Raw genomic sequence first — 56,599 nt, forward strand, 5'->3', positions numbered from 1 at the left:
GCCTCGGGCTCGACCGCGGCGACGCCGTCCGCCCCGCCCGGTACGGCTCCGCAGTGCGCCTCGCCTCCTGCGCGCTGCTGGTGCTCGCCGGAGCGGCCGTGCTCACCGGCCGCCCGAGCGCGCTCAACGCGGTGCTCGCCGTGGGCGTGCTGCTGATCGCCGCCGGCGTGCTGGCCGCGCCCCGGGTGGTGACCCTCTGGTCCGAGCTGATGGGCGAGCGCGCCGCCCGCGTGCGCGAGGAGCAGCGGGCCGAGATCGCCGCGCACCTGCACGACTCCGTGCTGCAGACCCTCGCGCTCATCCAGAACCGCGCCGGAGCCTCGAGCGAGGTCGCCCGCATCGCCCGCGCCCAGGAGCGGGAGCTGCGCGACTGGCTGTTCGAGCGCGACGTCCCGGTCGCCAACGACCTGGCCGCCGAGGTCCGGGCGATCGCCGCCGCCGTCGAGCTCGACTACCCCGTGCACCTCGAGGTGGTGGCTGTCGGAGCGTCCGTCCCCGGCGCCGCCGCGCTCCTCGCCGCGACCCGCGAGGCCGTGCTGAACGCGGCCCGGCACGCGGGCGGCGACGTCTCGGTGTACCTCGAGTCCTCCGTGCAGGGCGTCGACGTGTTCGTGCGCGACCGCGGCCCCGGCGTCGTCCTCGACGAGGTGCCCGGCGACCGCCTCGGCATCCGCGAGTCGATCATCGGCCGGATGGCGCGCGCGGGCGGCAGCGCGACCGTGCGCCCCGGAGTCGGCGGCACCGGCACCGAGGTGCATCTTCGGCTCCCCGCGGAGGTCGAGCGGTGACCCGCGTGCTGCTGGTCGACGACCACTCCATCTTCCGCTCCGGCCTGCGGGCCGACCTCGCCCCCGAGCTCGAGGTCGTCGGGGAGGCGGCCGACGTCGACTCCGCCGTCGGCCTGGTCGCCTCGCTCGCGCCCGAGGTGGTGCTGCTCGACGTGCACCTGCCGGGCGGTGCGGGCGGAGGCGGGGCCGAGGTGCTGCGGCGCAGCGCCGGGTCGTCGTCGCGCTTCCTGGCGCTCAGCGTCTCGGACGCCGCGGAGGACGTGGTCGGCGTGATCCGCGCGGGCGCCCGCGGCTACATCACCAAGGCCAGCTCCGGAGCCGAGGTGAGCCGGGCCGTGCTCGCGGTGGCGGGCGGGGACGCCGTGTTCTCGCCGCGCCTGGCCGGCTTCGTGCTCGACGCCTTCGGGGCGCTGGCGGGCGAGCAGGCGGAGTCGGTGGACGAGCTCGACCGGCTCTCGGCCCGCGAGCGCGAGGTGATGCGCCTGATCGCCCGCGGCTACGCCTACAAGGAGGCGGCCGCCGAGCTCTTCATCTCGGTCAAGACGGTCGAGTCCCACGTCTCCGCCGTCCTCCGCAAGCTGCAGCTCTCCTCCCGCTACGAGCTCACCGCCTGGGCCTCCGCGCGCCGCCTGCTCTGAGGCGCGCGCGAGCAGTCAACCCCGTCCCTCCTCCCGCTCCTGCCGTCCGACACTGTCGGGACACGACAGGAAAGGACGACCCGATGGTGACCACCACCCCCGCTCTCCCGACCCTGGCCGAGCTCCTCCGCGACTCCCGGCCCGTGTCGCAGCTCTACGTCGACCTCGCGATCGACTCCGGCGATCCGCCGGACATCTCGCTCGAGCGCGCCACGTCCCTCGGAGACGAGCTCGCCCGCCAGGGTGCGCCGCAGGCCGACATCCGGGCCCTCACCGCTCTGCTCGAGGGGGCCGGGCGCCCCCAGGGCGGCTGCTGCCTCTTCGCGGTCGCCGTGGACGGGAGGGTCGTGCTGAACGAGGTGCTGCCGGGTCGGCCGGTCGCGCCCGAGGGCGTCTCCTACAGCCCGCTCCCCGACATCGTGCCGCTGCTGCAGCACCGGCCCGACCTGCGCGTCCTCGTCGTCGAGACCTCGCGGGACGGCGGCGAGATCCGCCTGCACCGCCTGGGCGCGCAGCGACCCGAGGCCGAGCAGGCCGTGCAGGGCCGCACCGACACCCTCCACAAGGCGCAGGCCGGCGGCTGGCGGCACGACCGGTTCCACCACCACGCGGAGGAGATCTGGCGGCGCACGCAGGCCGAGCTCGCCGCCGCGGTGGACGAGCTCGTGCGCGTGCACCGGCCGTGCCTGCTGGTCGTCGCGGGGGACATCCACGCCCGGCAGCTGCTCGCGCAGCAGCTCTCGCCGAGCAGCGCCGCGATCCTGGCCGTCGAGCCCGTGAACACGCGGGCCGCCGGCAGCGAGGAGGGGGCGCTGGAGCGGTTCGTCGACGAGCAGCTCGACCGCATCCTGCTGCGCGAGAAGGAGGACGTGCTCGACGCCCTGCGCACCGGGGAGCCGCGCCGCACCGTCGAGTACTCGCTCGGCGCGATCGTCACGGCGCTGGCCTCGGCACAGGTCGAGACGCTGGTGCTCGACCCCGGCCGGCTGCGCGAGCGCGCTCTGCTGGCGCTCGCCACGGAGCCGTGGGTCGCGTCGGCCCCGGAGGAGGCGCTGGGCGCCGAGGTGATCGACTCCGTCGACGCCGCCCTCGCGCTGGCCCGCGCCGCCGTGCTCACGGACGCGCGCGTGCTCGTCACCGACTCCCGCACCGCTCCGGAGGGGGTCGACGTGGTGACGCTGCCGCACGACGCCGACGCCGCGGCGATCCTCCGCTGGCGCACCGGCCCGCCGGTCCCGGGGGCCTGAGCGGCGGGTCCCCGAGCGCGACAGGGCCCGGGCCCCGATCCTGTGATCGGTCCCGGGCCCTGTCCGGCCTCACGCCTGCTGGTCGTCCTCGCCCTCGGCGGCCGCGCGGCGGCGCGCTCCGAGTCCGAGCGCGGTGGCGCCCGCGGCCAGGAGCGCGGTGGCGCCCGCGATCAGGCCGACGCTCTCGACTCCGGTCGAGGCCAGCCCGCCGCCCGAGCCGCCGACGGGCAGCGGGGTCGGCGTGCCGGTCGGCGCGGTCGTGGGCACCGGGGACGGAGCAACGGTGGGCGCCGCAGTCGGCCCGGCGGTCGGTGCCGTGGTGGGAGTCGCCGTGGGCGCGGTGGTCGGCGGGGTCGTCGGTGCCGTGGTCGGCCCGGCGGTCGGCGTCGGAGTCGGCGCCACGACCTGCGACGCCGGCAGGATCTGCACGATGGTCGGACGCGGTGCCGCCACCGCTCCCGCCGCCGTCGATCCGTAGTCCGGGAAGAACGAGGTCGGCGCCTCGAAGGTGCCCTCCTCGCCCGGGTGCTGCACCGCCACGAACACGTGCTGGTCGAGGTCGTGGACGATCGGTCCGCAGGTCTCGGCGTCGCGGGGCACCGAGAGGAACTGCTCCACCCTGCCGCGCGTCGCGCCCTCGAGCGCGACCTTGAAGAGCCCGTCGTTGTAGCCGATGCCGCTCGGGGCGCCGTCGGTCGAGATCCAGAGGTTCCCGACCGAGTCGAAGGCCAGGTTGTCCGGGCACGAGATCGGCGAGACCTGGTCCGCCGGGAAGCCGGAGAAGTAGACGACGTCGCCCTGCGCCTGGTCGCCGCAGAGCATCAGCAGGTTCCAGGTGAAGGTGCGGCCGGTCTGGTCGCCGCCGTCCTCGATGATCTCGACGATGTGGCCGTCGCGGTTCTCGGTGCGCGGGTTGACCTCGGTCGCGCCCTCCTTGGCGCCCTCGGTGCCGCGGGCGGAGTTGTTGGTACAGGCCACGTAGATCCGGCCGCTGACCAGGCTGGGCTGCACGTCCTCGCAGCGGTCCATCTTGGTCGCGCCCGCGGCGTCCGCCGCCTGGCGGGTGTGCACGAGCACCTCGGCGACGCTCATCCCGGCGATCGTCGAGGCGCCGTTCAGCACCAGGGGCAGCCACTCGCCGATGCCGTCGAAGCCGCCGTCCGAGGGGGCCGCCCCGGTGCCGGTGATCTCGGCCACGGGGGAGTCGCCGGTGAAGCGGGCGACGTAGAGGTCGCCCTCCTCCAGCAGGGTCTTGTTGTGGGCGCGGTCGCCCTCGATGTAGCGCTTCGTCGAGACGAACTTGTAGAGGTAGTCGAAGCGCTCGTCGTCCCCCTGGTACGCGACCACGCGGCCGTCCGGGGCGATGATGACGTTCGCGCCCTCGTGCTTGAGCCGGCCGAGCGCCGTGTGCTTCTTCGGCGTGGAGTCGGGGTCGAAGGGGTCGAACTCCACGATCCAGCCGAAGCGGTTCGGCTCGTTCTCGTAGCCCGGGGTGCGGGCGTCGAAGCGGGGGTCGTCGAGCTCCCAGAGGCGCGAGGTCTCGGAGTCGGCGAGGCCGTAGCGCTTCTCGGCGTCGCTCGTGCCGACGGCGCGGAAGTAGCCGTTGAAGTTCTCCTCGCCCGAGAGGATCGTGCCCCACGGCGTCGTGCCCCCGGAGCAGTTGCCGAGCGTGCCGAGCACGGTGCGGCCCTCGGGGTCGGCGACCGTCTTCAGCAGGTCGGTGCCGGCGGCGGCGCCGGTCACCTCGTAGGGGGTGTCGAGCAGGTAGCGGCGGTTGCGCTCGCCCCCGCGGACGTAGGCCCACGGGCGGTCGACCGCGGTGCGGACCAGCTCGACGACGCTGAGGCCGTGGGCGGCGCGGCCGACGGCGCGCACGCGCTCCGGCTCCGCCTCGAGCTGCGCGGCCGGGAACATGATGCTCTCGTTCGTGTACTCGTGGTTCACGACGAGCAGGGCGCGGAGGCGCTTCGAGCCCGGGATCTCGACGATGTCGGTGTAGTCGTTGTTGTAGCCGAACTGCGCGGCCTGGGCGGCCTCCGTCTGGTCGGCGATGTCGAAGGCGGGGCTGTCGGCGAAGAGCGGGTCGCCCCAGCGGATGATCGGCTGCCACGCGAAGCCCTCGGGGACGGTGAACCGGTCGACCGTGTACGGCACCGGAGCGATCGGAGTGAAGGCGAGCGGCGAGCCGTCGGCCGCGGTCGCCACGGCCGCCTCGGCGGTGGGCGCTCCTCCGGCGGAGGCGACGGCGACGGTGACCGCGCCGGCCAGGCCGAGGCCGAGGGCACTGCGGCGGGAGAGCTGCGACGAGACGATGTCGCGGAAGTAGCTGTTGTGCGACGTGTTGCAGGTCGCGGTGGAGCAGGCGTTGGCGCACTTCAGCGCGCAGGTGACGGGGCTGCGCTTGCCGCGCACGTGGCCGGCCATCGGGAGGAGGAGCGGGCGGCGGGCGGTGTCTGACATGGAGGTCCTTCGATCACGAGCAGGAGACGCGATCGAGGCAAGCAGGGGGAGGGGGCGCCGATGCCGCCGGGTGGAGGCTCCTCCCTGAACGGATTGTGAACGTTCTCACAAGAAGGTGAGGCTCACCTTCCCTCCCGGCGGCCCTCCGAGCGCGCCTCCAGGACCGCCCCGACGTTCCCCGCGATCCACTCGACGACCGGCAGCAGCCGATCCGCCAGCTCCGCTCCCAGCGGCGTCAGCCGGTACTCGACGTGCGGCGGGACGACCGGCCGCGCCTCGCGGTGCACGAAGCCGTCCTCTTCCAGGATCCGCAGCGTCTGGGCGAGCATCTTCTCGCTGATCCCGCCGATCCGGCGCCGCAGAGCGCCCCAGCGCAGCGTGCCCGGAGCGAGCGCCGCGAGCACCAGGACGCCCCACTTGCTGGTGACGTGGCCGAAGACCTCGCGGCTCGGGCAGTCGGCGGAGTAGACGTCCCCGGCGAGCAGGGGGGAGTCGGCGATCGTCATGGGTGCTCCTCGGGACAGGGGTGATGACAGTACTAACGAAATAGTGGGTACTGCATTCCGGGAAGCAGGAGGAGGATGCGCCGGTTGCACCCTCCTGGCGGCGGACCCCGCCCGCCCCACCCGTCAGGAAGGACCCCTCATGACCCTCGTCGTCACCGGAGCCACCGGCCACCTCGGCCGTCTCGCCGTCGAGCACCTGCTCGCCCGCGGCACCGCCGCCTCCGACATCGTCGCCACCGGCCGCGACGCCGCGAAGCTCGAGGCGCTCGCCGCCGACCTCGGCGTCCGCACCGCCGTCGCGGACTTCGACGACCCCGCCTCGCTCGACGCCGCCTTCTCCGGCGCCGAGGCCGTCCTCCTCGTCTCGGGCTCCGAGGTCGGCAGGCGCGTCGCGCAGCACACCGCCGCGATCGACGCCGCCGTCCGCGCCGGCGCGCGCCTGGTCTACACGAGCGCCCCGAAGGCGACCACGAGCGCGCTCATCCTCGCCCCCGAGCACAAGGCCACGGAGGAGGCGATCGCCGCCAGCGGCATCCCCGCCGTCGTCCTCCGCAACGGCTGGTACAACGAGAACTACGAGCAGACCGTCGCCGAGCTCGCCTCCACCGGCAGCACCCTCTCGAGCGCCGGCGAGGGCCGCGTCGCCAGCGCCGCGCGCACCGACTACGCCGAGGCCGCAGCGGTCGCCCTGACCGACCCGTCCCTGGTCGGCACCGTGCACGAGCTCTCCGGCGACATCGCCTGGAGCTTCGACGAGCTGGCCGCGATCGTCGCCGAGGTCGCCGGACGCGACGCCGCGATCAGCCACGTCTCCTCCGACGAGCACGCCCGCGTCCTCACCGGCGCCGGCGTCCCCGAGGGCGGAGTCGGCTTCGTCGTCGGCCTCGACGCGAACATCGCCGACGGCCTCCTCGGCGGGACCGACGGCTCGCTCGCCCGCCTGATCGGGCGGCCGACCACGCCGATCCGCGCGTACGTCGAGGAGCAGCTCGGGCGCTGACGCTCCGGCGTCCCCGTCGGCCACCGTCCGGCTCGCAGGAGCAGTCCGCCCCCGCGAGCCGGACGGTGGCGCGCCCGGCCCTCCCGCGGCTCCGCGCCCGCCCTCCGCGGCTCCGCGCTCGACCCGCCGCACCTCGCGCCACCGTGTCGGCGGCCCGACGTAGGCTGTCCGCCATGACCTCGACGACGCCTCGCTCCGGTATCGACCGCTCCGAACTCGACCCCGCGACGCGCCCGCAGGACGACCTCTACCGGCACGTCAACGGGCTCTGGATCGACCGCACCGAGATCCCCGCCGACAAGGCGCGCTACGGCTCCTTCCACGTCCTCCAGGAGGAGGCGGAGAAGGCCGTGCGCGACATCATCGTCGAGGCGCAGACCGCGCAGCACGGCACCGAGGAGCGCCTGTTCGGCGACCTCTACGCCTCCTTCATGGACGAGGAGCGGGCCGAGGAGCTCGGCGCCGCCCCGATCGCCGACGACCTCGCCGCCGTGCAGCGGGTCGACTCGATCCCCGGCCTGCTCCGCGCGGTCGGCGCCTTCGAGCGCACCGGCGTCCCCGGGCTCTTCGGCCTCTTCGTCGACAACGACCCGGGCAGCCCCGAGCGCTACCTCGTCTTCGTCAACCAGGGCGGCCTCGGCCTGCCGGACGAGAGCTACTACCGCGAGGAGGAGTTCGCCTCCGTCCGCGAGGCCTACACGCCGTTCGTCGCGCGGATGCTGGCGCTGGCCGGCATCGACGCCGCCGAGGCCCGCGCCGAGCGCATCGTCGCCCTCGAGACCGATCTGGCTGCCGCCCACTGGGACAAGGTCCGCAGCCGCGACAGCCAGGCGACCTACAACCTCCGCTCCTGGTCCGAGGTCGAGGAGCTCGCCGCGGGCGTCGACCTCGGCGTGTGGCTCACTGCGATGGGCGCTCCGGAGGGGGCGCTCGCCGAGGTGGTCGTCCGCCAGCCGAGCTTCCTCCAGGGCCTCGCGGGCCTGCTCATCGAGGACCGGCTCCCGGCCTGGCGCGACTGGCTGTCCTGGCAGGTGATCCGCGGAGCCGCGGCCTACCTGTCCAGCGGCTTCGTCGACGCCAACTTCGACTTCTACGGCCGCACCCTCACCGGCACCCCGCAGAAGCGGGAGCGCTGGAAGCGCGCCGTCTCGCTCGTCGAGGGGTCGCTCGGCGAGGCGGTCGGCCGCACCTACGTCGCCCGCCACTTCCCCGAGACGGCGAAGGCCGCGATGGACGTGCTGGTCGCGAACCTCATCGAGGCGTACCGCCGCTCCATCGTCGACCTGGAGTGGATGAGCCCCGCCACCCGCGAGCGCGCGCTCGAGAAGCTCGCGAAGTTCACGCCCAAGATCGGCTACCCGGTGCGCTGGCGCGACTACTCCGCCCTCTCGATCGACCCGGCCGACCTGCTCGGCAACGCCCGCCGCGTGGCCGAGTTCGAGTTCGCCCGCGAGCTCGGCAAGATCGGCCGCCCGCTCGACCGCGACGAGTGGTTCATGACCCCGCAGACGATCAACGCGTACTACAACCCGGGCTTCAACGAGATCGTCTTCCCGGCCGCGATCCTGCAGTTCCCCTTCTTCGACGAGGCCCGCGACCCCGCCGCGAACTACGGAGCGATCGGCGCCGTCATCGGTCACGAGATCGGCCACGGCTTCGACGACCAGGGCTCGCGCTTCGACGGCGACGGCCGCCTCACCGACTGGTGGACCGAGGAGGACCGGGCCGCGTTCGAGGAGCGGACGAAGGCGCTCATCGCGCAGTACGACGCGCTCGCTCCCGCGACCACGCCCGGGCACCACGTGAACGGCGCCCTGACCATCGGCGAGAACATCGGCGACCTCGGCGGTCTCGGCATCGCCTGGAAGGCGTACCTGCTCTCGCTGGACGGCGAGGAGCCGCCCGTCGTGGACGGCCTGACCGGCGCCGAGCGCTTCTTCCTCTCCTGGGCGCAGGCCTGGCAGCAGAAGTCCCGCGACGAGGAGACGATCCGCCTCCTCGCCATCGATCCGCACGCTCCGGCCGAGTTCCGCTGCAACCAGATCGTCCGGAACATCGACGAGTTCTACGCTACTTTTGACGTCTCCGAAGGCGACGCCCTCTGGCTCTCCCCGAGCGAGCGCGTCACCATCTGGTAGTCGCCGCCGACCACCTCCGCACCACGGACGAGGAGCCCCGGGCATCGAGAGCCGACCGATGCCGCGGGGTCGTCCGCCGATCGCGCGTCCTGCCGGCGCGTGAGGACCCAGGTCCCCCCTCCGCACGACCGCACTCCCGACCCGTAGAGGGACCGTACCCGTGGTGATCCCCACCAGCGAGACCCGCCGTGAGAGCCGACGCAACCGCCGGGGGCGCCACAAGGGCGGCGGCGACCGCGAGAACTTCCAGCGCGGCTTCGACGCCCTCGGCCGTCTCGCGATCGACGGGGTCGTCGTCTCGGCGCGCGCCGTCGACCTGGCGACCGGCCGCACCCTGTTCGCGGTCGACGACTCCGTCTCGATGCCCACCGCCTCCCTCGGCACCGTCGTGCTGCTGATCGAGGTCGCCGCCCGGCTGGCGAACGAGCCGCAGGAGAACCTGCGCCTGGTCGACCGGACCGCGGCGGACGCGGTCTCGGGCTCCGGGCTCTGGCAGCACCTCCAGGTGCCGTCGATGCCGATCGCCGACCTCGCCGCCCTCGTCGGGGCCTCCAGCGACAACCTCGCGACCAACGTCCTGCTGCGCCGCGTCGGTCTCGACGCCGTGCGCGAGCGGGCCGAGGCGCTCGGCCTCTCCCGCACCGCCCTGCTCGACGTCGTGCGCGACGAGCGCGGCCCGGACGACGCGCCGCAGCTCTCGATCGGCTCCGCCCGCGAGCTGACCTGGCTGCTCGCCACCCTCGCGAACGGCGAGATCGTGGACGCCGCCGTGAGCTCGCGGGTGATCGGCTGGCTCTCGCTCGGCACCGACCTCTCGATGGTCGCCGCCTCGTTCGGGCTCGACCCGCTCGCGCACCGCCACCCCGACCACGGGGTCCTGCTCGTCAACGCGACCGGCACCGACGTCGGCGTCCGCGCCGAGGCCGGCGTCCTCCGCGGCCCGCGCGCCGGAGTCGCCTACGCGGTCGCCACCCAGTTCGACGACACGACCCTGCACTACCGCCTCGCGGTGCTGGAGGGCATGCGCACCCTCGGAGCCGACCTGCTCGAGTACGTGCACTGACGGCTGCCGGGGCGGAGGCTCCTCCGGAGCAGGCCGACCCCGCGGGGCCCCTCGGGTGCCCCGTCAAGTCCGTGACCGCCTCCGGGGACGCGACCTAGGCTGCCCGCAGCGGCGCCGCCTCCCGGGCGCACCGCGGAGAGGGAACCATGAGCAGCTTCGGCTTCGACGCCCCCGAGGACGTCACCGACACCACCCGCCCCGACGGCGACTCCCTGCCGGTCCCGCCGGAGGACCCGGCCGAGATCGACGACCCCGAGTCGATCGACGAGGCGCTCGACCAGGGCGCCGACGCCCGCCTCGGCGACGACCAGGACCCGCCGGAGCACCCCTTCATCCCGTCGCCCAGCTGATCGGCCGGCCGGGCGCCCCAGCGGCGCCCGGCCTCCTCCGACCTGGCTGCTCCTCAGAGCCGACTACTCCTTCGACCCCGGCTTCAGGCGGTGCGCGAGGCGCTTGATCGGGTGGGCGGGCTCGCGCTCCGCCGGATCCTCGACCTCGAGGCCGTAGAACGTGCCGATGTCGCCGACGAACGCCTTGCGGCGGGCCTTGTCGTAGGCGCGGATCTCGCGGCGGAAGGCGATCACCGTCGCGACGCACATCAGGATCATCACGACGCTGAACGGCAGGGCCGAGAGGATCGCCGCGGTCTGCAGGGCGTCGAGGCCGCCGGCGACCAGGAGCGACAGGGCGAGCAGCGCGGTCGCGACGGCGAAGAACACGCGGATGCGGTTGCGCGGCTCCGGCTCGCCGCCGGTCGCGATCATCGACATCACGAGCGCTCCGGAGTCGGCGGAGGTCACGAAGAAGACGCCGATCAGGAGGATCGCGCCGATCGTCAGCACCGAGCCCGCGGGCAGTCCCTGCAGCATCGAGAAGAGCGCCAGGTTGGTGTCGACCGAGCCGTCGGCGCCGACGAGGCCGCCGTCGCCGTAGAGCTCGCGGTAGATGGCGGTGCCGCCGAGGACGCTGAACCAGAGGAAGGTCATGATCGTCGGCACGAGCAGCACGCCGCCGACGAACTCGCGGACCGTCCGGCCCTTGGAGACGCGGGCGATGAAGATGCCGACGAACGGCGCCCACGACATCCACCAGCCCCAGTAGAACGTGGTCCACGAGGCCTGCCACTGCTCGCCCTCGCGCCCGGCGTAGGCGCTGACCGTGAAGGTCAGGCCGATGAAGTTCTGCAGGTAGTTGCCGAGCGACTGCACGAACTCGCGGAGGAGGAACTGGGTCGGGCCGGCGACGAGCACGAAGACGAGGAGCGCGGCGGCGAGCAGCAGGTTGCCGGTCGAGAGCCACTTCATGCCCTTGCCCACGCCCGAGATCAGCGAGAAGACGGTCAGGCCCGTGACCACGGCGATGACCACGATCTGCACGGTGAGCGACGACTCCACGATGCCGCTCGCCTCCAGGCCCGCCGAGATCTGGGTGACGCCCAGGCCGAGCGAGGTCGCGACTCCGAACATGGTGCCGACCAGGGCGACCACGTCGATCGCGTTGCCCCAGCCGCCGCGGACCCGGCGGCCCAGCAGCGGCTCCAGCGCCCAGCGGATCGACACCGGCCGCTTGCGGCGGTGGATCGCGTAGGCGAGGGCGAGGCCGACCACCACGTAGATGGACCAGGCGTGGACGCCCCAGTGCAGGTAGGTCTGCGAGATCGCGCTCTGCGCGAGCTGCGTCTCGGTGCCGGTGACGCCCGGGCGCGGAGTGGCGAAGTGGGTGAGCGGCTCTGCGACGCCGTAGAAGACGAGGCCGATGCCCATGCCGGCGGCGAAGAGGAGCGAGATCCAGGCGAGCATCGAGAACTCGGGCTCGTCGTCGTCGGCGCCGAGCTTGATGTCGCCGAAGCGGCTGACGCCCATCCAGATCGCGAAGGCCACGAAGACCGCGGCGATCAGCACGTAGTACCAGCTGAACGTGTTGACGACCGTGGTCTGCAGTGTCGAGAACACGGAGGTCGCGGCGTCGGGCGCGAGGATCGCGAAGGCCGCGATCGACAGCGTCAGGACGGCGGCGGGCCAGAAGACCCACCGCGCGAGGCGGTGCGGAGGGGCGGTCGTGCCCGCGGTGGCGGGGGCGGTGTCCGGGGAGGACGGGTGCTCGGACATGGGGTCCTCTCGTCGGCGGCAACCGTCCACGGTACACGGGGGCCCGTCGGCGGCCCCGGCCGGGGGAGCCGGGCTGGCATGATCCGGCCCCGGTGCGGGAGGCTGGACCCGTGCAGTTCAGAGTGTTCACCGAACCCCAGCAGGGCGCGAGCTACGAGGACCTCCTCGCCGTCGCGCAGGCCGCCGAGAGCCTCGGCTACGACGGCTTCTTCCGCTCCGACCACTACCTCCGGATGGGGGACGGCGACCCCGGCGTAGGCCCGTCCGACGCGTGGACGACGCTCGCCGGCCTCGCCCGCGAGACCGAGCGGATCGCGCTCGGCACGCTCGTCTCCTCCGTCACCTACCGGCCGCCGGGGATCCTCGCGATCCAGGTCGCCCAGGTCGACGCGATGTCCGGGGGCCGTGCCGAGCTCGGCCTCGGCACCGGCTGGTTCGAGGAGGAGCACGCCGCGTACGGCATCCCCTTCCCTCCGCGCCGCTTCGACCTCCTCGAGGAGCAGCTCGAGATCGTGACCGGCCTGTGGTCGACGCCGGTCGGCGAGCGCTACTCCTTCGCCGGCGAGCACTACACGCTGACCGACTCCCCGGCCCTGCCCAAGCCCGCCCGCCTGCCGCTGCCGGTGATCGTCGGTGGCGGCGGCCCCAAGCGGACCCCGGCGCTCGCGGCGCGGTTCGCGAGCGAGTTCAACCTGCCCTTCCCCGATTTCGACGCGATCCCGGGGGCCTTCGAGCGCGTCGACGAGGCGTGCCGGGCGATCGGGCGCGAGCCCTCGTCGCTCGTGCACTCGGTCGCGCTGATCGCGGTCGGCGGAGGCGACGAGGCGGAGTTCACGCGCCGTGCCGCGGCGATCGGCCGCGAGCCCGCCGAGCTGCGCGAGCACGGAGTGGCCGGCGGCGTCGACGAGGCGGTCGACCGCCTCGAGTCCCTCCGCGAGGCCGGCTGCGAGCGCGTCTACCTGCAGTTCATGGACCTGCAGGACCTCGACCACCTCGACTTCTTCGCCCGGGAGGTCCTGCCGCGCCTGTCGGCGTAGGGCGGGCGCCGCTGCTGACTCTGCTCCGACCGTCCAGGAGTCGTCGCACTCGCGCTCGACTGCGACGACTCCTGGCTTCTCGCGGTCTCGTCCTCGCGGCTCCGCGCCGAGTGCGACGACTCCTGGGCGCTCGCGGGCTGCGGGCAGCACGCTCCGGCCTGCGCGCCCGGGCGTCCGTCCGCGCCGCGGCCTACGCTGGAGGGATGGCGGACACGATCGAGCGCGCGGACGAGCGCCTGGCGACCCGCTCGGCGGCCGAGGTCCCGTGGATCGTGCTTGTCTGGGACGATCCGGTCAACCTGATGTCGTACGTCTCGTACGTCTTCCGCAGCTACTTCGGCTTCGGCCGGGCCGAGGCGGAGCGGCTGATGCTGCAGGTGCACACCGAGGGGCGCGCGGTCGTCGCGACCGGCAACCGCGAGGAGATGGAGCGGCACGTGGAGGCGATGCACGGCTACGGCCTGTGGGCGACGCTGCAGAAGGCCGACGCGTGAGCGCCCCGCTGCGCCCCGCGGCCGCGGAGACCGGAGAGCACCCCGCTCGCGGCATCCGAGGACTCGGCTGATGCGCGCGTTCCGCCGCGACTCCTCCGGAGCGGCCGTCGCCCGTTTCGACCGCGAGGAGGCCGGGATCCTCCGCCATCTGGCCGGCGAGATGCTCGAGCTGCTCGATCGCGGGGCGTCCTCGGAGGAGGCCCGCTCCGATCCGGCGCTCGCCCGCCTCCTGCCCGACGCCTACCGCGACGACGCCGAGGCGGCCGACGAGTTCCGCCGCTTCACCGCTCCGGACCTCGCCGCCCGCAAGATGGACGACGCCCGCGCCGTCACGGCGGCCCTCGACGCCGGCGACGGCACGAGTCACGGCCGGATCTTCGAGGGGCTGGGCGAGGTCGCGGTCCGTCTCGAGGAGCCGCAGGCGATCGCCTGGCTCCGCGCACTGACCGACATGCGGCTCGCTCTGGCCGTGCGGCTGGGGATCGACGACACCGACGACGTCGTCCCGGAGGAGGGGAGTGCGGCCGCGATCCGCAGCGTCTACGACTGGCTGGGCGGCGTGCAGGACGGGCTCGTCCGCGCCGTCGACGTGTGATCCGCTCGTCCCTCCAGCGATTCCACAGCTGTGGACAACCCTGTGGAAAGGTGTGGAGAACCGGCTCCGGGAGCAGCTCCGAACGGCGGAGCGCCGGGCGCGGGGGTGTGGAAACGCGTAGCGTCCACCCTGTGAACACTCCGAGCACCGCCGACGCCCAGCGCACCGCCGACGACATCCAGGACTCGCGGGCGGTGCGGACCCTCGCCCGCGGCGGCTTCGCGGCGAACGGCCTCGTCCACCTCCTGATCGGAGTGATCGCGCTCGGCGTGGCCCGCGGCGGCGGAGGCGAGGCCGACCAGAGCGGTGCTCTCGGCGCCCTCGCGGCGCAGCCCGGCGGTCTGGTGATCCTCTGGATCTGCACGGTCGGCCTCTTCGGCCTGGCGCTCTGGGGGCTGCTCGAGGCGTTCCTCGTCCGCCCGCGCGAGAGCGCCCTGAAGACCTGGGGCAGCCGGCTGAAGGAGGCGGGCAAGGCCGTCGTCTACGGCGCCCTCGGCGTGACGGCGCTGAAGTTCGCGACGGGCGGCGGGTCGAGCTCGTCCGAGTCGTCCGAGAGCGCGAGCGCGCAGGTGCTCTCGGCGCCGGGCGGAGTCGTGCTGCTCGTGATCGCGGGACTGGCCGTCCTCGCGGTCGGCGGCGTCTTCGTGTACCGCGGAGCGAGCAGGAAGTTCCTCGAGAACGTCGCGGAGCCGGGCGGTACGGCGGGCACCGTCGTCACCGTGCTCGGCGTCGCCGGCTACGTCGCCAAGGGCGTGGTCCTCGGCGCTCTCGGCGTGCTGCTGATCGTCGCCGCCGTCACCCATGATCCGGAGCAGGCGGGCGGGCTCGACGAGGCGCTGAAGTCGCTCGTGGAGCTGCCGGCAGGTGTGCTCCTCCTCGGCTTCGTCGCCGTCGGGCTCATCGCCTACGGGCTCTTCTGCTTCGCCCGCGCGCGCTGGCCGCGCCTCTGATGTCGGATAGCGGATCCGCTCCATACATGTCACCCCCCTTCCGCGCAACTGGTCCCGCCGTCCCGGAGTCGGTGACACGCTGAGGCCTGTGAGTGCTGGAGGCGAGGACGCGACCGGAGGACGGGTGCGTCCGCCGCTGACGCAGGACGCCGCCCGTCTGCTGGCCCGCTCCGCCACGGGGGACGCCTCCGCTCTGGGAGAGCTCGTCGACCGCTTCGGCGGCCTCGTCTCGGCGTGCGTCGGCACGGTCCAGGCCGACCCGGCCGGCCGCGACCGGCTCTGCACCGACGTCTTCACCGCCGTCTGGCGCCGCTCCCGCGAGGGCGCCCGCTCGCCGGAGCCCGTGCTGTGGGTGCTCGAGGTCCTCTGCGAGACCCTCGGCACCGCGCACGAGCTCGCCCGGCGTCCGCTCGGCAGCGGCCTGCTCGCCCTCGACTGCCCGGACCGCGAGCTCCTGCTGCTGGCTGCGGCCGGCGGCTTCTCGCAGGCCGAGATCTCGGCGCTGACCGGGATCGACGAGTTCCGGCTGCGCTCGATCCTCCGGAACGCGCTCGAGACGCTCCAGGGCCGCGACAGCGATCTTCTGACGGCCTGACCGCCGGAGCCGTCGCGGGAGTAAAGTTGAGTCCGTCGAACTCAACTTTCGAGCCACGGAGGAGACCACCATCATGCAGGCCGGTCGGATGCCCCAGCAGGACGAGAAGTCCGCACTCGAGCAGTACGGCGTCAACCTGACCGCCATCGCGGCGAGCGGCAAGCTCGACCCGGTGATCGGGAGGGACGCCGAGATCCGGCGCGTCAGCCAGGTGCTCACGCGCCGCACCAAGAACAACCCCGTCCTCATCGGCGAGCCCGGCGTCGGCAAGACCGCCGTCGTCGAGGGGCTCGCCCAGCGGATCGTCGCGGGCGACGTCGCCGAGAGCCTCAAGGGCAAGCAGCTCGTCAGCCTCGACCTCTCGGCCCTGATCGCCGGAGCGAAGTACCGCGGCGAGTTCGAGGAGCGGCTGAAGGCCGTGCTCCAGGAGATCGAGGAGTCCGACGGCCGGATCATCACCTTCATCGACGAGCTGCACACGCTGATGGGCGCGGGCGGCGGCGAGGGGTCGGTGGCGGCCGCGAACATGCTCAAGCCCATGCTGGCGCGCGGCGAGCTGCGGATGATCGGCGCGACGACGCTCGACGAGTACCGCCAGTACATCGAGAAGGACGCCGCTCTCGAGCGCCGCTTCCAGCAGGTCTTCGTCGGCGAGCCGACCGTCGAGGATACCGTGGCGATCCTCCGCGGGCTGAAGGAGCGCTACGAGGCGCACCACAAGGTGGCGATCGCCGATTCCGCCCTGGTCGCCGCCGCGTCGCTCTCGAACCGCTACATCACCTCCCGCCAGCTGCCGGACAAGGCGATCGACCTGATCGACGAGGCCGCGTCGCGGCTGCGCATGGAGATCGACTCCGCTCCCGTCGAGATCGACGAGCTGCGCCGCTCCGTCGACCGGCTGAGGCTCGAGGAGCTGGCGCTGAAGAAGGAGAAGGACGAGGCCTCGAAGGCGCGGCTGGAGAAGCTGCGCGAGGACCTGGCCCGCCGCGGCGCCCAGCTCGAGGAGCTGCAGGAGCGCTGGGAGCGCGAGCGCGCCTCCCTCAACCGCGTCGGCGAGCTCAAGAACCGGCTCGACGCCCTGCGGATCGCCGCCGAGCGGGCGCAGCGCGAGGGCAAGCTCGAGCGCGCGTCGAAGCTGCTCTACGGCGACATCCCGGTGATCGAGCGCGAGCTCGCGGCCGCCGAGGCGGAGGAGGAGCCGGCCGAGGGCCGCATGGTCAACGAGCAGGTGACGGCCGACGACATCGCCGCGGTGATCGCCGCCTGGACGGGCATCCCCGTCGGGCGCCTCCTGCAGGGCGAGACCGAGAAGCTGCTGCACCTCGAGACCGAGCTGCACCGCCGACTGATCGGCCAGGACGAGGCGGTGTCGGCCGTCGCGGACGCGGTGCGCCGCACCCGCGCGGGCATCTCCGACCCCGACCGGCCGACCGGCTCCTTCCTCTTCCTCGGGCCGACCGGCGTCGGCAAGACCGAGCTGGCGAAGGCGCTCGCCGACCACCTCTTCGACGACGAGAAGGCGATGGTCCGCATCGACATGTCGGAGTACGGCGAGAAGTTCGCCGTCTCGCGGCTGGTCGGCGCCCCTCCCGGCTACATCGGCTACGAGCAGGGCGGCCAGCTCACGGAGGCGGTCCGCCGCCGCCCGTACTCGGTGGTGCTCCTCGACGAGATCGAGAAGGCGCACCCCGAGGTGTTCGACGTCCTGCTGCAGGTGCTCGACGACGGCCGGCTCACCGACGGCCAGGGGCGGACGGTCGACTTCCGCAACACGATCCTCATCCTCACCTCCAACCTGGGGTCGCAGTTCCTCGTGGACCCGGCGCTGTCGCGGCCGCAGAAGGAGGAGGCGGTCCAGCAGATGGTGCGCCAGGCCTTCAAGCCCGAGTTCGTGAACCGGCTCGACGACATCGTGATCTTCGACGCGCTCGACCGCACGGAGCTCGGCGAGATCGTGTCGCTGTACGTCGACCGGTTGTCGAGGAGGCTCTCGGAGCGACGGCTCGACCTGGCGGTGACGCCCGCGGCCCGCGGGTGGCTGGCCGAGCGCGGCTACGACCCGCAGTACGGCGCGCGGCCGCTGCGCCGGCTGATGCAGCGGGCGATCGACGACCAGCTGGCGACGGCGCTGCTCGGCGGCACGGTGCGCGACGGGGACGTGGTGCTGGTGGACGTGGCGCCGGACGGCGAGAGCCTGTCGGTGACGGCCGGGATGCCCGCGTCGGACTGACCGGGGTGCTCGACCCCTGTCGCGAGTCCGCAGACGTCGCGGTGGTCGCGGTCGAGTACCGCTACTCCTGCGTTCCCGCAGGGGGAGGAGCGCGGGGGGCGGCGACGGGATGTCCCTCCACAGGGCGCGCGAGGGCGGGAGTCGTCCACAGTCGCGGGATCCGCGGCGCGCCCGTCCGGCGGGCTCCGTAGCGTCGGCGGCATGTCCTTCGAAACGCCCGGCCCCCGGATGGCCGACCTCCCTCCCGAGGAGAGGCCGAGGGAGCGCCTCCGCGCCTACGGACCGGAGGCGCTCACCGACGCCGAGACCCTCGCCGTGCTCATCGGGGCCGGCGTCCGCGGCGCCAACGCGACCGTCGTCGCGCAGCGCCTCCTCGCGCGCTTCGGCGGCATCGACGCCGTCGCCCGGGCCGGGGTGGCCGATCTGATGCGGCACCGCGGAGTCGGTGAGGTCGCCGCCTGCCGCCTGGTCGCCTCCTTCGAGCTGCGGCGGAGGATGAACCGCGCCTCGCGCGCCGCCCGCGTCTCAGACGCCGCCGGCCTGGCCGGGCTCGTCGCTCCGCTGCTGGCCGCCCGGCCGGTCGAGACCGTGCTGGCGGTGGCGCTCGCCGAATCCGGAGCCGTCCGCGACGTCCTGACGCTGGCCGACGGAGCCCCGGCGCACGCCGAGATCCCCGTCGCCGCCGTGCTCGCCGAGGTGCTGGCGCGCGGCGCGGCGGGCATCGGCCTGGCGCACAGCCACGCGGGCGAGGCCGTGGTGCTCCCCTCCGACCGTGCGGCGACGCGGGCGATCGCCGACGGGGCAGAGGCGTGCGGCCTGCGGTTCCTCGCGCACGTCGTGATCGGGCGCGACGGCTGGGCGGAGGCGCAGCCGTGACGCGGCGCAGGGCTGCTGCGGGGCCCCTCCGTTCCGGCAGGACGCCTCCCGCCCGGCGCCGGACCGCCCCCGGCCGCGCCTCGGCTCTCCACCTGGGCCGCGTCGGCGCGCGTTCGTGCAAGCCCCCGCCTCTCCGGCGCCCGCGGCCGGTCGCGGGCGTACCGTGGACGCCGACCCCATCCCCCTCCCGACCAGGAGCACCCATGCGAGCAACACTCATCCACGGCGAGCGCGACATCCGACTCGAGGAGGTCCCCGACCCGCAGCTCTCGACGGGGCGCGACGCGATCGTCCGCGTCACCGCGGCCTGCGTCTGCGGCTCGGACCTGTGGCCCTACCGCGGCGTCACGCCCACCAAGGAGGCGCACCGCATCGGCCACGAGTTCGTCGGCGTCGTCGAGGAGATCGGCGACGACGTGCACGACGTCGCGGTCGGCGACTTCGTGATCGCCCCGTTCTACGTCTGCGACGGCACCTGCGCGAACTGCGCCAACGGCGTCTCCACCTCGTGCCTCACCGGCGGCTGGTGGGGCGCTGAGGTCCGCGAGGAGGGCTTCGCGGACGGCGCCCAGGGCGAGAAGGTGCGCGTGCCCCTCGCCGACGGCACGCTCTTCCGCGTGGGCATCGATCCGGACCCGGCGCTCATCCCGAGCCTGCTCACCCTCGCCGACGTGATGGGGACCGGCCACCACGCCGCGGTCTCGGCCGGCGTCACCGCGGGCTCGACCGTCGCGGTCGTCGGCGACGGCGCGGTCGGCCTCTGCGCCGTCCTGGCGGCCAAGCGCCTCGGCGCGACCACGATCATCGCGATGTCGCGGCACGAGTCGCGGCAGAACCTCGCCCGCCGCTTCGGGGCGACCCACATCGTCGAGACCCGCGGCGACGAGGGCGTCGCGCGCGTCCGCGAGCTGACCGGCGGGATCGGCGCCGACTGCGTGCTCGAGTGCGTCGGCACCAAGGAGTCGATGCAGCAGGCCCTCGACTCCGCCCGCCCCGGCGGCATGGTCGGCTACGTCGGCGTCCCCAACGGAGGCCCCGAGCTGCCCGTCCGCCAGATGTTCGGCTCGAACGTGGGCGTCAACGGCGGAGTCGCGCCGGTCCGCGGCTACATGGCCGAGCTGCTGCCCGACGTGCTCAGCGGCGCGATCGAGCCCGGTCTGGTCTTCGACCTCGAGCTGCCCCTCGAGGAGATCGCCGAGGCGTACGCCGCCATGGACGAGCGCCGCGCGATCAAGACCCTCGTGCGTCCGTAGTCCCGCCGAGGGGCGCCGGCACGGTCGCGAGGAGTAGCCTCCCGCGCATGACCGCGTCAGCCCGCACCGCCGCGACGGCGCCCCTCTTCCACCCCGACCTCGCGCTCGGCCGCTTCCTCCCGCCGATCGTCCTCGGCCCGCGACTGCTGCGCCTCGCCACGCGACGCGCCGCCGAGGGAGGCGAGGCTCCGCCCGACATCGTGGTCGACGATGTCGAGATCCCCGTCGCCGGAGCCGCTCCCGTCCGGGCCCGCAGCTATCGGCCGCGCATCCTCCGCGGTACCGCTCCCGCGCTCCTCTGGGTGCACGGCGGCGGCATGGTGCTCGGCAGCCACCTCCAGGACGAGGCGTCCTGCATCGACTTCGCCCGCACCCTGGGCATCACGGTCGTCTCCGTCGACTACCGCCTCGCGCCCGCGCATCCGGCCCCGGCTGCCGTCGAGGACGTGCTGGCCGCGTTCGACCGGCTCGTCGAGCACGCGCAGGAGCGCGGCGTCGACCCGGCGCGCATCGCCGTCGGAGGCGCGAGCGCGGGCGGCGGCATCGCCGCGGGTGCGACCCTCCTCGCCCACGACCGCGGAGGAGCGCAGCCCGCGTTCCAGCTGCTCGTCTACCCGATGCTCGACGACCGCACCGTCACCCGGCCCGGTCCTCCTCCGCGCGGAGTCCGCGTCTGGACCCCGGGCAGCAACCGCTTCGGCTGGACCGCCTACCTCGCCGGCGAGCCCGGCGGCCCCGGCGTCACGGCCTACGCCGCCCCCGCCCGCCGCGACGACCTCACGGGCCTGCCGCCGGCCTGGATCGGCGTCGGCGGCCTCGACCTCTTCCACGACGAGGACGTCCGCTACGCCGAGCGCCTGCGCGCGGCCGGAGTGCCGTGCGGGCTCGAGATCGTGGAGGGCGCCTTCCACGGCTTCGACGCCCTGTTCCGCCGGACCGGCGTGGCGAAGCGCTTCTGGGCGGCGCAGGCCGCGGCGCTCGGCGAGGCCCTCCTCGCCTGACCTCCGCGTCGACGCGCCGGGCCGATTCCGTCTCCGGCGCTCGGCACTGCGAGGCTGAGGGGGGCGGCCGCCGCCGCCCGCGCGACATTTGTGCCGTGCCTGCCGCGCATCCCTCTCCGCCCGCCGCCCAGCCCCGCCCCGTCTCCCGGAGGACCCATGGACATCGACCGCCTCGCCACCCGCTACGAGATCGCCCTGCCCGCCTGGATCGGTGACGCCCTCCGCGACGTCCCCGAGGTCCTCCCGAGCCTCGAGGACCGGATGGCCCTCGTGCACGCGCTCGCCGACCGCAACTTCCGCGAGGGGAACGGCGGCCCGTTCGCGGCGATCGTCGTCGAGCGCGACTCCGGTCGTCTCGTCTCGGTCGGAGTGAACGTCGTCCTCGGCAGCGGGGTCTCGTCCGGCCACGCCGAGGTGACGGCGCTCGGTCTCGCGCAGACCGCGCTCGGCACCTGGGACCTCGGCGGCGAGGGCCTCCCCGCGCACGACCTGGTCGTCAACTGGCGCCCGTGCGTGCAGTGCTACGGAGCGACGATGTGGTCGGGGGTGCGCCGCCTGGTCGTCGCGGGCTCCGGCCCCGAGCTCGAGGAGATCAGCACCTTCGACGAGGGGCCGATGCGCGAGGACTGGGCCGCGCAGTTCGAGGCCCGCGGGATCGAGGTCGTCGACGGCGTGCTCCGCGACGAGGCCCTCGACGTGTTCCGCGCCTACCGCGCCTCCGTCGACTCCGGCGAGGTGCTCGTCTACAACGCCCGCGCCGACTCCTGATACCGCGGCAGGTCCGGACTGCGCGCCGGTTCCGCGCCGGACGCACGGGAGCCCCGCCTCAGCGGGGCCCCGTGCGGTCCTGAGCTGCCGGCCGCTGGCAGCGGTCAGCGGCGGCTCAGCGCCACCAGTCGTCGAACATCGACAGCGGCACCTGGCGCTTGTGCTCGGTCGCGGCGTACCGCGCCTCGATGGCCTCGGCGACGGCTTGGTCGACCTCGCCGCCCTCGAGGTACGTGTCGAGGTCGGCGTAGGTGAGCCCGAGGTTCGTCTCGTCGGTCTGGCCGGGGTTGTCGTCGAGCAGGTCCGCCGTCGGCGCCTTCTCGTAGAGCCGGGCCGGTGCGTCCAGGTGCTCGAGGAGCGAGCGCCCCTGCCGCTTGGTGAGGCCGGTGAGCGGGAGGACGTCGGCGCCGCCGTCGCCGTACTTCGTGAAGAAGCCGGTGACCGCCTCGGCCGCGTGGTCGGTCCCGACGACGAGCATCCCGGCCTGGCCGGCGATCGCGTACTGCGCGATCATCCGCATCCGCGCCTTCACGTTGCCCTTCACGAAGTCGCTGATCGGCTCGTCGACCGCATCGCCGAATGCTGCGGCCACGCCGTCGACGCCCTGGTGGATGTCGAAGACGACCTGGCGGTCCGGGCGGATGAACGTGAGGGCGAGCTGGGCGTCCTCCTCGTCGGCCTGCACCTTGTACGGCAGGCGGACCGCGATGAAGGAGGCGTCGCCGCCGCTCGCGCGGACCTGCTCGACCGCGAGCTGGCAGAGGCGCCCGGCGAGGCTCGAGTCCTGGCCGCCGCTGATGCCGAGGACGAGGCCCTTCGCGCCGGTGCTGCGGAGGTAGTCGGCGAGGAATCCGCTGCGCCGTTCGACCTCGACGGCCGGATCGACGGCGGGGGAGACGTGGAGCTCGGAGATGATCTGCTGTTGGACGTCGCGCACGGCTTCACGCTACTCCGGATGCTCCCCGGCGGCCCCTCCTCGCCGCGGACGCGCAGGCTCCCGACGCCTCCCCGAAACAGGGTCCGCCCGCCGCGTCCGACTGGCGCGGCGCCTACCCGCGCTCGGCGACGATGCGGGCGATGCGCGCCGGGACGGTGTCGTCCTGGAGGCTCGTCACGTCTCCGAGCGGGCGGCCGTCGCGGATGTCGCCGAGCAGCCGCCGCATGATCTTGCCGGAGCGGGTCTTGGGCAGATCCGGCACCACCACCACGTCGCGCGGCTTGGCGATCGGACCGATCGCGACCGCCACGTGGTCGCGCAGGAGCGCCGAGAGCGTCGTGCCGAGCGCGGCCCAGTAGGCCGGGTCCTCCTCGGCGCGGTCGACGGCCTCGTCGGAGGGGATGACGAACGCCGCGATGGCCTGGCCGGTCGTCGCGTCGGCGACTCCGACGACTCCGGCCTCGCCGACGGCCGGATGGGCGACGAGTGCCGACTCGATCTCGATCGTGGACAGGCGGTGCCCGGAGACGTTGATGACGTCGTCGACGCGGCCGAGCACCCAGACGTCGCCGTCGGTGTCGTACTTCGCGCCGTCCCCCGAGAAGAACCACCCCTGGGACGCGTAGCGGGCCCAGTAGGAGTCGCGGTACCGCTCCGGGTCGCCCCACACGGTCCGGGCGAGCGCCGGCCCGGTCCGGTCGACCACGAGGTAGCCGCCGGAGCCGTTCGGCACCCGCTCGCCGTGCTCGTCCACCACGAGGACGCCGAGCCCGGGCAGGGCTCCGAGCGACGAGCCCGGCTTGAGGGTCGAGACGCCCGGCAGCGGGCACATCACCGCGGCGCCGGTCTCGGACTGCCACCAGGTGTCGACGATCGGGCAGCGACCGCCGCCGATCGCCTCGTGGAACCAGACCCAGGCCTCGGGGTTGATGGACTCGCCGACGGTGCCGAGAAGGCGCAGGCTCGACAGGTCGTACCGGGCGGGCACGCCCTCGGGGAACCAGGTCATCAGCGTCCGGATCAGCGTCGGCGCCGTGTAGTAGACGGTCACCCCGTACCGCTCGATGATCTCGAAGTGCCGGGCGGTGTGCGGGGTGCTCGGGGTGCCCTCGTAGATGACCTGGGTGAGCCCGTTCGAGAGCGGTCCGTAGATCTCGTAGGTGTGGGCGGTGACCCAGGCGAGGTCGGCGGTGCACCAGTGCACGTCGTCCGGCTTCGCGTCGAACACCGCCCAGTGCGTCCAGGAGGCCTGCGTGAGGTAGCCGCCGCTGGTGTGCACCAGCCCCTTGGGCTTCCCGGTCGTGCCGGAGGTGTAGATGATGAACAGCGGCGTCTCGGAGTCGAAGGCCTCGGCCTCGTGGACGTCGCTCTGCGCGTCGACCAGCTCGTGCCACCAGACGTCGCGGCCCGGGGTCCACGGGACGTCGGTCTCATCGGTGCGGCGGACGACGAGGACGTGCTCGATCGACGCGACGCCCTCGACCGCCCGGTCGGCGCTCGCCTTGACCGGCACCGCCGCTCCGCGCCGGAACTGCCCGTCCGTGGTGACCAGGAGCTTCGCGCCGGTGTCCTCCACGCGGAACCGCACCGCCTCGGCGGAGAAGCCGCCGAAGACGAGCGAGTGGATCGCTCCGATCCGCGCGATCGCGAGCGTGATGACGATGGTCTCGGGGATCACCGGGAGATAGACGACGACGCGGTCGCCCTTCCCGATCCCGAGCGCGGTCAGCGCGTTAGCGGCGCGGGAGACCTCGCGCTGGAGCTCGGCGTAGGTGATCGACCGCCGGTCGCCGCGCTCGCCCTCGAAGTGGAGGGCGGTCTTCCCGCCGCGTCCCGCGTCCACGTGGCGGTCGACGCAGTTGACGGCCACGTTCAGCCGTCCGCCCTCGAACCAGGTCGTGCGCGGCACCGAGAGCGAGCCGTCGGGCAGCGGAGCGGCAGGCTCCCAGCTGTGGGCGGTGTGCCACGGCTCCGCCCACTCGAGGCGGCGGGCGGCCTCCTCCCAGAACGCGACCGGATCGGCGGCGGCGCGCGAGTACTCCTCCGCGCCCGCGTTCGCCTGCGCGGCGAAGGCTGCGGGCGGGGGGAACCGGCGGTGCTCGTCGAGCAGGTTGGCGATCGTCCCGCTCACGCTCGGAGCTCCCTCCCCGGCGCTCACGCCCACTTCCTCACGGCGTAGCGCTGGAACACGCCGACGACGGCATCGGTGAGCTTGCCCAGCACGGCCAGCAGGACGATCGCCAGGAACACCCGGTCGATCCGGCCGTTGTTCTGGCTGTCGATGAGGCGGAAGCCGAGGCCCATCGAGGAGGCGATGAGCTCGGAGGCGACCAGGAACAGCCACGACTGGGCGAGCGCGAGGCGCAGCCCGGAGATCACGGAGGGGATCACCGCGGGCAGCTGCACCGTCGTGAAGAGCCGGACGCCCGAGAGGCCGAAGGCGCGGCCCGCCTCGACGAGGTGCCGGTCGACGTGGCCGAGCGCCGTGGCCACCGTGGTGAAGACGGGGAAGAACGCGCCGATCGTGATCAGCGTGATCTTCGACTCCTCGCCGATGCCCATCCAGAGCAGCAGCAGCGGGACCCAGGCCAGCGACGGGACCGCCCGGATCGCGCCGAGGGTCGGGCCGAGGACGACCTCCCAGACGCGGGAGAGCCCGAAGAGCGCGCCGACCACGAGCCCGAGCGCCGAGCCGAGCGCGAACCCGATGAGCACGCGCTGCGTCGAGATGGCGACGTCCTGGCCGAGGTCGCCGCGCTGGGCGAGGTCGACGCCGGCCGCCCAGACCATCGCGGGCGAGGGGAAGACCGCCACCGAGACCATCCCGGTCGTCGTCGCGATCTGCCAGGCGGCGAGCAGCAGCACGGGCAGGATCGCGCCTCCCGCGACCACGAACCACCGTCGCGTGGTGAGCGGGTGGGAGCGGTCCTCGCGGAGGCGGCGCTGGGAGGCCGCGACCGACGGGCCCGCCGTCACGAGTCCGGGCTCACCCGGCATCGGCGCGGACAGCGCGCTCCGCCGCAGCACATCGGCGTCGGTCGCGGTGTCGTCGTCGCGGATCGTCATCGTCGGTCTCCTCGGATCACGGGGTCGGGGGCGGAGGGCCGGACCCTCAGGCGCCGATGGCGCTCGGGTCGGCCGCCGAGGCGTAGGTGTCGTCGAGCAGCGAGTCGAGCGCGTCGTCGACCTGCTGCTGCGAGGCGACGTCGCCGTTCTCGACGAAGATCGGGCCGATCACGGCGAGCACGTCGGTCTGCGCGGAGCCGGGGACGTTGTCGACGTCGAGGTTGCTGCGCTCGGTGATGACCGTCGTCGCCACCGCCACGTCGAGGCCGGCGACGGAGGCGAGGATGCTCGCCGTCTCGTCCTGGTTCTCGAGCGCCCAGGCGCGGGCGTGCTCGTACGCGTTCACGACGGTCTGCGCGAGGTCCGGCTTCTCGGCGAGGAAGCTCTCGGTCGCGTTGAGCAGACCGTAGGAGTTGAAGTCGACGTTGCGGTAGAGCAGGGTCGCCCCGGCCGCCTCGGCGCCGGCCATGATCGGGTCCAGGCCCGCCCAGGCGTCGACGGAGCCGTTCTGCAGCGCCGCCCAGCCGTCGGCGTGCTGCAGGTTCTGCACCGTCACGTCGCCGATGCCCAGCCCGGCGGCCTCGAGCGCCTGCACCAGGAAGAAGTACGGGTCGGTGCCCTTGGTGGCCGCGATCTGCTTGCCCTTGAGCTGCTCGACCGACGTGATCGCCGAGCCGGCGGGGACGACGAGGGCCGACCACTCCGGCTGCGAGAAGATGTCGATCGTCTTGATCGGCGAGCCGTTCGAGCGGGCGAGCAGCGCGGCGGAGCCGGCGGTGGAGCCGACGTCGATCGCTCCGGCGCGCAGGGCCTCGTTGGCCTTGTTGGAGCCGGCCGACTGCACCCAGGCGACGGTGACCTGCTGCTCGGCGAGGGCGGCCTCGAGCCAGCCCTTCTCCTTGATGACCAGGCTCAGCGGGTTGTACGTCGCGAAGTCGAGCGTGAGCGTGCCGCCCTGAGTTCCTCCGGAGGCGGCGTCGGCGGTCGCGGCCGCCGCTCCTCCTCCGCCCTCGCCCTGCACGCAGCCCGCGAGGAGCGGGACGGCGGCGGCGGTGAGCAGACCGGCGAGAGCGGTGCGGCGGGTGAGCGGGGAGCTGGTGAACGACATGGGGGCCTCGGCTTCGGGGATGCGGTGACAGCGAGTGTGGACGCTGCAGGGGAGGGGCGGTGCGGGGAGGTGCTCGTGCGGTGGAGAGCGGGAGGAGGAGGCGGCTGGGGAGGGAGGTCGTGCCGCCCGGACCGTGCCGCCCGGGTGGAGGGATGCGGGTCGATCCGCCCGGGGTCAGTGCCGCTCGATGCCCAGCCCCGCGAGGAGCTCGGCCCGGTGCTCGGCGAGCTCCGCCGAGCCGCGGTCGCGCGGCCGCGCTCCGGGGACGGTGACGATCCGCTGGATGCGCGAGACGCCTCCGGGCTCGTCGCGCCCGAGGAGCACGATGCGGTCGGCCAGCTGGAGGGCCTCGTCGACGTCGTGGGTGACGAGCAGGATCGTCGCCGGAGCCGCCGCGTGCACGTCGAGCAGCAGGTCCTGCATCCGCAGGCGGGTCAGCGCGTCGAGCGCCCCGAAGGGCTCGTCCAGGAGGAGCACGCCGGGGTTCCGGGCGAGGGCGCGGGCGAGGGAGGCGCGCTGGGCCATGCCTCCGGACACCTCGCGGGGCCGCGAGCGGGCGTGCGCGGTGAGGCCGACCAGCGAGAGCAGCTCGTCGACGGCGGCGCGGGCCGCCGGGCGCGGGGTGCCGCGCGGCAGGCCGAGCGCGACGTTGTCGGCGATGCTCCGCCAGGGCAGCAGCCGCGGCTCCTGGAACGCCACCGCGCAGCGCGGGTCGATGCCGGAGACGGGGGCGCCGTCGATGAGGACGGACCCCTCGGAGGCGGTGTCCAGGCCCGCCGCGATGCGCAGCAGCGTCGACTTGCCGCAGCCGCTCGGGCCGAGGATCGCGATGACCTCGCCCGCGGCGGCCTCGAGCGTCACGTCCGTCAGCACGGGGGACCCGGGCGCGAAGGTGCGGCCGACCCCCTCGAAGCGCACGGGGAACGCCGACTGGCCGAGCTCGGCGTCGAAGGCCAGGCTCGTGCGGGCGGCGGGGGTGGCGGGCATGTCTCTCCGGGCAGCGGGACGGGCGGGCGGATCGTCCGATCGTACGGAGAGGCTCCCGGCGGCACAGCGGGGACCGACACGGGGAGTAACACAGGGGGTGGGACGCGGAAGGCCTCCCCGGTCCGCGGACGGGGGAGGCCTTCCGCCGGAGGGCTACGCCTGGACGAGCACGAGCTCCTCGAGGGGCAGGCGGGTGCGCGGCGCGGTCTCGCGCTCGCGGAGGGTCTCGTTCGCCAGCGCGTCGGCGTCGGCCGCGACTCCCACCGCGGCGATCGTCACCGGGTCGAAGCGCTCGTCGACGCCGAACGCGGCGCGGACGGCGTCCTTGTCGAAGCCGGCCATCTGGTGCACGTGCAGGCCCTCGTGGTGCGCCTGGACGCTGAGGTGGGCGATCGACTGGCCGAGGTCGTAGACGGCCCAGGGGCGCGGCTTCCCCTCGGAGTCGACGGTCTCGGCGAGCGCGACGACCAGGACGGCGGCGGAGCCGGCCCAGGCGCCGTTGAAGCCGGCGAGGGTCGAGACGATGCGGTCGAACTCGTCGGTTCCGCGGCGGGCGACGATGAAGCGCCACGGCTGCGAGTTGCTGGCGGACGGGGACCAGCGCGCGGCCTCGAGGAGGGACGCGAGGGTCTCGTCGGAGACGGTCGCGGTCGCGTCGTAGGAGCGGGGGCTCCAGCGCTCCGCGAGGACGTCGAGGATCGGGGCGCTGGTGCTGGCGGTGCGGGAGGCGGTGGCGGACATCGCGGGGCTTCTTCCGTGCGGGGGACTGGGGGAGGGGCTCCGTCGCCCGTGGAGCCCAACCGTGCCCGCCCCGCGGGCATTCCCTCGCGCGCACGGCAGGCGCCCGCGCGCGCGTTCGCCCACGGAGGAGCGGGCCGCCTCCGAGCCCCGGAACGGTACGGTGGGAGACGGCGTGGTCACCCCGCGCACCACCATCCACGACTCTGGAGGATCATCCATGGCCCAGCACTTCGACGTCGTCGTCCTGGGGGCAGGCCCCGGCGGATACGTGGCCGCGATCCGCGCCGCCCAGCTCGGCAAGTCCGTCGCCGTCGTCGAGAAGCAGTACTGGGGCGGTGTCTGCCTCAACGTCGGCTGCATCCCGTCCAAGGCGCTGCTGCGCAACGCGGAGCTCGCCCACCTCTTCCACACCCAGGCGAAGCAGTTCGGCATCTCGGGCGACGTCTCGTTCGACTTCGGCGCGGCGTTCGACCGCAGCCGCTCGGTCGCGGACGGCCGCACCAAGGGCGTCCACTTCCTGATGAAGAAGAACAAGATCGCCGAGTTCGACGGCGTCGGCTCCTTCACCGGCCCGCAGGGCCTCGACGTGCAGCTGAGCAAGGGCGGCACGGAGTCGCTGACCTTCGACGACGCGATCATCGCGACCGGCGCGAGCGTCCGCCTCCTCCCCGGCGTCGAGCTCTCCGAGAACGTCGTCACCTACGAGACCCAGATCATGACCCGCGAGCTCCCCGACACGATGGCCATCGTGGGCGCGGGCGCGATCGGCATGGAGTTCGCCTACGTCCTCAAGAACTACGGCGTCGACGTGACGATCATCGAGTTCATGGACCGCGCCCTCCCCAACGAGGACCCGGACGTCTCCAAGGAGATCCAGAAGCAGTACAAGAAGCTCGGCGTCGAGATCCTGACCTCGACCAAGGTCGAGTCGGTCGTCGACAAGGACGGCTACGTCACGGTCACCTACACCGCGAAGGACGGCACGCAGTCGACCCTCGAGGTCGACAAGGTGCTCATGTCCATCGGCTGGGTCCCCCGCACCGAGGGCTTCGGCCTCGAGAAGACGGGCGTCGAGCTCACCGAGCGCGGCGCGATCGCGATCGACGACCACATGCGCACCAACGTGCCGCACATCTACGCCATCGGCGACGTCACCGCGAAGCTCCAGCTCGCGCACGTCGCGGAGGCGCAGGGCGTCGTCGCCGCCGAGACCCTCGCCGGTGCCGAGACCCAGACCCTGGGCGACTACCGGATGATGCCGCGCGCGACGTTCTGCCAGCCGCAGATCGCCTCCTTCGGCCTCACCGAGAAGCAGGCGACGGACGAGGGACACGAGATCACCGTCTCGACCTTCCCCTTCATGGCGAACGGCAAGGCCCACGGCCTCGGCGAGCCCACCGGCTTCGTGAAGCTCATCGCGAGCAAGAAGTACGGCGAGCTCCTCGGCGCCCACATGATCGGCCCGGACGTCTCGGAGCTGCTCCCCGAGCTCACGCTCGCCCAGAAGTGGGACCTCACCGCGACCGAGCTGGCCCGCAACGTGCACACCCACCCGACGCTGTCGGAGGCGCTGCAGGAGGGCTTCCACGGCCTCAAGGGGCACATGATCAACATGTAGGGCTCGTCCCTCCACGGCCTCCGGCCCGCAGGATCCCGCTCGGCTCGTCCGCGGCGGATCCTGCGGGCCGGAGCCGTCTCCGGGGGCGTCCGCGGGGCTCCGGCGCCGCTCCCGCTACCGTGGCCCGATGGATCCGCGCCTGCTCGACCGCCTCGCCGCCGACGCCTGGCCCGCGCTCGTGCGGCGCCCCCTCGGCGCGTGGGAGCTGCGCGCCTCCGCAGGAGTCACCAAGCGCGCGAACTCGGTGCTCGCGTCCGGCGACGTCGTCGACCAGGAGGCGGCGCTCGACGCGGCGGAGGCGTTCGCCCGCGAGCACGGGTTCGCGCCCCTCGTGCAGATCGGGCCGCCGAGCCCCGCCGGTCTGACCGGGCTGCTCGCCGAGCGGGGCGCCGCGCCGATCGACCGGACGCTCGTGCTGACGGGTTCGGTGCAGGAGGCGCTCGCCGCCCTGCCCACGACGTCGGGGTCCGCGCCGTCGGTATCCGCGCCGCCGATATCCGCGCCGCCGATATCCGCGCCGCGGCCTCGCGTCCGGCTCGCTCTGGCTCCCGACGAGGACTGGCTCGCCCTCTGGTGGTCGGTGGACGGGCGCGGTGGCGCGGAGGAGCGTGCGGTCGCCGAGCGCATCCTCGCGGGCTGCCCTTCCTCCTACGCTCTCGCCGTCGACGGGGACGGCCCGGCCGCGACCGGCCGCCTCGCGCTCGTCACGGCGCCGGACGGCGAGCTCTGGGGCGGCCTCTTCGCGCTGGCGACCCGGCCGGACGCCCGGCGCCGCGGGCTCGCCTCCGCCGTGATCCGCGCCCTCCTCGAGGACGCGTCCGGCCGGGGCGTCGCGCGCTTCTGGCTCCAGGTGCTCGCCGAGAACGTCGGCGCGCGCCGCCTCTACGCGTCCCTCGGCTGCCGCGAGTCGTCCTGGTACGAGTACTGGCGCTGACCCGCTCGCGGAGGAGGAACGGGGTGCCCGGGTCAGGCGTTCGCGAGCACGGCGCGGGCGACGGCCTCGGCCTTCGCCGCGTCGCCGGTGACGGTCACGCGCCACCACACGTCGTCGGCGAGCGCGTCGATCTCGCAGACGCCCGCCGCGCAGCCGGTGAGGGCCTTCTCGCCGAAGCCGTCGAGCGGCTCGAGCGGGATCGCCAGGCCAGAGGTCAGCGAGAGGTTCCGCCAGCCGTCGTCGCCGTTCGGGAGCGCGTCGACCGTCACGCCCGAGTAGGCGGCGCTGGAGGCGTCGCTCCAGCTGCAGGAGGCGTACCCGGCCCGGGCGGCGGCAGCGGCCGACGCGGTGGTCGGCGTCCCGGTCCCCGTCCCCGCGGTCGCCTGCGCGAGACCGGCGGCACCGGACAGCTGCTCGGCCGTCAGGACCTCGGTGCAGACGGGCGCCGTCGCGGTGACCGGCTCGTCGAGGGTGCCGAGCGCGGCGGAGGCGGTGCCGGTCGCCAGCGCGGCGAGGTCGACGGCCGCGGGGGCGCCGCGCAGCTGCAGCGTCACCCAGGTGGCGCCGGCGAGCAGGTCCAGGTCGCAGCTGCCGTCGGTGCAGGAGCCGTAGGCCTCGACGGCGGTCTCGAGGCGCGGGCCCGGACGGCCGGCGAAGGCCTCGGCGGCGTCGTCGACCGCGGCCGCGGTGATCGAGGCGTCCTCGTCGTACCAGGCGCAGCGGAGCACTCCGCCGTTCTCCTCCGCGGCCTCGCGGATCAGCTCGCCCGAGGAGCGCGTCGTCACCTCGCGGCTGCCCTCGAGAGCGCTGCGGGAGACCCCCAGCGCCGAGGCCGCCCGTGTGGCGGGGAGGAGGGAGTCGCAGCCCAGGCGGGTCGAGGCCGTGGGCGAGGGCGTCGGAGTCGCGGAGGGAGTCGGAGTCGCGGACGGAGTCGGAGCGGCGGTCTCGGACGCCGACGGGGTGGCCGCGACGTCCGAGCGCTCGGCCGACGTGCAGCCCGTCAGCGCGACGAGAACGGCGAGCGCGGCGCCGACCGTCGCCTGGCGCGGGAGGCGGGCCCTCACGCGGCCAGCTCGCGCTGGATCGCGGCCGTGAACGCGTCGATGTCGTCCTCCGTCGTGTCGAAGGAGCAGACCCAGCGGACCTCGCCGGTCGCCGGGTTCCAGTCGTAGAAGCGGTAGGCGGCGCGGAGCCGGTCCGCGACTCCGGGCGGCAGCGTCGCGAACACCGCGTTGGCCTGGGTCTGCTGCGTGAACTCGAGCCCGGTGATCCGGCAGGCGGCGATCGCCTCCTCGAGCCCCGAGCGCAGGCGCGCCGCCATGGCGTTCGCGTGCCGGGCCGAGCGGAGCCACAGGGGCTCCTCCTCGCCGCCGTCGCCGAGCAGGGCGAGCAGCTGCGCCGAGATGAAGCGCATCTTGGAGGACAGCTGCATGTTGGTCTTGCGGAGGAAGGTCAGCCCGGTCGAGGCCGCCGGGTCGAGCACGACGATCGCCTCGCCGAGCAGGATGCCGTTCTTGGTGCCGCCGAACGAGAGCACGTCGACGCCTGCGTCGGTCGTGAAGGAGCGCAGGGGCAGGCCGAGGGCGGCCGCGGCGTTCGCGATGCGCGCCCCGTCCATGTGCAGCCGCATGCCGAGGCCGTGCGCGTGGTCGGCGAGCGCGCGCACCTCCTCCGGGGTGTAGACGGTGCCGAGCTCGGAGGACTGGGTGATCGAGACCACGAGCGGCTGGGCGCGGTGCTCGTCGCCGAAGCCCCACGCCTCCTGGTCGACCAGCGCCGGGGTCAGCTTGCCGTCGGGCGTGGGGACCGTGAGGATCTTGATCCCGCCGACCTTTTCCGGCGCTCCGCCCTCGTCGGAGGTGATGTGCGCGGTGCCCGCCGAGACGACGGCGCCCCACCGCGGCAGCATCGACTGCAGGCCGGTGACGTTGGCGCCCGTGCCGTTGAAGACGGGGAAGGCCTGGGCCTGCTCGCCGAACTCGCGGCGGAACGCCTCCTGCAGGCGCTCGGTGTAGACGTCCTCGCCGTAGGCGATCTGGTGCGCTCCGTTGGCCGCGGCGATCGCGGCCAGGACCTCGTCGTGCACTCCGGAGTAGTTGTCGGAGGCGAAGCCGCGGACGTCGGGATCGTGCAGAGCGCTCATCCCTCCATCTTCGCAGCCCGCCGCCCGGAGGAGCCCCGGAGGCGCCCGCCGAGACACCCCTCCTGCCTCCCGCATGTTTCGGGCAGGTGAAAGGACGACGACCCGAAAGCCGATCTCCGTCAAGAAGTTGGTATCGGCTGGGAGGCAGGCCACTCTTGACGTATGCGCATGGACACGACGGGAGCTGTCCGCGACATGCCCGCCCCTCCCGGGGTGGACGAGATCGCGGCTCGCTTCGGCGATCCCGTCCTCGCGTTCGCGCCCCAGCCGAGGCTGGAGGAGTTCGCCGCGGCGCAGACGATGGCGCTCGGCCGCTTCGTCGAGATCTCGCTCTCGTACTCGTTCTACAAGAACCCGCGCAACCGCGCCGACCCCGTCAACCACGTCCCGCTGACCCCCGAGCAGAAGCGCGCGATCGAGCGCGCCGAGAACGACCACCTGCCGCCGTGGATGGTCGACCAGGTGACGCGGATGCGGTACCCGGTGCTCTGGGAGGCGGTCCGCACCTCCGTGCCGATCCCCGCCGAGCGCAGCCGGCCCCTGGAGTCTCGCCTCGCGGCCCACATGGGCGACGTGCTCCGCAACACCTTCCCGGGCCGCGTGCGCAGCCGCCGCGGCGGGATGCCGGTGGTCGCCGCCGCCCTCCGCGACGAGGACGTCGTGCGGGGCGTCCCGGTGATCGTGGACGGGGAGGCGCTGCGCGGCTACCGCGTGGACACCGATCCGGACGTGGTCGCGATCGGCGCCCGCGTCGACGGCCGCTACATGACGGTCGTGCTCGACCGGAAGATCGTGCCGGAGATCCGGATGGAGTTCGTCCGCCGCACCCCGCCGCGCCCGGCCTCGAGCCAGCCCCGGCGCTGACCGCCCGGCCGACCGCTCAGGGGCGCCCCGGCACCGCGATCCCGTGCTCGTAGGCGAACACGACCGCCTGGATCCGGTCGCGCACGCCGAGCTTCATCAGGATCTTCGAGACGTGCGTCTTCACGGTCGCCTCGCCCACGAACAGCTCGGCCGCGATCTCGGCGTTCGACCAGCCCCGCGCCAGGTGCACGAGCACCTCCCGCTCGCGGTCCGTCAGATCGGCCACTCCGGGGTGGTCGGCGGCGGTCGGCGTGCGCTCGGGCACGGACGCGAACCGCTCGATCACGCGCCGGGTGACGTCGGGGGCGAGCATCGCGTCGCCGCGGGCGACCACCTGCACGGCCTCGACCAGCTCCTCCGGCGACGCGTTCTTGAGCAGGAACCCGCTGGCGCCGGCCGAGAGCGCCTCGAAGAGGTAGTCGTCGCGGTCGAAGGTGGTGAGGATGAGCACCCGCGAGCACAGGCGCGGGTCGGCCACGATCTCGCGGGTCGCGGCCAGGCCGTCGAGCCCGGGCATCTGCACGTCCATGCAGATCACGTCGGGGCGCAGCTCGGAGGCGCGCTGCAGGGCCTCGAGCCCGGTGCGGGCCTCGCCGACCACCCCGATCCCCGGCTCCGACTCGAGGATGATGCGGAAGCCCACGCGGACGAGCTCCTGGTCGTCGACGAGCAGCACGCGCACGTGCTCGGTCATGGGCGGCCCCCGCTCGCTCGCTCCTGACGCCCCCGCGACGTCTCCGACGACGGTACCGGGTCGTCGGCGTCCGGCACGCTCGCCCGGACGGGGGACAGCGGCACCCGGGCGTGCACGAGGTAGCCTCCGCCCCTCGGCCCCATCTCGATCCAGCCGCCGACCGCGGCCGCGCGCTCGCTCATGCCGGTGTGCCCCAGTCCGCAGGAGGCGGGAGCGCTCGGGTGCGGGCCGGACCCGCCGTCGTCGGCGATCTCGAGCTCGACCGCGTCGGGGGCGTAGCGGAGGCGCACCTCGGCGTGCGCGCCGCGCCCCGCGTGCTTGCGGACGTTCGTGAGCGACTCCTGCGCGATGCGGTAGAGGCTGAGCCCCACCGTCGCGGGGATCTCGCGGGGCGTGCCGAGGGTGAGGAAGACGGTGGGCAGGCCCGACCCGCTGGACGCCGCGACCAGCTCCTCGAGCTGGGCCACCCCGCGGGTGGACGCGGCGTCGGTGAGCGGATTCGGGACCGCGTCCTCGGCGCGCAGCGCGACCAGGATGCGGTGCAGCTCCTCGATCGCCGAGCGCGCGTCGCCCTCGATGGCGCTGAGCGATGCCGCCGCCCGCTCCGGATCCCGCGCCAGCACCCGCCGCGCCGCTCCCGCCTGCACGCCCATCACGCTGACGTGGTGCGCGACCACGTCGTGCAGCTCGCGCGCGATCCGCAGCCGCTCGGAGGACACGGCCTGCCGCGAGGAGCGCTCCCGCTCGTCGTCGAGCTCGGCCGTGCGCGTCTCGAGCGCCTCCAGCCGGCGGGCCGACTGCCACGACGCCTCGCCGAAGACGTAGGCGCTGCCGAAGTAGAGCAGGTTCGACACGACCGCGAGGGCCGACTCCGCCGCGTAGGGCGAGAGCAGGCCGGGGGAGTCGTCGACCGGCACGGAGCTGCCGAAGTACTCGCCCGTGGCGAGGGTGGTGAGCAGCCAGCCCAGCATCCCGACCGCGATCGCCACTCGGACGACGAGCGCCGTGCGCCGGTTCCGGCCCCACGCGCCGACCGTGTAGAGCGCGAGGAACAGGCAGATCTGGCCGAAGAGCGACTCCGGCACCTGGAGCACGATCCCGAGCGCGTAGACGACGGAGAGCCCGGCCGCCACGCTCGCGGGGAACCGGCGGCGCAGCGCGAGGGGAAGGGTCATCAGGACGGCCCAGTGGGCGCTGACGACGGGGTGCGCCGCGTCCGGGAAGCCCGCCGAGGAGTACAGCGCGACGGAGACGATCGTCGCCACCAGCAGGATCCCCGCGGTGACCGCATCGCGCACGTATCCGGCCCGGCTCGGCGCTCGCCGGATCCAGCCCGCGTCGAGCGGGTCCGCGGCTCCGTCACCTGAGGGCATGCGCCCCACGCTAACCGACGCCGGTCGGACGGGGCCCCGGGAGGCGGAGGAGCGCACCCCGCCACCTCCCGGGCGCGACGTCAGTCCCGGCCGGTGATGCCCCGGGTCGAGGCGATGACGTCGCCCATCTTCTTCCCGAGGGCCTCGTAGAACATCGACAGCGGGAACTCGTCGTCCAGCACCGCGTCGGTGAGCCCGCGCGGGGCGCCGAGCAGCACCTCGTCCGGGAGCCCGCGGGCCCAGGCGGAGGCGGGGTGCGGAGCGAGAGTGGCCGCGATCAGCTCGTGCGCGGCCAGCCAGTGCGCCGTCTTCGGCCGGTCGATCGAGCGCCAGTAGAGCTCGTCGATCGCGTCCGAGAGGGCGACGACCACGTCGGCGACGCCGTCCCACTCGAACGCCAGCCGGGTGTCGGTCCAGTGCAGGACGCCGTGCTGGTGCAGCCAGGCGAAGAGCAGCTGGCCGCCGAGGCCGTCGTAGTTGCGCACCCGCGACCCGGTGAGCGGGAAGCGGAAGAGCCGGTCGAACAGGATCGCGTACTGCACGAAGCGCGAGCGCTCGGCCAGCGCCTCCTCCTCGTCGTCGCGGCGGTCGAGCGCGCCGAGGCGGCGCTCGATGGCGACGGCCTCGCGGAAGGCGGTGAGGTCGCACCGCAGCTCCTCCAGCGAGTAGAGGAAGAAGGGCATCCGCTGCTTGATCATGAACGGGTCGAACGGCAGGTCGCCGCGCATGTGGGTGCGGTCGTGGATGAGGTCCCACATCACGAAGGACTCCTCCGCCAGGCGCTGGTCGGCCACCAGGCGCTGCGCGTCCTCCGGGAGCTCGAGACGGGTGATCCGGGCCGCCTCCGTGACGACGCGGCGGAACCGGGCCGCCTCGCGGTCGGCGAAGATCGCGCCCCAGGTGAAGGACGGGACGGAGCGCATCGCGACCGTCTCGGGGAACAGCACAGCGCTGTCGGTGTCGTAGCCGGCGGTGAAGTCGACGAAGCGCACGGGCACGAAGAGGGCGTTGGAGTAGTCGCCCGCCTCCAGCTCGGCGACGAACCGCGGCCAGACGACCTCGACGAGGACGGCCTCGACGTGGCGGTCGCGGCTGCCGTTCTGGGTGTACATGGGGAAGACGACGAGGTGGCGGCGGCCGTCGACGCGCTCGAGCTGCGGCTGGAACGCGGTGAGCGAGTCGAGGAAGTCGGGCAGGCCGAGTCCGCCGGCGCTCCAGCGCTCGAGGTCGACGACCAGCGCGTCGAGGTACGCGGCGTCGTGCGGGAACGCGGGGGCGAGGGTGCGGACGCCGGCGACGATCCGCTCGACGAGGGTGCGCGCCTCCTCGAGCCGCTCGGGATCGGCGAGCGAGCCGTCCTGGGACTGGAGCGGCTGCAGCCCGGCGGCGGCCGCCTTCAGGTCGAGCCAGGCGGCGGACTCCTCCACGCGGTCCTCGACGACCTCGGGTTCTCCGACGACGGTGCTCTGCACGGCTTGCGACATGGTGATCCTCCTCACGCTGGTGATACGGGGCTGCAGGAGCGGAACGCGCTCCGACTCCGAGCGTATGGGCTCGTGCGCGCGCTTTTCTTGCGTCTCAGCGGAGCGAAGCGGCGATCTCGCGGGGGCGGGCGCACGTCTCCGCCGCCCCTCGGAGGCCCCGCGGTCAGCGGCTGCCCAGGTGTTGTGCAGGTGCCACCCCCCGTCCGGGGCTAGATTCCTCACCGCTTCCGTTTCCCTCCCCTGATCGGGTCGAAAATGGGGCGACACCGTGTCCGCATCCCGAGTGCGGAGACATCCGATCGGACAGGCGCGCCGAACACCCTGGCGGCGCGCTCGATCGGCGAGCCATCCTGAGAGAGAGGATCGGAGCGCGTGACGGGACCCGAACCCGGAAGCGACCAGAGAACAGCCAGCATCGACCACCACCCCGAGAACCTCCGCCTGCTCCCCTGGCCGCAGGCGGACGCCTCCGTCCTGCGCGACACCCTCGCGCACGCGGGCGGCGGACTCGAGAGCGAGAGCGAGATCCTCGTGCGCCACGACCGCTACCTGCGCGGTTGGGCGGACGGCGACGCGTTCTTCTACGTGGTCGAGCTGGACGGACTCTCCGTCGGCTCCATCGGCTATTGGTACGGCTGCTCGCGCGGCGTCGTCGCCTACGAGGCGGCGTGGAGCATTGCTCCGCACGCCCGCGGCATCACCGCGGCCTCCGTGCGGATGCTGCTCGAGGAGGCGGCGGCGTTCCCCGTGCCCCGCTTCGTGCACGCCTTCGTGGCGGAGAGCGACCTGGACGCGGGCGCGACCTGCGTCGAGGCCGGCTTCGACCGGATCGACCTCGTCGAGCAGGGCGAACCGCCGGAGCTCTACGTGGACTGGGCGTTCGACCTGGCCGCCGTGGCCTGATCAGATCCCGTGGCGCTCCAGCCACGGCCGCAGCACCGCGAGGAACTCCTCGGGGTGCTCGAGGCCGGGCAGGTGCGCCGCGTCCTCGAGCACGTGCAGCTCGGCACCGCCCACCTCGGCGGCGAGGTGCTCGCAGACCGGCAGCGACTCGGAGAGGTCGTGCGCGCCCGCCACGACGAGGGTCGGCACGGCGATCTCCCCGAGCCGCTCGCCCGCCGGCCCGGAGGGATCGATCGGGCGGGGGGCCTCCGCCTCGTGGCCGACGCCCGTGAGCGCGAGCTCCCGGACCCGCGCGAGGAACTCCGGACCCACGTCGTCCGCGGAGCGGTCGGGACCCACGGCCCAGAGCTCCGCCTCGACGATCGCCGCGGCCTCCCGCTCGCCCGCGAGCTCCAGCGCCTCGACCTCCCCGAAGCGCCGCTCCTCCTCCGCCGTCAGCGCGGGGTAGTCGAAGCCCGCCAGGCCCGGCGCGATCACGACCAGGCCAGTCACCCGCTCCGGATGCTCGAGCGCCAGGTCGAGCGCGAGCGTCCCGCCCCGCGAGCAGCCGACGACCACCGCGCGCTCGACCCCGAGGTGGTCGAGCACGTCCAGGGCGTCCCGGCGCGGGTCGTACTCCACGTCCTCCGTGCTCGTTCCGCCCGCGCCGCGGACGTCGTAGCGGACCACCAGCCGGTCGCGCGAGAGGTCGGGGACGAGCGGGTCCCACATCCGCAGGTCGGCGATGCCCGCGTGCACGAGCAGCAGGGCGGGCGCGGAGGCGTGGCCGTCCGCCTCCCAGTAGAGGCTCGCGCCGGGGACCTCGAGATGCGGCATGCCGCACACCGTAGGCGCGTCCCGCCGGCGCTGCAACGCCCGGCCACTGCCTAGGGTGGAGGCGCGACAGCGGACGGGCCGCGGCGGGGAGGCGGCGGCGTGGAGGGCGTGCTCACCGGCTTCTCGATCATCGGGGTCGTCATCGCGGTCGGCTACCTGATCGCGCGGTTCCGGATCGTCCCGCCCGAGAGCCGGCTGATCCTGTCGCGGATCGCCTTCTTCGTCACGACGCCGGCGCTGCTGTTCACCGTGCTGTCGCGGGCCGACGTCTCCGTCCTCTTCTCCTCGTTCCTGCTCGTCTCGCTCCTGACGGTGCTGACCGTCGCCCTGCTCTACGTGCTGGCCTCGCGGCTGCTCTTCCCCCGCCCGCTGCCGGAGACGGTGATCGGGACCGCGGCCTCCTCCTACGTCAACGCCAACAACATCGGGCTGCCGGTCGCCATCTACGTGCTGGGCGATCCGCAGTGGGTGGCCCCGACGCTCCTCCTGCAGCTGATCGTCCTCGCGCCGACGATCCTGACGCTGCTCGACGTCTCGACGAGCGGGCGGACCTCGGTCGGCGCGATCCTCACGCAGCCGCTGCGGAACCCGATGATCATCGCCTCCGCCCTCGGCCTCGTCGTCGCCCTCACCGGCGTCGAGCTGCCCGCGCCCGTGCTGCAGCCGTTCTCGATCATCGGCAACGCGTCGATCCCGCTGGTGCTGATCGCCTTCGGGATGTCGCTGCGCGGGCAGCGGCCGCTGGAGGCGGGGCCGGCGCGGGTCGAGGTGGTCGTCGCCTCCGTGCTCAAGTCGCTGGTGATGCCGGCGGTCGCGCTGCTGCTGGGGCGCTTCGCGTTCCACCTCGACTCCGAGCACCTCTTCGTGGTGACGGTGACCGCCGCGCTGCCGACCGCGCAGAACATCTTCACCTTCGCCTCGCGCTACGACCGGGGCGTCGCCGTCGCCCGCGACACGGCCCTCGTGACCACGGTCGCCGCGGTGCCCGTGCTCATCGGGGTGTCCCTCCTGCTGGGCTGAGCGGAGCAGCATCCCCGGCTCCCGCTCGGGCCCGGCGGAGGCGCCGGACGGCCCGCGCATCCGCGTCGCGTGTCCCTCGTCCTGGGACGGGGCCGGTGGCGCGGGCCCGGTCGCACTCCGCCGACCGTCGCTTAGGCTCTCTCGAATGAGCACCACCACGTCCGCCGACCGCTCCGCCCGCGGCAGGCCGCGCCGCCGTCGCGGCCTCTGGATCACGCTGATCGTCCTCCTGGTCCTGCTGATCGGCGCCGTCGTCGCGGTGCTCCTCGGCGTGCGCACCTACGACAAGGCGATGACCGTCCGCGACAAGCTGACCGAGGCGATCCCGCTGGTGTCGCAGGTGACGGACAGGCTGACGACGTTCGACACCTCCGGGGCGGAGGAGACCGCGGGCCGGATCGCGACCCTCACCGGCGAGGCGCGCGACGAGACCGAGGACCCGGTGTGGCGGGTGATGGAGGTGGTGCCCGTCCTCGGGCCGAACCTGTCCGCGGTCCGCGCCGCGACCGAGATCGCCGACGACGTCTCCGGCCGGATCGTCACGCCGCTCTCCACGACCTCGCTCGACATCCTCAAGCCCGTCGACGGCAGGGTCGACCTCGCGGCGATCACCGAGCTGTCGCAGAAGATCACCGTCGCCAAGGAGGTCGTCGACGCGGCGCAGACCCGCGTCGAGGGCATCGACCGCGGCCCGCTGGTGCCGCAGGTCGCCTCGGCCCTCGACTCCTTCACTCCGCAGCTGGCCACCGCGACCGCGGCGATGGAGCAGGTCGAGCCGCTCACCGCGATCCTCCCCGACTCCCTCGGAGCGTCCGGTCCACGCCACTACCTGGTGATGTTCCAGAACCTGGCGGAGTCGCAGGCTCTGGGCGGCGGCGCGTCGTCGGTGATGCAGCTCGACGTCGACGGCGGCGCGATCTCGATCGGCCGTCAGCTGGGCAGCGGCGACTTCCGCGGTCTGGCGCCCGTCACCGTCGACCAGAGCGCGCTCGACACCATCGGCGAGAACATGGCGACGACCTTCAACGTCTCGACCAGCCGCCCCGACTTCCCGACGGCCGCCTCGATCGCCTCGCAGTTCTGGGCGCAGAAGTTCCCCGAGCAGAGGATCGACGGCGTCCTCGCGATCGACCCCGTCGCCCTCTCCTACCTCCTCGGCTCGACCGGGCCCGTGACCCTCACCGACGGCACGGTCCTCACGAGCGAGAACACCGTCTCGACCCTGCTCAACGAGGTCTACTTCCGCTACCCGGAGTCGGTCGTGGCCGAGCGCACCGACGAGTTCTTCTCGGAGGCGAGCGCGACGGTCCTGGGCAAGATCCTCGGCGGGGAGATGGAGCCGACGAAGATGCTCCCGGCGATCGTGAAGGCGGTCGACGAGAGCCGCATCCTCGCCTACAGCTCCGACGCCGACGAGCAGGCGCTCCTCGCGCCCACGCCGATCGCGGGGGTCCTGCCGCAGACGACGACCGACGGCACGACCACCGGAGTGTTCTTCCAGGACGCCTCGGGCGGCTCGAAGATGGACTACTACCTGAGCACGGCGGTCACGCAGTCGAGCGCGGGCCGGTGCGCCGCCTCGGGCGCGGTCTTCACCACCTCCGTCACCGTGACCAACACGATCTCGAAGGCGGTCGCTCGGACGCTGCCCGGCTACGTCGCCGCGGCCGGCGGGCGCGGTGCGTACCCCCTGGGCGACTTCGTCACCAACATCTACGTCTACGGCCCTCCCGGGACCACGGTGTCGAGCGCGGCCTGGGCCGACGGCACCGGCTACGGACCCGAGAGCCTCGACGACCTCGGCCGTCCCGTCTCGAAGGTCGCCGTGCAGCTCTCGCCCGGCCAGTCCGAGACGTTCGACGTGCAGTTCAGCGCCGGCGACGCCTCCGGCTTCGGAGACCAGGCCGTGCGGGTGACCCCGATGATCAACCCCACCGCGGTGACGCTGAACGACGAGCCCGCCTGCGGCTGACCTCGCCGGCGGTCGGCGCCCCGGGTCGGTGCTGGACCAGCGCTGACCGCGCCGACCGCTGACGCGCCCCCGGTCGGTGCTGGACCAGCGCCGCCCGCCCGACCGCTGACGCGCCCCCGGGTCGGTGCTAGACCAGCGCCGACCCGGGGATCGAGCTCGTCACGAGCGAGGAGGCGAGGAACGCGGTGGCGATGCAGAGCACGAACCCGATGACCGGCACGAGGAACGCGCGACGGCCCACGAGGTAGCGCACGACCGTCACGGCCACGGCGATCAGCGTCAGCGCGGGCGGCCCGATCAGCGCGATCGAGACGCCCCAGTCGATCCGGTCGAAGTCGCAGGCGAAGTTCTGGCCCTCGCACTGCGCGGGGAAGACCGAGAGGATCGCGGCGAGGTAGCCGAGCACGATCGTCAGCAGGCCGAGGGCGAGGCAGCCGAGGATCGAGAGCACGAGGTCCCAGCGGCGCCGGCGCGGCTTCCCGGCGGCGATGATCTCGCCCACCGAGCGGTAGGCGTCGGACCGGAACTCGTCGTGCGCGGCTCCGGGACGGGCGGTCGCGGGGCGGGCGGTCGCAGGGCGTGCCGTCGCGGGTCGGGCGGCGGGGCGGGAGGCGCCGGCCGAGGCGGCCTGGGCCCGCGCGCGCTTCTTCTTCGACGAGGCCATGCTCAGAAGATCATCGGGCGGTCGTCGTCGAGGGTCGTCTCGAGGTCGAGGTCGACCACCACCGGGACGTGGTCGCTCGGGGCGTCGCCCTTGCGCTCGTCGCGGTGGATCGAGGCGCCGGTGACGAGCTCGCCGAACGCGGGGGAGCCGAGCACGAAGTCGATCCGCAGCCCCTCGTTGCGCGGGAAGCGGAGCTGCTTGTAGTCCCAGTAGGTGTAGCCCTCGGGCACGAGCGGGCGGACGACGTCGCGCAGGCCCGCGTCCTCGAAGGCGGCGAAGGCGGCGCGCTCGGGGATCGAGACGTGCGTGGATCCGGGGCCGAGGCTCGGGTCGCCCACGTCGCTGTCGAGCGGCGCGACGTTCCAGTCGCCGACCAGAGCGAGCGGCAGGTCGGGCTCGGCGGCCAGCCACTCGCGGGTGCTCGCCTCGAGGGCCGCGAGCCACTCGAGCTTGTAGAGGTAGTGCGGGTCGTCGACCGCGCGGCCGTTCGGGACGTAGAGGCTCCAGACGCGCACGCCGTCGACCGTGGCGCCGATCGCGCGGGCCTCGAGCGGGAAGGAGCCGTCGGCCGCCGCCTCCTTCGCGAAGCCGGGCATGCCCGGGAAGCCGATCTGCACGTCGTCCATCGGCAGGCGCGAGGCGATGCCGACGCCGTTCCACTGGCTGAGCCCGACCATCTCGACGTGGTAGCCGGCGTCGGCGAAGGCCTCGTGCGGGAACTGCTCGGGCTTGCACTTGAGCTCCTGCATGGCGAGGACGTCCACGTCCTCGCGCACGAGCCAGTCGACGACGCGGCCGGTGCGGGCCCGGATGGAGTTCACGTTCCAGGTGGCGATGCGCATCCTGGAAGTGTAGGAGCCGCCGCCGACACGTCTCCTGCGCGTCCTCCGCGCGTCCCGGCGGCCGCGGGCCGGGGGAGTCATCCCCTCGGCGGATTGCGGAACCGGTGTCGGTGGTCGATGGTTGTCTAGCGCCGTCCCGACCGGCCGTTCGTTGTGCCGTCCGGACGCCGCCGCCGCCCGCGCCGTGCGGGCCCGACGGGCTCCCCGGCGCTCCGCGCTCCCCAGCCCGGTCCACTCCCCTCCCGCTCCTGCTCCGCCCCTCCGGAGGACCCATGATCCTGCTCCGCCTCGCCTCCGCCTACGCGAAGCCCTACGCGCGCTGGGTGGCCGCCGTCGTCGTGCTGCAGCTCGTCGCGACGCTCGCCGCGCTCTACCTGCCGAGCCTCAACGCCGAGATCATCGACCAGGGCATCGGCCGCGGCGACACCGACTTCATCTGGGGCACCGGCATGACCATGCTCGGCGTCTGCGTCGTGCAGGTCGCCGCGGCGATCGGAGCCGTCTACTTCGGCGCCCGCACCGCCATGTCCGTCGGCCGCGACCTGCGCCGCGACGTCTACCGCCGCGTCGACTCGCTCAGCGGGCTCGAGGTCGGCGGCTTCGGCACGGCCACCCTGATCACCCGCGGCACGAACGACGTGCAGCAGGTGCAGATGCTCGTGCTGATGACCCTCAACTTCATGGTCTCCGCGCCGATCATGTGCGTCGGCGGCATCGTCTTCGCCCTGCGCGAGGACGCCGGCCTCTCCTGGCTGGTCTGGGTGTCGGTGCCGCTGCTGTTCGTCGTGGTCGGCTTCCTGGTGTTCCTGCTGCTGCCGCTGTTCCGCCTCATGCAGGACCGGATCGACGGGATCAACAGCGTGCTGCGCGAGCAGATCACGGGCATCCGCGTGGTGCGCGCCTTCGTGCGCGAGCCGTTCGAGTCCGAGCGGTACCGCAAGGCCAACGCGGCGATCACCGAGGTGTCGATCAAGGTCGGCAACATCTTCGTGCTGATGTTCCCCGCGATCATGATGATCCTGCACCTGGCCACCGCGGCCGTGCTGTGGTTCGGCGGGCAGCGGGTCGACGCAGGTCAGATGCAGGTGGGCTCGCTCACCGCGTTCCTGCAGTACCTCCTCCAGATCCTCACCGCCGTGATGATGGGCGTCTTCATGGTGATGATGATCCCGCGCGCGGTCGTCTGCGCCGAGCGGATCCAGCAGGTGCTCGACGCCCGCACCAGCCTCACCACGCCCCAGGGCGGAGTCCCGACGCCCGCGCGCGGCCGCGTCGAGTTCTCCGGGGTCGTCTTCGGCTACCCGGGCGCCGAGCGCCCCGTGCTCTCGGGCATCGACATCGTCGCGGAGCCGGGCCGCACCACGGCCGTCGTCGGCTCCACCGGCGCCGGCAAGACCACCCTGCTCGGCCTCGTGCCGCGCCTGTTCGACCCGCAGGAGGGCACCGTCACGATCGACGGCGTGCCCGTCTCCTCCCTCGACCGGGCGCAGCTCGCCGAGGTGATCGGGCTCGTGCCACAGCGCCCCTACCTCTTCTCGGGGACGATCGCCTCGAACCTGCGCTTCGGCCGCCCCGACGCGACGGACGCCGAGCTGTGGGAGGCGCTGCGCATCGCCCAGGGCGAGGACTTCGTGCGGAGCAAGGAGCACGGGCTCGACGAGCCGGTCTCGCAGGGCGGCACCAACGTCTCCGGCGGGCAGCGCCAGCGGCTCTGCATCGCGCGCGCCCTCGTCGCGAAGCCGCGGGTCTACCTGTTCGACGACTCGTTCTCGGCGCTCGACGTCGCGACCGATGCGCGGCTGCGGGAGTCGCTGGCCGACGCCACCACCGACGCGACCGTGATCATCGTGGCCCAGCGGGTGTCGACCATCCGCCACGCCGACCAGATCGTCGTGCTCGACGCGGGCCGCGTCGTCGGCCGCGGCACGCACGACGAGCTCCTCGAGACGAACGCGACCTACCGCGAGATCGTCGAATCCCAGCTGAGCGTCGAAGGAGTGTCCTGAGATGGCGCGCACACGCGACACCACCGTCCCCGAGGAGACGACGTCCCCTGAGCCCGAGCCCGAGTTCGAGCCCGGCGAGGGCGACGGCGGCATGTTCGGGGACGGGCCGCCCGCCCGCAAGGCGCAGAACTTCTGGCCCTCGGCCAAGCGCCTCTTCTCGCTGCTCGGCCCCGAGCGCGCTCGGATGGTCCTCGTGGTCGCCCTGGTCTCGCTGTCGGTCGTCCTCACCGTCATCGCGCCCAAGATCCTCGGGCAGGCGATGGACACGATCTTCAACGGCGTGATCGGCTCGCAGCTGCCCGCCGGCGTCCCGCTCGAGCAGATCATCGAGCAGCAGCGCGCCTCGGGCAACGGCACCTTCGCCGACATGCTGGCCAAGACCGACATCGTGCCCGGCGCGGGCATCGACTTCGTGGTCCTCGGCCGCCTGATCATCATCGTGCTGCTGATGTACGTCGTCGCGTCGGTGCTCATGTGGGCACAGGGCTACATCCTCAACGGCCTCGTGATGCGGGTGGTCTTCGACCTCCGCCAGGACATCGAGGCGAAGCTCAACCGCCTCCCGCTGCGCTTCTTCGACACCCGGCAGCGCGGCGACGTGATGTCGCGCGTCACGAACGACGTCGACAACATCCAGACGGCGCTGCAGCAGGCCTTCTCGCAGCTGGTGCAGTCGGTGCTCACCATCATCGGCATCGCCGCGATGATGTTCATCGTCTCGTGGCAGCTCGCGCTGATCGCGCTGATCTCGATCCCGCTCTCGGGCGTGATCGCAGGCGTGATCGGCGCCCGCTCCCAGAAGCTCTTCGCCGCCCAGTGGAAGAACACGGGCGCGCTCAACGGCCACATCGAGGAGACCTTCTCCGGGCTCGAGATCGTCCGCGCCTTCGGCCGCGACCGCGAGATGCTCGAGGAGTTCGACCGCCGCAACGACAGCCTCTACACCGCCTCGTTCGGCGCCCAGTTCGTCTCGGGCATGATCATGCCCGCGATGACCTTCGTCTCCTACCTCTCCTACGTGCTCATCGCCGTGGTCGGCGGCCTGCGGGTCGCCTCCGGTCAGCTGACGCTCGGCGACGCGACCGCGTTCATCCAGTACTCGCGCGAGTTCACCCAGCCGGTGACCCAGCTGGCGAGCATGGCGAACATGCTGCAGTCCGGCGTCGCCTCGGCCGAGCGCACGTTCGAGCTGCTCGACGCCGAGGAGCAGGAGCCGGAGACGGCGACCGCGTCGCTCCCGCAGCGCACCGACGGCCACGTGGAGTTCGAGGGCGTCTCGTTCTCGTACGACCCGGAGCAGCCGCTGATCGAGGACCTGACCTTCTCCGCGCAGCCCGGGCAGACGGTCGCCATCGTCGGTCCGACCGGGGCGGGGAAGACCACGCTGGTCAACCTGGTCATGCGCTTCTACGAGCTCACCGGAGGGCGCATCCTGCTCGACGGCGTCGACATCACGAGCCTCGCGCGCGGCGATCTGCGCTCGCGCGTGGGCATGGTGCTGCAGGACGCGTGGCTCTTCCAGGGCACCATCCGCGAGAACATCCGCTACGGGCGCCTGGACGCGACCGACGAGGAGATCGTCGACGCGGCGAAGGCCACCATGGTCGACCGCTTCGTGCGCCAGCTGCCCGACGGCTACGACACGGTGCTGGACGCCGACGGCGGCAGCGTCTCGGCGGGCGAGCGGCAGCTGATCACGATCGCGCGCGCGTTCCTCGCGAACCCGTCGCTGCTGATCCTCGACGAGGCCACCTCCTCGGTCGACACCCGCACGGAGCTGCTCGTGCAGCACGCGATGAACGCGCTGCGCACCGACCGGACCTCGTTCGTCATCGCGCACCGGCTCTCCACGATCCGCGACGCCGACACCATCCTGGTGATGGAGTCGGGCCGGATCGTCGAGCAGGGCGCGCACGAGGCGCTCCTGAAGCAGCGCGGCGCCTACTACGAGCTCTACATGACGCAGTTCCGCGGAGGAGGCGACGAGGCGGGCGAGCACGCCGCAGCGGGCGCGCTCCCGAGCGGGGGAGGGGTCGCCCCGTAGAGTAGGCGCGTGACCGACGCACGCCAGCAGCTCATCGAGTACATCGGCTCCGACGCCGTCTTCCACGGGGACTTCACCCTCACGAGCGGCAAGAAGGCGTCGTACTACGTCGACCTGCGCCGCGTGAGCCTCGACCACCGGGTCGCGCCGCTGATCGGGCAGGTCATGCTCGACCTCATCGCGCCGCTCGAGCGCGTCGACGCCGTCGGCGGCCTCACCATGGGAGCCGACCCGATCGCCGCCGCGATCCTCCATCAGGGCGCCGCCCGCGGTCTCGCCTACGACGCGTTCGTCGTGCGCAAGGAGCCCAAGGACCACGGCCGCGGCCGGCAGGTCGAGGGCCCCGACCTCGAGGGCAAGCGCGTCGTCGTCGTCGAGGACACGTCCACCACCGGCGGCTCGCCGCTGAAGGCGATCGAGGCCCTGCTCAAGGTCGGCGCCGAGATCGCAGGAGTCGCCGTCGTCGTCGACCGCGCGACCGGTGCCCGCGAGATCATCGAGGACGCCGGCTACCCGTACTTCGCCGCGATCGGTCTGGCCGACCTCGGCCTGAGCTGATGGTCGACGAGGGGGGACGCGGCGGGGGCCCGGGAGGCGGCGAGCACCCGGAGCCGGAGCGCCGCGGGTCCGAGGGCCGCGAGCCGGAGCCTGCCGGATCGGAGGCCTCCGAGCCGGAGCGTGCCGAGCCGGAGCGTGCCGAGCCGGAGCGACCCGAGCCGGAGCGTCCCGTCGGCAGCAGCGAGTGGCTGCTCCAGCAGCTCAGCGGCGGCCGCCTGAAGAGCATCTTCGACTCGCCCCGCCCCGTCCCTCCCGTGGAGGAGTCGCGCGCGGAGCGGACGTCCGGTCCTGCTGAGTCCGCAGCCGACGAGGCCCACGCGTCAGCGGAGGAGCGGAGGGTTGCGAGCGAGTCGGCCTCCTCCGCCGACGCGGCCGGACCGTCGTCGAGCGACCGCGACCGCGACAGCAACAGCGACAGCGACAGCGACAGCAACTCCGACGCGGCGCCGCGCCGTGCCCCTGCCGCTCCGGTCGGCCTGTGGCCGGGGGAGCCCGTGCTGAGCGCGACGCCCGCCGCCGAGGAGGCCGGCGGCGACCTCCCGAACCCCGCGGACGACTCGGCTGGGGTGGAGGAGCAGGACGCCGACGCCGACCGCGGAACGGTCGCGGAGCCGGAGCGCTCCTCCGACCGCGACGGCGTCCCCGCCGAGGGACGGAGCTCTCCGGGCGGCGACACGGGAGCCCCCGACGCGGGAGCCCGCGCCACGGTAGCGCCCGAGACGGGTGCCCGCGAGGCGAGTGTCCGCGAGACGGGTGTCCGCGAGGCGGGTGCCGGTGGGACGACTGCCGGCGACACGAGTGCCTCCGACGCGGACGTGTCCGACGAGGACGCCTTCGACGCGTTCTTCGCTCCCCTCCTCGACGACGATGCCGACGGCTCCGGCTCCGGCTCCGACGCCTCCGCCGATGCCGGCCGCACCGAGGTGCACCGCCGCGGGGCGGACTCCGTGCGCCCGGTCCTGCCGCACACCGACCCTCCCGCCGACCTGCCGACCGCCCCCGCCGGACTGCGCAGCGCCCACCGGCCGGACGACGAGCCCGATGCCGGATCCTCGACCGACGTCGACCCGGCGGACCGCTCCGGCGCCCTCTACCCCGCTGACGGACGCCCGGTCGGCGCGACCCCGCCGACTCCGCGCGAGCCGACTCCGCCCGCCGTCTACGAGTGGCCCGACCCGCGCGGGGACTGGGACCAGCCGCCCGTGTGGGAGCAGGTCGTCGCTCCGCAGGACGAGCCCGACGAGGACGGCGGCGACGAGGAGCTGTGGCGCGAGACCGCCGGCGCCTACTCGTGGAACCTCGAGCCGGCCGCCGAGCCCGCCGACCGCGCCGAGCCCGCGCCCTTCCGCACCGCTCCCGCGGCCGCCCACGTCAACGCCGCTCCGCCGCGGAAGCGCCGCTCCGCCCGGTCCCGACCCGAGAGCCGCGAACGCGACTCGGCGCCCGCCGCAGCGCCCGCGTGGCGCACGCTCAGCCGACGCCGGCTCCTGATCGGCCTGATCGCGGCGGGTGCGGTGATCCTCCTCGCCGGGCTCTTCGCGATCGGCATCGCCGTCGGGAGCGCCGGCGGCCGAGCAGAGCCGCAGGCCGTCCCGGTCGTCAGCGAGACGCCCACGGCGGAGCCGACCCCCTCGCCCACGCCGACCGCGACCCTCCCGACCGTCGGACCGCTACCCGTCGGCACCTGGGCCTGGAGCGCGCTCCTCGGCGGCGAGTGCGTCGAGCCCTTCGACTCCGTCTGGGCGGAGGAGTTCACCGTCGTGGACTGCGCGGGGGCCCACTCCGCCCAGCTCGTCGCCACCGCGGAGCTGACAGACGCGGTGTTCCCCGGCCAGGACGCCCTGGCCGTCACCGTCTCCTCGCTCTGCCAGGCGCAGGGCGTCGTGGACGTCGCCGCGGCCGAGACCTACGGCGACGTGCAGGTCGCCGGTGCGTTCCCCGTCACCCAGGAGCAGTGGGACGCGGGCGAGCGCAGCTACTACTGCTTCGTCGACCGGGCGGGCGGCGGCGAGCTGACCGGCTCCCTCGCCGGCACCCCCGCGGCCTGACGCGCGCCGTCGCTCGGGCCTCGGAGGACGCCGCCGGGCACCGGCCCGGTGCACCCGGCCGAGCCGCGGAGCGCCCAGTAGGATCGCTCGTCGTGCAGGAGAACGAGGCGACCCCCGCGACCGGACCCACCGCCTCCGTGGAGCTCACCACGAACGGCGTCGGCCCCTGGCAGGGCGAGCGGCCCGAGGACGACCGCCTCGACCCGGAGCTGCTGGAGCGTGGCGACGCGCGCAACGTGGTCGACCGCTTCCGCTACTGGCGGATGGACGCGATCGTCGCGGAGCTCGACCGCACGCGGCACCCGTTCCACGTCGCGATCGAGAACTGGCAGCACGACATGAACATCGGCTCGATCGTCCGCAGCGCGAACGCGTTCGGCGCGGAGGGCGTCCACATCGTCGGCCGGCGGCGGTGGAACAAGCGCGGCGCGATGGTCACCGACCGCTACCAGCACGTCCAGCACCACGAGACGGTGGCCGACCTCGTGCAGTGGGCCGCGGAGGCGGACGTGCCCCTCCTCGCCGTCGACAACGTCCCCGGCTGCGTGCCGCTCGAGACCTACCGGCTCCCCGAGCGCTGCCTCCTGCTGTTCGGGCAGGAGGGACCCGGCCTCTCGGAGGAGGCGATCGCCGCCTCGGAGGCCGTGCTCGAGATCACGCAGTTCGGCTCGACCCGGTCGATCAACGCCTCGGCGGCGGCAGCCGTCGCGATGCACGCCTGGGTGCTGCAGCACGTCCGCTTCTGACCCCCGCGAGCCGCGGTGCCGTGTCAGGAACCGGCGCCCGGCCCGCTGCCGGGACTCAGACCGCTGAATCCGGCGGGAACTCCGACTCCAGCGGCTCCGACGACAGGAGCTCGTGCACCCCGCTCAGCACCTCGTCCGGGCGGAACGGATAGCGCTCGATCTCGGCCTCGTCGCTGATCCCCGTCAGCACCAGCACGGTGTGCAGGCCCGCCTCGATGCCCGCGACGATGTCGGTGTCCATCCGGTCGCCGATCATCCCGGTGTTCTCGCTGTGCGCGCCGATCTTGTTCATCGCCGAGCGGAACATCATCGGGTTCGGCTTGCCGACGACGTACGGATCCTTGCCCGTCGCCTTCGTGATGAGCGCCGCGATCGCCCCCGTCGCCGGGAGCACGCCCTCGGCGCTCGGCCCCGTCGCATCGGGATTGGTGACGATGAAGCGCGCACCCGCGACGATCAGGCGGATCGCCTTCGTGATCGCCTCGAAGCTGTAATTGCGGGTCTCGCCCACGACCACGTAGTCCGGCGCCGTCTCCGTCATGATGAAGCCCGCCTCGTGCAGCGCGGTGGTGATCCCCGCCTCGCCGATCACGAACGCGCTCCCGCCCGGCTTCTGCGACGCGCAGAAGTCCGCCGTCGCCAGAGCGCTCGTCCAGATCCGCTCCTCCGGCACGTGCAGCCCCGACCCGCGCAGCCGCGCCGCCAGATCCCGCGGCGTGAAGATCGAGTTGTTCGTCAGCACCAGGAACGGCGTACCCGAATCGGTCCACTCCTGGATCAGCTCGGGCGCGCCGGGGAGCGCCTTGTTCTCGTGCACCAGCACGCCGTCCATGTCCGTGAGCCAGGCCTCGACTTCACTGCGGTTCGTCGCCATGGGTCGATGCTATCGGCGGCACCCCCGCGCACGACGGCGACGACCGGCGAACCGGCCGGCTCCCTCCGCTGACGCCCCTGTGGAGGGACGACCGTCGTGCGCCGGACGGCCGGACCCCGGACCCGCACAGCCGCGAGCGGGATAGCCTGGGAGGCATGAGTGGCGAGAACCTGCTGGGCCCCGAACCGACCCTCCTCCCCGACGAGCCCGCGGTCACCGCGGCCCTCGCGAAGCACGCGAACCCGGGAGCCGTCGAATTCGCCGCCCTCGCCGCCGCCCACCCGCGCTCCCCGCTGGCCTGGGCACTGCTCGCCGACAGCGTCTGGGGCATCGACGCGGCCCTCCCCTCCTACGCCTACGCCCGCGTCGGCTACCACCGCGGTCTGGACCTCCTGCGATCCGCCGGCTGGCGCGGCCAGGGTCCCATCCCGTGGCGCCACGGACCCAACCGCGGTTTCCTCCTCGCCCTCTACGCCCTCCGCCGCGCCGCCGACTCGATCGGCGAGACGGAGGAGGTCGCGCGACTCACCCATTTCCTTCAGCAGGCCGATCCCGCCGCCATCGACGAGATCGAGCGCTATCACGAGGACGCGCTTCCCCCCACTGCCGCCATCGTCATCCTCGGCAACGACTAGGCGGCGCCGGGGACGCGGTCCCGGGGGCGTCGGGCTCGGAGGCCGACCCGGAGGGCTTGAGGCGGAGTCGCGATCCCGTCCACCCGCAGTCCTGCGCATCGTCTCCTGTCGGCGTGCCACCCGCCGGCGAGGATCCGGCGGAAGCCCGACCGCTCAGGTCCTCCTCGTCCCTTCCCCTGGGTAGTGTTCGCTCCTGTGACGCTCTTCTCGGACCTCCCCGTCCTTCCCGTCCTCAGGCGCGCACGCGAGCGCGATCGCCTCGCGTCCGCGGAGGCGGGCTGCTGGGCGTGACACGGTCGGCCGGGGAGGCTCCGGTGAGCCGGTGGCGCCTGCGGGTCGCCGGGACCACGGCGGTCCTCGCCTTTCTGCTCCTGCTCGTCTGCGCCGATCCCTTCGGATCGGACTCCTCGCGGCAGTTCGTCCGGATCGCCCGCTCCCATGATCCGACTGGTCTCGTCCACGCCCTGGGTGGAGAAGGGATCGCAGTCTGCGCTCTCGCCTCACCGGCTGCAGCGGCGGCAGCCGCGCTGGTGGCCTCGAGCAGCCGTCGCCCCTTCGTCCCCGCACTCGGAGTGCTCGCGCTGCTCGAGGGGGCGTCGACCGTCGAGATGATCGTCACTCCGCCGTCGGTCGGTGGCGTGCTGTACGGCCTCCTCTCGGTTCTCGCGGGCACGGCGGTCGGGGCGCTGGTCGGCACGATCCTCCGACGAGTCGTCCCGAATCGATCCGCCGCACGCTCACTGCGGATCCTCTGGCGCACGTGGCTCGCCGTCCTCCTCGCCGTCGCACTGCTCGCCGCGGTGGCGGTGCCCCTCTTCGTCCGCCCCGTTCTCGATCCCGTGGGGGGAGCCGATGCGCTCGTGGTGCTGGGTCCTGCTACTGATCGCAGGGTCGGCCGTGCGCTCGCTCTGCTCGAGGAGCACCGGGATGTCACCCTCGTGCTCTCGACTCCGCGCCTGGAGAACGGTTCGTTCGCCCGAGCCGAATGCGATGCCGGCGAGGAGGTCAGAGTCGTCTGCTTCACTCCCTCCCCGTTCACTACGGGCGGTGAGATCTCCGAGCTGAACACGCTCTCCTCGGAGTACGACTGGACCTCGGTGGCACTGATGACCTCCACTCCGCATGTGACCCGGGTCCGCACGATCGCGTCTCGCTGCCTGCGCACACCGTTCTCGGTCGGCTCGGTCGACGAGCCGCGGCGGGTGAGCGAGTGGACTCTGGCGGTGGTCTATCAGGTGCTGGCGTTCGGCAAGCTGCTGATCCTGCAATCCTGTGAGAGCGGCCGCTCGTGAAGAAGGATCCGCCCCTTGGGCCCCCCTTCTAGGGGCGGAACCATGGATCCGCGTCGTCGTTCCAGGAAAACGACAGAGTCTCCTCTGCTTCCCTCCGCGGTCGGGGGGTGTGGCCGTCGACAGCCGATGGCGGGATGATCCGAGCATGAGGAGATGACGACGACTCTCGAAACAGGACCCGGATCCCGCCGCACGTTCCTCCGCTACGGAGGAGCCGCGGCCGCGGCCGCCGTCGTCGCCGCACCCGCCGCGGAAGCCGCGGACGAGACTATACCTGCGACCCGCGTCAACGGAATCCACAACTACCTCGAATTCGCCGGGACCACTGACGAGGACAAGCTCCGCGCCGCGATCGACTATTTCGTCGCCGCTCGCCAAGAGGTCACGTTGACGATCTCGAAGAGCTTCAAGATCACGCGCACCCTCGTGATCGACTCCTCGTACATCTCGCTCGAGTTCACCTGCGGTCCGCTGAATGCGACCGCCATCACCAGCGGTCCTGCTCTCACGGTGATCGGCAGTGCCACGTCCGGCTACCCCAACAACAGGGCGGCGATCACCGGACTCCGTCTGCTGGGGCCGGGAGCGTCCGCGACGGCCAGCACCGGAATCCTGTTCAACACCGACAGCACGACTGCCGCCACCACGCGCGGGCTCGGACTCTGGGGCCTGGAGATCTCGGGCTTCGGGACCGGCGTGTCCTTCGAGAACGATGCGTTCCTGATCAGCTTCTACAACTTCCACATCTTCCGCTGCAGGACGGCCGTTTCCATGCCCGCAGGCAGAGTCAACTACGGCGAGAACATCAAGTTCATCGGCGGTGGTATCGGCACCAGCACCCTCGGCGTCTACAACGCCAACCCGAACGGCGAGCTGCACTTCGTCTCGACGTCGATCGACTTCTGCGTGCAGGCCGTGAAGGTCGACGCGGGTCGGGTGATCCTGCACCAGCCGCATATCGAGATCAACGAGAGCGGCGCGAACTCCACGCTCTCGCAGTTCGTCACCGGGTCGAGTACAGCTGCGCAGATCTCGATCTCAGGCGGACACCTCTTCTTCCATCAGGTCCCGGTGGCCAACTACCTCTTCGAGACCACTGCAGGAGGGTGGGGCGGCGGAATCCAGGTCCATCAACTGTCGATGTTCAATACGCAGATGAAATCGGGATATCTCGCCGGTGGCACTGCGAAGGTCCGTATCAGCCAGCACGTCACCTCGGACGGGAACGGCAGCGGTTCGGGGCAGGGGTCGATTCTGCATTCGAAGGCGGCGAACAAGCTCGTCGACGGGAACTTCTCTCTCGCAGCGCCCGTCGACGCGTTCCTCAACGGCGCCGACGCGACGAGCCGCACCACCAGCCCGTCCATGACGCTGACCACCAGCGGCAACCAGCTGCTGATGACCCGAGTGGCCGGCGGTCCCGGTCCGGCGGTCTCCATCGACGTCCCCGTCACAGCGGGGCTGCTGTACGGCGTCGACTTCACCATCGCGGGATCCACGTCGACGGGCACGATGTACGTGTCCGAATCCTTCGTCGCCGTGACCGGCGTGTCCTCGTCGGGGATCCCGATCGTCGCTCGGAGCAGCGCTCGCCCGGTGTCGAATCTCGACCTCGCCGGCGCGAACGCGCAGGCTCCCTTCCGCAAGACCTATCAGCAGACGACCTGGAACCGGGTCGCTCCTGCGTGGGCGACGCACTTCCGGCTGCGGTTCACCTTCGGATCGGTGACAGCAGGAGTGACTCGCTTCTCGGAGATCGTCATCACCGAACTCTGACGGGGGCGGCGGGTGACGGACCTCGAGAAACCCGACTGGTAGCGTCAGACCATCCCTCGCCGGCCGAGGTCGTCCGCTCCGTCGCCGAAGCGGGCGTGTCGCGGTCCGATCACAGGCCGTGGTGCCCTCTCCCATGTCGTCTCGTGGTGCCCGGGGCGGTCCGCCGAAGAGACGAACGAAGGAGAAGCACGCGAATGATCCGGGCGCTCTTCTCCGTGAAGGACTTCTCCGGCTCGAGCAACCCCTACATCGAGCTGCTCGTCGGTTCGTTCCCGGCGTCGGTGGAACCGGTCGCGTTCACCTGGCGACGTGCCCTTCTCGGGCGCTACGACGTCTTCCACGTGCACTGGCCGGAGTACCTCTTCCGTGCCCCGCGCGGTCCGCGCCGCTGGCTGAAGTCCGCCCTCGCCTTCGGGCTCATCGCCCGGCTGCTCGCGTCGGGGACGCCGGTCGTCGTGACGATGCACAACCTCCGACCGCACGAATCGGGCAGTGCCGTCGAGACTCTCCTCGCGCGCTGGCTGGACCGGCTCACGGACGTCCGCATCTATCTGAACGAGTCCGACGAGAACGACCTGGACCGGGGAGTCGTCGTCCTGCACGGCGCCTATCCGGAGTCGGCCTCTGTCCCGGGCCCCCGTGAAGCGGGTCGGCGCATCCTGTTCTTCGGGCAGATCCGGCCCTACAAGGGACTCGAGGAGCTGATC

General features: G+C 73.0%; 50 protein-coding genes (1 of these 50 cut by a window edge). 32 read left to right on the plus strand and 18 right to left on the minus strand.

What is annotated here, in order from left to right:
- From C5C56_RS17790 to C5C56_RS07660, 3 genes are all read left to right on the plus strand, one after another.
- Nucleotides 1-788, plus strand: a 788-nt coding sequence (locus tag C5C56_RS17790; RefSeq protein WP_374954272.1) for a sensor histidine kinase, incomplete at its 5' end; no start/stop codon positions are given.
- Complete coding sequence (locus tag C5C56_RS07655; protein WP_104225749.1) at nt 785-1,426, plus strand: response regulator transcription factor; 642 nt, start codon at nt 785-787, stop codon at nt 1,424-1,426. The genes C5C56_RS17790 and C5C56_RS07655, both read left to right, overlap by 4 nt.
- Nucleotides 1,427-1,509: 83 nt before the next feature.
- Nucleotides 1,510-2,673 carry a Vms1/Ankzf1 family peptidyl-tRNA hydrolase gene (locus C5C56_RS07660; protein ID WP_104319339.1) on the plus strand — a complete coding sequence of 388 codons (1,164 nt, stop codon included), beginning with the start codon at nt 1,510-1,512 and terminating at the stop codon, nt 2,671-2,673.
- 69 nt (nt 2,674-2,742) lie between these two features.
- Here C5C56_RS07660 and C5C56_RS07665 read toward each other — a convergent pair whose 3' ends face one another.
- Together C5C56_RS07665 and C5C56_RS07670 are read right to left on the minus strand one after the other, a co-directional pair.
- Nucleotides 2,743-5,133: a PhoX family phosphatase gene (locus C5C56_RS07665; protein WP_104319340.1), complete on the minus strand. Its 2,391-nt coding sequence runs from the start codon at nt 5,131-5,133 to the stop codon at nt 2,743-2,745.
- Between the two features lie 122 nt (nt 5,134-5,255).
- Nucleotides 5,256-5,639 carry a helix-turn-helix domain-containing protein gene (locus C5C56_RS07670; protein ID WP_160033071.1) on the minus strand — a complete coding sequence of 128 codons (384 nt, stop codon included), beginning with the start codon at nt 5,637-5,639 and terminating at the stop codon, nt 5,256-5,258.
- A 139-nt stretch (nt 5,640-5,778) separates the two neighbouring features.
- Between C5C56_RS07670 and C5C56_RS07675 the strand changes: the two genes are divergently transcribed.
- The 4 genes from C5C56_RS07675 to C5C56_RS07690 all read left to right on the plus strand — a co-directional run bounded on the left by C5C56_RS07675 (nt 5,779) and on the right by C5C56_RS07690 (nt 10,190).
- Nucleotides 5,779-6,639 (plus strand): NmrA family NAD(P)-binding protein, encoded by an 861-nt coding sequence (locus C5C56_RS07675; RefSeq protein ID WP_104319341.1) that lies wholly within the window; start codon nt 5,779-5,781, stop codon nt 6,637-6,639.
- A 173-nt stretch (nt 6,640-6,812) separates the two neighbouring features.
- A complete protein-coding gene (locus C5C56_RS07680; protein ID WP_104319342.1) occupies nt 6,813-8,777 on the plus strand; it encodes a M13 family metallopeptidase in 1,965 nt (654 codons plus the stop codon).
- Nucleotides 8,778-8,937: 160 nt separating this feature from the next.
- Nucleotides 8,938-9,840, plus strand: coding sequence for a serine hydrolase (locus tag C5C56_RS07685; RefSeq protein ID WP_104222833.1), 903 nt, complete (start codon nt 8,938-8,940; stop codon nt 9,838-9,840).
- Nucleotides 9,841-9,986: 146 nt separating this feature from the next.
- Entirely contained in the window at nt 9,987-10,190 is a 204-nt protein-coding gene (locus C5C56_RS07690) for a hypothetical protein (protein WP_104222832.1), read from the plus strand.
- A 63-nt stretch (nt 10,191-10,253) separates the two neighbouring features.
- Here C5C56_RS07690 and C5C56_RS07695 read toward each other — a convergent pair whose 3' ends face one another.
- The gene (locus C5C56_RS07695; RefSeq protein ID WP_104239473.1) at nt 10,254-11,948 is read right to left on the minus strand and encodes a BCCT family transporter; all 1,695 of its coding nucleotides are present in this window, start codon (nt 11,946-11,948) and stop codon (nt 10,254-10,256) included.
- A 110-nt stretch (nt 11,949-12,058) separates the two neighbouring features.
- Here C5C56_RS07695 and C5C56_RS07700 point away from each other — a divergent pair, with 110 nt between their 5' ends.
- From C5C56_RS07700 to C5C56_RS07745, 10 genes are all read left to right on the plus strand, one after another.
- The gene (locus C5C56_RS07700) at nt 12,059-12,985 is read left to right on the plus strand and encodes an LLM class F420-dependent oxidoreductase (RefSeq protein WP_104225743.1); all 927 of its coding nucleotides are present in this window, start codon (nt 12,059-12,061) and stop codon (nt 12,983-12,985) included.
- A gap of 203 nt (nt 12,986-13,188) precedes the next feature.
- Entirely contained in the window at nt 13,189-13,479 is a 291-nt protein-coding gene (clpS, locus tag C5C56_RS07705) for an ATP-dependent Clp protease adapter ClpS (RefSeq protein WP_104222829.1), read from the plus strand.
- Nucleotides 13,480-13,549: 70 nt separating this feature from the next.
- Nucleotides 13,550-14,074 (plus strand): DUF2017 domain-containing protein, encoded by a 525-nt coding sequence (locus C5C56_RS07710; RefSeq protein ID WP_104225742.1) that lies wholly within the window; start codon nt 13,550-13,552, stop codon nt 14,072-14,074.
- 131 nt (nt 14,075-14,205) lie between these two features.
- A complete protein-coding gene (locus C5C56_RS07715; RefSeq protein WP_104225741.1) occupies nt 14,206-15,024 on the plus strand; it encodes a DUF1206 domain-containing protein in 819 nt (272 codons plus the stop codon).
- Between the two features lie 88 nt (nt 15,025-15,112).
- On the plus strand, nt 15,113-15,619 hold the full coding sequence (locus C5C56_RS07720) for an RNA polymerase sigma factor (protein ID WP_146079687.1): 507 nt from the start codon (nt 15,113-15,115) through the stop codon (nt 15,617-15,619).
- An 88-nt stretch (nt 15,620-15,707) separates the two neighbouring features.
- Entirely contained in the window at nt 15,708-17,849 is a 2,142-nt protein-coding gene (locus C5C56_RS07725; protein ID WP_374952925.1) for an ATP-dependent Clp protease ATP-binding subunit, read from the plus strand.
- A gap of 201 nt (nt 17,850-18,050) precedes the next feature.
- Nucleotides 18,051-18,725 carry a RadC family protein gene (locus tag C5C56_RS07730; RefSeq protein ID WP_146085515.1) on the plus strand — a complete coding sequence of 225 codons (675 nt, stop codon included), beginning with the start codon at nt 18,051-18,053 and terminating at the stop codon, nt 18,723-18,725.
- 203 nt (nt 18,726-18,928) lie between these two features.
- On the plus strand, nt 18,929-19,978 hold the full coding sequence (locus C5C56_RS07735; RefSeq protein ID WP_104222823.1) for a zinc-dependent alcohol dehydrogenase family protein: 1,050 nt from the start codon (nt 18,929-18,931) through the stop codon (nt 19,976-19,978).
- Nucleotides 19,979-20,025: 47 nt separating this feature from the next.
- The gene (locus C5C56_RS07740) at nt 20,026-20,979 is read left to right on the plus strand and encodes an alpha/beta hydrolase fold domain-containing protein (protein WP_104319343.1); all 954 of its coding nucleotides are present in this window, start codon (nt 20,026-20,028) and stop codon (nt 20,977-20,979) included.
- A 156-nt stretch (nt 20,980-21,135) separates the two neighbouring features.
- A complete protein-coding gene (locus C5C56_RS07745) occupies nt 21,136-21,747 on the plus strand; it encodes a nucleoside deaminase (RefSeq protein WP_181027247.1) in 612 nt (203 codons plus the stop codon).
- A 115-nt stretch (nt 21,748-21,862) separates the two neighbouring features.
- On the opposite strand, the gene nadE is transcribed toward C5C56_RS07745, so the two are convergent.
- From nadE to C5C56_RS07775, 6 genes are all read right to left on the minus strand, one after another.
- A complete protein-coding gene (nadE, locus tag C5C56_RS07750; RefSeq protein ID WP_104225736.1) occupies nt 21,863-22,684 on the minus strand; it encodes an ammonia-dependent NAD(+) synthetase in 822 nt (273 codons plus the stop codon).
- Nucleotides 22,685-22,796: 112 nt separating this feature from the next.
- Nucleotides 22,797-24,815: an acetate--CoA ligase gene (acs, locus tag C5C56_RS07755; RefSeq protein ID WP_104288816.1), complete on the minus strand. Its 2,019-nt coding sequence runs from the start codon at nt 24,813-24,815 to the stop codon at nt 22,797-22,799.
- A gap of 23 nt (nt 24,816-24,838) precedes the next feature.
- The gene (locus tag C5C56_RS07760; RefSeq protein WP_244229541.1) at nt 24,839-25,750 is read right to left on the minus strand and encodes an ABC transporter permease; all 912 of its coding nucleotides are present in this window, start codon (nt 25,748-25,750) and stop codon (nt 24,839-24,841) included.
- A gap of 46 nt (nt 25,751-25,796) precedes the next feature.
- Nucleotides 25,797-26,858: an aliphatic sulfonate ABC transporter substrate-binding protein gene (locus C5C56_RS07765; RefSeq protein WP_104269041.1), complete on the minus strand. Its 1,062-nt coding sequence runs from the start codon at nt 26,856-26,858 to the stop codon at nt 25,797-25,799.
- A 174-nt stretch (nt 26,859-27,032) separates the two neighbouring features.
- Nucleotides 27,033-27,845 (minus strand): ABC transporter ATP-binding protein, encoded by an 813-nt coding sequence (locus C5C56_RS07770; RefSeq protein ID WP_104222820.1) that lies wholly within the window; start codon nt 27,843-27,845, stop codon nt 27,033-27,035.
- Between the two features lie 153 nt (nt 27,846-27,998).
- On the minus strand, nt 27,999-28,586 hold the full coding sequence (locus C5C56_RS07775; RefSeq protein ID WP_104260960.1) for a nitroreductase family protein: 588 nt from the start codon (nt 28,584-28,586) through the stop codon (nt 27,999-28,001).
- A gap of 217 nt (nt 28,587-28,803) precedes the next feature.
- Between C5C56_RS07775 and lpdA the strand changes: the two genes are divergently transcribed.
- Complete coding sequence (gene lpdA, locus C5C56_RS07780) at nt 28,804-30,204, plus strand: dihydrolipoyl dehydrogenase (RefSeq protein ID WP_104222818.1); 1,401 nt, start codon at nt 28,804-28,806, stop codon at nt 30,202-30,204.
- 127 nt (nt 30,205-30,331) lie between these two features.
- On the plus strand, nt 30,332-31,138 hold the full coding sequence (locus C5C56_RS07785) for a GNAT family N-acetyltransferase (RefSeq protein ID WP_104319344.1): 807 nt from the start codon (nt 30,332-30,334) through the stop codon (nt 31,136-31,138).
- 32 nt (nt 31,139-31,170) lie between these two features.
- Here the strand turns inward: C5C56_RS07785 and C5C56_RS07790 are convergent, their stop codons facing one another.
- Nucleotides 31,171-32,202 (minus strand): hypothetical protein, encoded by a 1,032-nt coding sequence (locus C5C56_RS07790; RefSeq protein WP_104319345.1) that lies wholly within the window; start codon nt 32,200-32,202, stop codon nt 31,171-31,173.
- Nucleotides 32,199-33,281: a low specificity L-threonine aldolase gene (locus tag C5C56_RS07795; protein WP_104319346.1), complete on the minus strand. Its 1,083-nt coding sequence runs from the start codon at nt 33,279-33,281 to the stop codon at nt 32,199-32,201. Before C5C56_RS07795 ends, C5C56_RS07790 begins: the two co-directional genes overlap by 4 nt.
- Nucleotides 33,282-33,449: 168 nt before the next feature.
- On the opposite strand from C5C56_RS07795, the gene C5C56_RS07800 reads away from it, so the two are divergent.
- A complete protein-coding gene (locus C5C56_RS07800; protein WP_104239200.1) occupies nt 33,450-34,145 on the plus strand; it encodes a hypothetical protein in 696 nt (231 codons plus the stop codon).
- A 16-nt stretch (nt 34,146-34,161) separates the two neighbouring features.
- Here the strand turns inward: C5C56_RS07800 and C5C56_RS07805 are convergent, their stop codons facing one another.
- From C5C56_RS07805 to C5C56_RS07815, 3 genes are all read right to left on the minus strand, one after another.
- The gene (locus C5C56_RS07805; RefSeq protein ID WP_104319347.1) at nt 34,162-34,839 is read right to left on the minus strand and encodes a response regulator transcription factor; all 678 of its coding nucleotides are present in this window, start codon (nt 34,837-34,839) and stop codon (nt 34,162-34,164) included.
- The gene (locus tag C5C56_RS07810) at nt 34,836-36,212 is read right to left on the minus strand and encodes a sensor histidine kinase (RefSeq protein ID WP_104260958.1); all 1,377 of its coding nucleotides are present in this window, start codon (nt 36,210-36,212) and stop codon (nt 34,836-34,838) included. The genes C5C56_RS07805 and C5C56_RS07810 overlap by 4 nt, the downstream gene beginning before the upstream one ends.
- 80 nt (nt 36,213-36,292) lie before the next feature.
- On the minus strand, nt 36,293-37,696 hold the full coding sequence (locus C5C56_RS07815; protein WP_104319348.1) for a DUF6421 family protein: 1,404 nt from the start codon (nt 37,694-37,696) through the stop codon (nt 36,293-36,295).
- Nucleotides 37,697-38,068: 372 nt separating this feature from the next.
- On the opposite strand from C5C56_RS07815, the gene C5C56_RS07820 reads away from it, so the two are divergent.
- On the plus strand, nt 38,069-38,599 hold the full coding sequence (locus tag C5C56_RS07820) for a hypothetical protein (RefSeq protein WP_104222811.1): 531 nt from the start codon (nt 38,069-38,071) through the stop codon (nt 38,597-38,599).
- Here the strand turns inward: C5C56_RS07820 and C5C56_RS07825 are convergent, their stop codons facing one another.
- A complete protein-coding gene (locus C5C56_RS07825; protein WP_104319349.1) occupies nt 38,600-39,415 on the minus strand; it encodes an alpha/beta fold hydrolase in 816 nt (271 codons plus the stop codon).
- A gap of 99 nt (nt 39,416-39,514) precedes the next feature.
- Here C5C56_RS07825 and C5C56_RS07830 point away from each other — a divergent pair, with 99 nt between their 5' ends.
- Nucleotides 39,515-40,435 (plus strand): AEC family transporter, encoded by a 921-nt coding sequence (locus C5C56_RS07830; protein ID WP_104222809.1) that lies wholly within the window; start codon nt 39,515-39,517, stop codon nt 40,433-40,435.
- A gap of 145 nt (nt 40,436-40,580) precedes the next feature.
- Nucleotides 40,581-42,407 (plus strand): DUF4012 domain-containing protein, encoded by a 1,827-nt coding sequence (locus tag C5C56_RS07835; RefSeq protein WP_104247973.1) that lies wholly within the window; start codon nt 40,581-40,583, stop codon nt 42,405-42,407.
- Nucleotides 42,408-42,534: 127 nt separating this feature from the next.
- Here C5C56_RS07835 and C5C56_RS07840 read toward each other — a convergent pair whose 3' ends face one another.
- Together C5C56_RS07840 and C5C56_RS07845 are read right to left on the minus strand one after the other, a co-directional pair.
- Complete coding sequence (locus C5C56_RS07840; RefSeq protein ID WP_104225727.1) at nt 42,535-43,071, minus strand: hypothetical protein; 537 nt, start codon at nt 43,069-43,071, stop codon at nt 42,535-42,537.
- A gap of 2 nt (nt 43,072-43,073) precedes the next feature.
- Nucleotides 43,074-43,913: an exodeoxyribonuclease III gene (locus C5C56_RS07845; RefSeq protein ID WP_104225726.1), complete on the minus strand. Its 840-nt coding sequence runs from the start codon at nt 43,911-43,913 to the stop codon at nt 43,074-43,076.
- Between the two features lie 272 nt (nt 43,914-44,185).
- On the opposite strand from C5C56_RS07845, the gene C5C56_RS07850 reads away from it, so the two are divergent.
- From C5C56_RS07850 to C5C56_RS07870, 5 genes are all read left to right on the plus strand, one after another.
- Nucleotides 44,186-45,919 carry an ABC transporter ATP-binding protein gene (locus C5C56_RS07850; protein ID WP_104247972.1) on the plus strand — a complete coding sequence of 578 codons (1,734 nt, stop codon included), beginning with the start codon at nt 44,186-44,188 and terminating at the stop codon, nt 45,917-45,919.
- A gap of 1 nt (nt 45,920) precedes the next feature.
- Complete coding sequence (locus C5C56_RS07855; RefSeq protein ID WP_104319350.1) at nt 45,921-47,963, plus strand: ABC transporter ATP-binding protein; 2,043 nt, start codon at nt 45,921-45,923, stop codon at nt 47,961-47,963.
- A 9-nt stretch (nt 47,964-47,972) separates the two neighbouring features.
- On the plus strand, nt 47,973-48,521 hold the full coding sequence (gene pyrE, locus C5C56_RS07860) for an orotate phosphoribosyltransferase (protein WP_104225724.1): 549 nt from the start codon (nt 47,973-47,975) through the stop codon (nt 48,519-48,521).
- Complete coding sequence (locus C5C56_RS07865) at nt 48,521-50,569, plus strand: hypothetical protein (RefSeq protein WP_104319351.1); 2,049 nt, start codon at nt 48,521-48,523, stop codon at nt 50,567-50,569. Before pyrE ends, C5C56_RS07865 begins: the two co-directional genes overlap by 1 nt.
- Nucleotides 50,570-50,661: 92 nt before the next feature.
- A complete protein-coding gene (locus C5C56_RS07870) occupies nt 50,662-51,315 on the plus strand; it encodes a TrmH family RNA methyltransferase (protein WP_104225722.1) in 654 nt (217 codons plus the stop codon).
- A 55-nt stretch (nt 51,316-51,370) separates the two neighbouring features.
- Here C5C56_RS07870 and C5C56_RS07875 read toward each other — a convergent pair whose 3' ends face one another.
- A complete protein-coding gene (locus C5C56_RS07875; RefSeq protein ID WP_104225721.1) occupies nt 51,371-52,189 on the minus strand; it encodes an HAD-IIA family hydrolase in 819 nt (272 codons plus the stop codon).
- Nucleotides 52,190-52,344: 155 nt separating this feature from the next.
- On the opposite strand from C5C56_RS07875, the gene C5C56_RS07880 reads away from it, so the two are divergent.
- The 4 genes from C5C56_RS07880 to C5C56_RS07895 all read left to right on the plus strand — a co-directional run.
- Nucleotides 52,345-52,824 (plus strand): DUF3151 domain-containing protein, encoded by a 480-nt coding sequence (locus C5C56_RS07880; RefSeq protein ID WP_104222800.1) that lies wholly within the window; start codon nt 52,345-52,347, stop codon nt 52,822-52,824.
- Between the two features lie 314 nt (nt 52,825-53,138).
- Nucleotides 53,139-54,116: an ElyC/SanA/YdcF family protein gene (locus tag C5C56_RS07885; RefSeq protein WP_104269030.1), complete on the plus strand. Its 978-nt coding sequence runs from the start codon at nt 53,139-53,141 to the stop codon at nt 54,114-54,116.
- Between the two features lie 153 nt (nt 54,117-54,269).
- On the plus strand, nt 54,270-55,892 hold the full coding sequence (locus tag C5C56_RS07890; RefSeq protein WP_104222798.1) for a twin-arginine translocation signal domain-containing protein: 1,623 nt from the start codon (nt 54,270-54,272) through the stop codon (nt 55,890-55,892).
- Nucleotides 55,893-56,086: 194 nt separating this feature from the next.
- Nucleotides 56,087-56,599, plus strand: the 5' end (the start) of a protein-coding gene (locus C5C56_RS07895; protein ID WP_104262617.1) for a glycosyltransferase. It continues 561 nt past the right edge of the window; the window shows 513 of its 1,074 coding nt (coding positions 1-513); the start codon lies at nt 56,087-56,089; its stop codon lies beyond the right edge, outside the window.

Origin of the sequence: Rathayibacter sp. AY1D1, assembly GCF_002932635.1 — a bacterium.
In the GTDB taxonomy this organism is placed as follows: Bacteria; Actinomycetota; Actinomycetes; order Actinomycetales; family Microbacteriaceae; genus Rathayibacter.

What these genes read in the sequence shown, in the direction of transcription:
- C5C56_RS07660 (WP_104319339.1), top strand. Translation starts at nt 1,510, where the DNA reads ATGGTGACCACCACCCCCGCTCTCCCGACCCTGGCCGAGCTCCTCCGC.
- C5C56_RS07665 (WP_104319340.1), bottom strand. Translation starts at nt 5,133, where the DNA reads ATGTCAGACACCGCCCGCCGCCCGCTCCTCCTCCCGATGGCCGGCCAC.
- C5C56_RS07670 (WP_160033071.1), bottom strand. Translation starts at nt 5,639, where the DNA reads ATGACGATCGCCGACTCCCCCCTGCTCGCCGGGGACGTCTACTCCGCC.
- C5C56_RS07675 (WP_104319341.1), top strand. Translation starts at nt 5,779, where the DNA reads ATGACCCTCGTCGTCACCGGAGCCACCGGCCACCTCGGCCGTCTCGCC.
- C5C56_RS07680 (WP_104319342.1), top strand. Translation starts at nt 6,813, where the DNA reads ATGACCTCGACGACGCCTCGCTCCGGTATCGACCGCTCCGAACTCGAC.
- C5C56_RS07690 (WP_104222832.1), top strand. Translation starts at nt 9,987, where the DNA reads ATGAGCAGCTTCGGCTTCGACGCCCCCGAGGACGTCACCGACACCACC.
- C5C56_RS07695 (WP_104239473.1), bottom strand. Translation starts at nt 11,948, where the DNA reads ATGTCCGAGCACCCGTCCTCCCCGGACACCGCCCCCGCCACCGCGGGC.
- clpS (WP_104222829.1), top strand. Translation starts at nt 13,189, where the DNA reads ATGGCGGACACGATCGAGCGCGCGGACGAGCGCCTGGCGACCCGCTCG.
- C5C56_RS07710 (WP_104225742.1), top strand. Translation starts at nt 13,550, where the DNA reads ATGCGCGCGTTCCGCCGCGACTCCTCCGGAGCGGCCGTCGCCCGTTTC.
- C5C56_RS07725 (WP_374952925.1), top strand. Translation starts at nt 15,708, where the DNA reads ATGCCCCAGCAGGACGAGAAGTCCGCACTCGAGCAGTACGGCGTCAAC.
- C5C56_RS07730 (WP_146085515.1), top strand. Translation starts at nt 18,051, where the DNA reads ATGTCCTTCGAAACGCCCGGCCCCCGGATGGCCGACCTCCCTCCCGAG.
- C5C56_RS07735 (WP_104222823.1), top strand. Translation starts at nt 18,929, where the DNA reads ATGCGAGCAACACTCATCCACGGCGAGCGCGACATCCGACTCGAGGAG.
- C5C56_RS07740 (WP_104319343.1), top strand. Translation starts at nt 20,026, where the DNA reads ATGACCGCGTCAGCCCGCACCGCCGCGACGGCGCCCCTCTTCCACCCC.
- C5C56_RS07745 (WP_181027247.1), top strand. Translation starts at nt 21,136, where the DNA reads ATGGACATCGACCGCCTCGCCACCCGCTACGAGATCGCCCTGCCCGCC.
- C5C56_RS07760 (WP_244229541.1), bottom strand. Translation starts at nt 25,750, where the DNA reads ATGACGATCCGCGACGACGACACCGCGACCGACGCCGATGTGCTGCGG.
- C5C56_RS07765 (WP_104269041.1), bottom strand. Translation starts at nt 26,858, where the DNA reads ATGTCGTTCACCAGCTCCCCGCTCACCCGCCGCACCGCTCTCGCCGGT.
- C5C56_RS07770 (WP_104222820.1), bottom strand. Translation starts at nt 27,845, where the DNA reads ATGCCCGCCACCCCCGCCGCCCGCACGAGCCTGGCCTTCGACGCCGAG.
- C5C56_RS07775 (WP_104260960.1), bottom strand. Translation starts at nt 28,586, where the DNA reads ATGTCCGCCACCGCCTCCCGCACCGCCAGCACCAGCGCCCCGATCCTC.
- lpdA (WP_104222818.1), top strand. Translation starts at nt 28,804, where the DNA reads ATGGCCCAGCACTTCGACGTCGTCGTCCTGGGGGCAGGCCCCGGCGGA.
- C5C56_RS07785 (WP_104319344.1), top strand. Translation starts at nt 30,332, where the DNA reads ATGGATCCGCGCCTGCTCGACCGCCTCGCCGCCGACGCCTGGCCCGCG.
- C5C56_RS07795 (WP_104319346.1), bottom strand. Translation starts at nt 33,281, where the DNA reads ATGAGCGCTCTGCACGATCCCGACGTCCGCGGCTTCGCCTCCGACAAC.
- C5C56_RS07800 (WP_104239200.1), top strand. Translation starts at nt 33,450, where the DNA reads ATGGACACGACGGGAGCTGTCCGCGACATGCCCGCCCCTCCCGGGGTG.
- C5C56_RS07805 (WP_104319347.1), bottom strand. Translation starts at nt 34,839, where the DNA reads ATGACCGAGCACGTGCGCGTGCTGCTCGTCGACGACCAGGAGCTCGTC.
- C5C56_RS07810 (WP_104260958.1), bottom strand. Translation starts at nt 36,212, where the DNA reads ATGCCCTCAGGTGACGGAGCCGCGGACCCGCTCGACGCGGGCTGGATC.
- C5C56_RS07815 (WP_104319348.1), bottom strand. Translation starts at nt 37,696, where the DNA reads ATGTCGCAAGCCGTGCAGAGCACCGTCGTCGGAGAACCCGAGGTCGTC.
- C5C56_RS07825 (WP_104319349.1), bottom strand. Translation starts at nt 39,415, where the DNA reads ATGCCGCATCTCGAGGTCCCCGGCGCGAGCCTCTACTGGGAGGCGGAC.
- C5C56_RS07835 (WP_104247973.1), top strand. Translation starts at nt 40,581, where the DNA reads ATGAGCACCACCACGTCCGCCGACCGCTCCGCCCGCGGCAGGCCGCGC.
- C5C56_RS07840 (WP_104225727.1), bottom strand. Translation starts at nt 43,071, where the DNA reads ATGGCCTCGTCGAAGAAGAAGCGCGCGCGGGCCCAGGCCGCCTCGGCC.
- C5C56_RS07845 (WP_104225726.1), bottom strand. Translation starts at nt 43,913, where the DNA reads ATGCGCATCGCCACCTGGAACGTGAACTCCATCCGGGCCCGCACCGGC.
- C5C56_RS07850 (WP_104247972.1), top strand. Translation starts at nt 44,186, where the DNA reads ATGATCCTGCTCCGCCTCGCCTCCGCCTACGCGAAGCCCTACGCGCGC.
- C5C56_RS07855 (WP_104319350.1), top strand. Translation starts at nt 45,921, where the DNA reads ATGGCGCGCACACGCGACACCACCGTCCCCGAGGAGACGACGTCCCCT.
- C5C56_RS07865 (WP_104319351.1), top strand. Translation starts at nt 48,521, where the DNA reads ATGGTCGACGAGGGGGGACGCGGCGGGGGCCCGGGAGGCGGCGAGCAC.
- C5C56_RS07875 (WP_104225721.1), bottom strand. Translation starts at nt 52,189, where the DNA reads ATGGCGACGAACCGCAGTGAAGTCGAGGCCTGGCTCACGGACATGGAC.
- C5C56_RS07880 (WP_104222800.1), top strand. Translation starts at nt 52,345, where the DNA reads ATGAGTGGCGAGAACCTGCTGGGCCCCGAACCGACCCTCCTCCCCGAC.
- C5C56_RS07890 (WP_104222798.1), top strand. Translation starts at nt 54,270, where the DNA reads ATGACGACGACTCTCGAAACAGGACCCGGATCCCGCCGCACGTTCCTC.